Genomic DNA, 57,671 nt, shown 5'->3' with positions numbered 1-57,671 from the left:
CCGCGCAGGGTCCCCAAGGTCACCATGGTCCAGACCGTCAAGGGCGACGCGGAAGCGGCCCGCAGGGTCAAGAACGCCACCGGCCGGGATGTCGCGGTCTGGGACACCCTCACTTTTGTGGCCGGTCCCGACGGGGCGACGATCTCCCGGCTGCCCGAGCGGTATGTCTTCGACGCCCACAGTCAGGAGCCCGTCCACGTGGGCGGCGAGCACGTCGACGGCACGCCCGTGCGGCACATCGGCATCGAGTACAAGTGGCCCTTCTTCGCCGAGAAGCGCGACTACCAGTACTTCGACCTGCAGACGCGTACGTCCGCCCCCATCCACTACGCGGGCACCCGTACTTTCCACGGCCTCGACGTCTATTACTTCGAGCAGACCGTCCCCTGGACCGAGGTCCCCGTGCCCAAGGTGCTGCCCCTCGGCGTCACGCCCGAGACCGTGCGGGAGTTGGGGCTCGAGCGCTGGTACACGACCAAGCGGATGTTCTGGGTCGATCCGGTCACCGGCAGTCCCGTCAACGGTGAGGAAGTGCACCGGGAGGAGATGCGCTGGACCGGCCACCCGGAGAAGAAACCGATCACCGCCTTCGCGGGCCATGTGAAGATGCGGCCCGACTACGTGGACTCCACGGTGGACCTCGTGAAGTCGCAGCGGCGGCTGCTGCTTCTGCTCACGGACTGGCTGCCGTGGGGGTTCGTGGGGCTGGGGGCCGGGTTGCTGCTGTTGTCGCTTCTGCTGGAGGCGCGGTTCCGCGAGATCGCTGTGCGTTTGCGCGGTATGAGGCGCAGGATGGAGGGACTATCCGGACGGCCGGCCTCCGGGGAGCGGGGGCCGCTGAGCGAAGGAGGCTCGCCGTGAAGGAGACCCCCACCGAGGAGAAGTCCCCGACGTCCACGGCCGCCGGGCCCACTCGGCTCTACACCGGAGCCGAGCGGCCCTTCGACCCCGAAGACCTGGTCATGGCGTCCGGCCACGACGTCACGCCCGAGCGGGTCGAGCTCGCGAGGCAGCACATCGAGGAGAAGGGGGCGGCGGCGTTGGAGCGGTATCTGCCGTGAGTGGGTGGTGAGGGTTGTGCCCCGGTCCCGCCCTTTCACCGTTTCCTGGGGCTGCGCCCCAGACCCCGCTTGTCGCGGCTCCGCCGCTCGTCCTCAATCGCCGGACGGGCTTGATAGTGCTCGGCCCGGCACCATTCAGCCCGTCCGGCGATTGAGGACAACCGCGCGGAGCGCGGTTTCGGGGGCCGGGGCGGAGCCCCGGAGGAGACGGTGAGAGGGCGGGACCGGGGCACCCATCCCCGGGGCGGAGCCCCGCGCTCGGCCCCGTGCTCAACGCCTCGCGTTCGTGCGCCGCGTCGCCGTCGCCGATGGGGGTACCCCCATGCCGTTCAGGCTATGGGGGAGGGTCCTCCGGCCAGGGATGGCGCGGATAGCGCCCCCGCAGCTCCGCACGGACGGAGCGATAGCCGTCCTGCCAGAAGGACGCCAGGTCCGCCGTCACCGCCGCCGGCCGCCCCGCCGGGGACAGCAGGTGGACGAGCACCGGCACCCGCCCGTCCGCCACACACGGCGTCTCCCGCAACCCGAAGAGCTCCTGCAACTTGACCGCCAGCACGGGCTGGTCCCCGGCATAGTCCACCCGGATCCGGGAACCGCTCGGCACCTCGATGCGCTCGGGAGCCAGCTCGTCCAGCCGGGCCGCCTCCCCCGTCGCCCACGGGAGCAGCCGCGCAAGCGCCTTGCCCGCGTCCAGCCGCTCCAGGTCGGCGCGACGCCGGGCGGAGTCCAGCTCCCAGCCCAGCCACTCCTCCGCACGCTCCAGCAGCGCCGCGTCCGTCATGTCCGGCCACGGCTCGCCCAGTTCGCGGTGCAGGAACGCCAGCCGCTGCCGCAGGACCGACGCCTCCGGCGACCACCGCAGCACTCCGAGCCCCTCGCTCCGCAGTCCCTCCAGCAGCGCCGCCCGGACGAGCGCGGGCTCCGGCGCCGGCAGCGTCCGGGCCGACAGTTCCACCGCGCCCAGCCGTGCCACGCGCCGGGCCACGACATCGCGCCGTTCCCCGGACCAGTGCACCTCCTCGCCCTCCGCGAAGAACGCGCCTGCCGCCTCCCGGGCCGTGTCCTCGTCGATCACCGCGCCCAGCAGCACCCGCGCGGACGCGGACGTCACCGGCCGGTCCGCCACGGCCACCGCGAGCCACGGCGCCCCGCCCAGCCGTGAACCGGCGGACAACTGCGCACCGGTCCCGGACACCATGAGGTACGCCCCTTCGCCCCGTGCCCGGGCCACCCGCTCGGGGAAGGCGAGTGCGGCGATCAGGCCGGCCGCCGCGTCGTCGGCCAGAGCAGCAGAACGCTCCTGCGGCACCTCGTTCCGTACCGCGTTCTCCAGCCGCCGCGCCTCCGCCCGCCAGCGGGCACCGTAGGAGTCGCCGCCACGCCGTGCGGCGCGCCACACCTCCGCGAGGTCGTCGCCGTACTCCCGGGGCGGCTCCTCGCTCAGCAGTGCCACGACCTCGGCCGCACGGCGCGCGCCGATCTCCCGGGCGCCGTCCAGCAGGGCGCGCGCCAGGCGGGGATGTACGCCGAGCCGCGCCATGCGCGTGCCGCGCTCCGTGGTGCGGCCGTCCCCGCCCACGGCGCCCGTGGCCTTGAGCACGGCGCGCGCCGCGGCCAGAGCGCCGGGCGGCGGCGGATCGAGCAGCGCGAGACCGGACGCGTCAGGGTCGCCCCAGCACGCCGCCTGCAGGGCGAACGCGGTCAGGTCCGCGACGGTGATCTCCGGTGCGGGGAAGCGCGGCAGCCGTACGTCCTCGCCCTGTGCCCAGCAGCGGTACACCGTCCCCGGCGCCTCACGGCCCGCGCGGCCGGCGCGCTGCCGGGCGGAGGCCCGGGAGGCCCGTACGGTCGTGAGCGCGCTCAGCCCGCGGGCATGATCCGTACGCGGCTCCCGCGCCAGCCCGGCGTCCACCACGACCCGCACCCCCGGCACGGTCAGGCTCGACTCCGCCACCGAGGTCGCCAGCACCACCCGGCGCCGTCCCTCGCCGCCCGCCAGCACCGCGTCCTGCACGGCGGCCGGGGCCCGCCCGTGGACCTGGAGCACCTCGGCGTCCACGCCGCCCAGGAGCCCCGCGACGCGGGCGATCTCGCCGACGCCGGGTAGAAAGCACAGCACGTCGCCCTCGCGCTCGCGCAGCGCCCGCCGCACCACGGCCGCCACGTGCGCCAGCAGCGCAACATCAACCCGCATCCCGTGCGGTGGGCGCACCGGCTGCTCCGGCGGGGCCCATACGACGTCCACGGGGTGGGAGACGCCCCGGGCCTCGACCACCGGGGCGTCGCCGAGCAAATGGGCCCAGCCCTCGGCGTCGGTCGTCGCGGACGCGGCGACCAGCCGCAGCTCGGGCCGCAGCGCGGCGCGTACATCGAGGAGGAAGGCGGCGGTGGTGTCGGCGTCCAGGTGCCGCTCGTGGCACTCGTCGAGCACGACGACATCGACGCCGGCCAGCTCCGGATCCCGTTGCAGTCTTTGCAGGAGCACACCGGTGGTGACCACCTCGACCACCGTCCGGGGCCCGGCGCGCCGCTCGCCGCGCACCGTGAAGCCGACGCTCCCGCCGACCTCCTCGCCCAGCAGCCACGCCATCCGCCGGGCCGCGGCCCGCGCCGCGATCCGCCGCGGCTCGGCGACGACGACACGGCGCACGGGGGCGCCGGGGTCCAGGAGCCCGGCGAGGGCGAGCGGGACCAGCGTCGTCTTGCCCGTGCCGGGCGGTGCGCACAGCACGGCGGCACCGTGCCCGTCCAGGGCGGCGGTCAGCGCGGGCAGCGCGCTGCGGACGGGCAGCCCCTCGAGGGCGTCAGCGTGGATCACGCGCCCCAGTGTCGCCTCAGTCCCGCTCGCACACGAAAATCGCGGTCCCCGGGATCAGATGGCCGCGCAGCGGGGACCAGCCGCCCCACTCCTGGGTGTTCCAGTGCGGCCACTCCGGCTCGACCAGGTCGACGAGGCGGAATCCGGCCGCCACGACGTCGCGCACCCGGTCGCCCAGCGTCCGGTGGTGCTCGACGTAGACGGCCCGGCCCGTCTCGTCCTGCTCGACATAAGGGGTGCGGTCGAAGTACGAGGCGGCGACCGACAGGCCCTCGGGCCCCGGCTCGTCCGGGAACGCCCAGCGGATGGGGTGGGTGACGGAGAAGACCCAGCGCCCGCCGGGCCGCAGCACCCGGCGCACCTCGCGCATCACCTGCACCGGGTCGGCCACGAACGGAATGGCGCCGTAGGCCGAGCAGGCCAGGTCGAAGGACGCGTCCGCGAACGGCAGCGCCCCGGCGTCCGCCTCCACCAGCGGTATGTCACCGCCGATGCGCAGGGCGTGCTGGAGCTGCCGGTGCGAGATGTCCAGGGCCACGGGCCGTGCGCCCCGGGCCGCCAGCCAGCGCGAGCACTGCGCGGCCCCGGCGCCGATCTCGAGGACGGCGCGCCCCTCGAGGGCCTCGGCCGGGCCCAGCAGCGCCGCGTCCGCCTCGTCGAGCCCCTCGGGGCCCCAGACGAAGCGGTCGTCGCCCAGGAACGCCCCGTGCTCGGTCTGGTACTCGTCGGCGTTGCGGTCCCACCAGCCGCGGCTGGCCCGGCTGCTTTCGGCGTCCCCGCTGGTCCGGCGGGTCGCCTGGGGCTCGTACTCGTGGATCATCTCGGCGATCATGCCCTCGGCAGTAGTCTTCGTTACCGTGTACGGCCCACGCCACGGCGTGACGCTCCGGGGCCGTCGCGGGGCCTCCGTGGCCTCGCGCAACGTGAGTTGTGCCGGGTCTAGGGCATTTTGTCCCTGGTGTGCGCCTTCGCGCATTGACCGTGTCCGGCTGCCCCCGTATGCTACAAGTTGCGCTGCGGGCCTGCGCGCCTCGGACGGAGCAGGCCGCTTTCGCACTTGTTGTATGTCCCCTCGGTTGTACGAGGCGCCTTCGGTGGCTTTTGGGCCCCCGGAGAGTGCGTCTCCAAGGCTGTCCGGCTTCGGCGGTGCGGTACAAGGGCTCACGGCGTAGCAGTACCTACGACTTCAATGTCCGTACCGGAGCCCTTTCCCACATGACGAGCAGCACCGAGACCACCGCCACCACCCCGCAGGTTGCGGTCAACGACATCGGTAACGAGGAAGCCTTCCTCGCCGCGATCGACGAGACGATCAAGTACTTCAACGACGGCGACATCGTCGACGGCGTCATCGTGAAGGTCGACCGGGACGAGGTCCTGCTCGACATCGGTTACAAGACCGAGGGTGTCATCCCCTCCCGCGAGCTCTCGATCAAGCACGACGTCGACCCGAACGAGGTCGTTTCCGTCGGTGACCAGGTCGAGGCCCTCGTTCTCCAGAAGGAGGACAAGGAAGGCCGCCTGATCCTGTCCAAGAAGCGCGCTCAGTACGAGCGTGCCTGGGGCACGATCGAGAAGATCAAGGAAGAGGACGGCATCGTCACCGGTACCGTCATCGAGGTCGTCAAGGGTGGTCTCATCCTCGACATCGGCCTCCGCGGCTTCCTCCCGGCCTCCCTGGTCGAGATGCGCCGTGTCCGCGACCTCCAGCCCTACGTGGGCAAGGAGCTCGAGGCCAAGATCATCGAGCTGGACAAGAACCGCAACAACGTGGTCCTGTCCCGCCGTGCCTGGCTCGAGCAGACCCAGTCCGAGGTCCGCCAGACGTTCCTCACCACCCTGCAGAAGGGTCAGGTCCGCTCCGGCGTCGTCTCCTCGATCGTCAACTTCGGTGCCTTCGTGGACCTGGGCGGCGTCGACGGTCTCGTCCACGTCTCCGAGCTGTCCTGGAAGCACATCGACCACCCGTCCGAGGTTGTCGAGGTCGGCCAGGAGGTCACGGTCGAGGTCCTGGACGTCGACATGGACCGCGAGCGCGTCTCCCTGTCGCTCAAGGCGACCCAGGAAGACCCGTGGCAGCAGTTCGCCCGGACCCACCAGATCGGTCAGGTCGTCCCGGGTAAGGTCACCAAGCTCGTTCCGTTCGGTGCGTTCGTCCGCGTCGACGAGGGCATCGAGGGCCTGGTCCACATCTCCGAGCTGGCCGAGCGCCACGTGGAGATCCCGGAGCAGGTCGTCCAGGTCAACGACGAGATCTTCGTCAAGGTCATCGACATCGACCTCGAGCGCCGCCGCATCAGCCTCTCGCTGAAGCAGGCCAACGAGTCCTTCGGTGCCGACCCGTCCGTGGTCGAGTTCGACCCGACCCTGTACGGCATGGCCGCGTCCTACGACGACCAGGGCAACTACATCTACCCCGAGGGCTTCGACCCCGAGGCCAACGACTGGCTCGAGGGCTACGAGAAGCAGCGCGAGGAGTGGGAGCGCCAGTACGCCGAGGCGCAGTCCCGCTTCGAGCAGCACCAGCAGCAGGTCATCAAGTCCCGCGAGGCGGACGCCGAGGCTGCTGCCGCCGGTGACCAGGCCGCTGCGGCCGCTCCGGTCTCCGGTGGTGGCTCGTACTCCTCGGAGTCGGCCGACAACTCCGGCGCCCTGGCGTCGGACGAGGCGCTGGCCGCCCTCCGCGAGAAGCTGGCCGGCGGTGGCCAGAGCTGAGGCTCTGACGCCAGCGGCTGTATAGCTGACTGAGACAAGGCCCGTTCCCCTTGGGGAACGGGCCTTGTTGCGTCCGGGTTGGGTTCGGGTTGTGTCCGGCGGGAATGGTCCGGGCGGCCAAGAACGTTCCCCCTTACGGAACATGAGGAGGAACGGTCACTGTGTTGGATCCGCAGGGTTTGTACGAATGGGAGCCCAAGGGGCTCGCCGTGGCCGACCTGGCCCTGGCCCAGGACACGGCCGGTCTGGTCATGCTCTACCACTTCGACGGGTACATCGACGCAGGCGACACCGGTGACCAGATCGTCCGGCGGCTGCTGGACGACCTTCCGCACCAGGTCGTCGCCCGCTTCGACCACGACCGGCTGATCGATTACCGGGCACGCCGGCCCCTGCTCACCTTCGAGCGCGACCGCTGGACGTCGTACGAGGTGCCGAAGCTCGAGCTGTACCTCGTCCAGGACGCGACCGGTGCGCCGTTCCTCCTGCTGGCCGGCCCCGAGCCGGATGTGGAGTGGGAGCGGTTCACCGCGGCCGTACGGCAGTTGGTGGAGCGCCTCGGGGTGCGGCTGTCCGTCAACTTCCACGGCATCCCGATGGGCGTTCCGCACACCCGGCCCGTGGGGATCACCCCGCACGGGAACCGGGCCGAGCTGGTGCGCGGCAGCAGCTCCTACTTCGACGAGGCCCAGGTGCCGGGGAGCGCGGAGGCGCTCGTCGAGTTCCGGCTGGCCGAGGCGGGGCACGATGTGCTCGGCATCGCCGCCCATGTCCCGCACTACGTGGCACGATCCCCCTACCCGGACGCCGCGTTGACGGCGCTGGAAGCACTGACCGCCGCTACGGGGCTGGTGCTGCCCGGCACCGCGCACGCCCTGCGGACGGAGGCCCTGCGCACCCAGGAGGCGATCGAGCGCCAGATCGCCGAGGGCGACGAGGAACTGGTCGCCCTCGTCAGGGGACTTGAGCACCAGTACGACGCGGTGGCGGGCGCCGAGACGCGCGGCAGCCTGGTCGCGGAGCCGGTCGAGCTGCCGTCCGCCGATGAACTGGGCGCCGAATTCGAGCGATTCCTCGCCGACCGGGAGGGCGACGGCGGCCTCTGAACGGCAGGCCGATAGCGTGGGGCCCATGCTGAAGGTGGGCCTCACGGGCGGAATCGGTTCGGGCAAGAGCGAGGTGTCGCGGCTGCTCGCCGCGCACGGCGCGGTGATCATCGACGCCGACAGGATCGCGCGCGAGGTGGTCGAACCGGGAACGCCCGGACTCGAGGCGGTCGTGGCCGAGTTCGGCCCGGGCGTGCTCACCGCCGACGGTACGCTCGACCGTCCCAGGCTCGGTGCGATCGTCTTCGCCGACGAGGAGCGGCGCAAGGCGCTCAACGCCATCGTGCACCCGCTGGTGCGCGCCCGCTCGCAGGAGCTGGAGGCCGAGGCGGGCCCGGACGCCATCGTCGTGCAGGACGTTCCGCTGCTCGCCGAGAACGGACTCGCGCCGCTGTACGACCTGGTGATCGTGGTCGACGCCGGTGAGGAGACCCGGCTCGAACGGCTCGTGGAGCTGCGGGGGATGGCCGAGGAGGAGGCGCGGGCCCGGATGGCCGCGCAGGCGACCCGTGAACAGCGCCTGGCGGTGGCCGGTCTGGTCATCGCCAACGACGGCCCGCTCGAGGAGCTCGAGGCCCGGGTCGCGGAGGTCTGGGCGGAGCTGCGCAAGCGGGCCGGGCAGAACTGATCATTCGATCGGGTGAGAGAGCCGGTTCTCCAAGGCCGGGCGGCAGTGCGGTGGTTAGCCTGCCGCGATGGATTTGCGTGTCTCGTCAGCCGATCTCGAAGGATTCGCCCGACTGCTGTGCCGCGCCGCGGAGGACGCGGCGGATGCGCGTGCCTACGCCGGGCGGTACGGCACCGTCGACGCCTCGGCACAGGGGCTGTTGTCGGGCGTCATCGCCCTGCACGGCGACCTGGAAGAGACGGTGAAGACAACGCTCGGGCGGCTGCGGGCGATCCTCGCCGGTTCGGCCGGCGAACTGCGTGCGGCGGCGGCCTTCTACCGTTCGACGGACCTCGCGCAGGCGGCCGAACTGGACGCCGCCTACCCGGAGATCCGCCGGTGACCGGCGGCGAGGCATACCGGGACGTCACCTGCCCCGTCGCCCGTCTCACCGCTCCCGGCACGCCGGAGCGGTTCGCGGCGCCGCTCAAGGCGCTCGACGACGTGAACGAATTCGTCAGCCCCGCGGCGTGGGCGGCCGAAATCCTCGATCTCGCCCTCGGTTTCAATCCCCTTGAGGAAACGCAGCGTTGGCTGGCCGGTGACTGGGAATCCTATGCGCGCTGTGCCCAGCTCTGGGAAAACCTGGCCCGGTTCTGCACGGACCTGGCGGTCAATCTCGATACGGGCAACCACAGCCTCGACGCGACGTGGGACGGCCGCGCGGCCGACGCCGCATTCGTCTATTTCGATGCGCTGTCGGGGAATCTGCACGACATCGCGCGGTCGCTCGAGACGATGCGCAAGCAGTATCTCGCCACGGCCGGCGGAGTGTCGGCGACGGCCGATGCGGTGGGGCAGCTGCTGGGACAGATCGCCGACAGCGCGGTGACCGCCGCCCTGTCCTGGGCGGCCGGGACGTCGCTGTCCTGGACGGGGTGGGGAGCGGTGACCGGTTACACCGTCGGGGCCGCCGAACTCGTGCGCATCGGCGAATTGTGGGGCGAGATCACCAAGACCCTCAGCGCACTGCGCTGGAAAATCGACGGCGCCTACGGGCTGTTGGCACAGGTGGGAGCCGAAGTGTCGGGCAGATTCGACGAATTCCCGCTGCCGCCCGCGAGCTACGACCATCCGGCCGTGTGAGCCGGCGAGGAGACACACATGCACGAACACCGCGTGGGACACGAGGAATTCCTCGCTCCCGGCCGGGACCCCGCCGCGGCCCGGGTGGTGCACCAGGCCCTCGAGCGGCTTGCCGAGGGCGGAGCGGGAGGTGTGCTGAAGGAAATGGCCGAGGAGATCCTGTCCGGCCGCATCGGCCTGCGCGAGGCACTGCGCGTGGGCCCGTACGCCCAGGCGCTCGGCGAGCAGGTGCGCAGTGCGCGCCGCGCGTGGGAGGCCGCACAGGAGGAGGACCGCGCACGGGACGTGGCCCGGGCACGGTCCTTCCTGAGCGCTCCCTAGGGCATGTTCTTCGGCGGGGGCGGGGTGTCCCTGTCCCGGACGGGCTCGTACGGCGGTATGTCGCGGCCCGGCTGGTAGTGCGGGCCCTGCCGGATGTGGTGGATGATCACGCCCAGGTCGACGACGGTCACCAGCGCCAGGATGCCGAAGACGACCGCCCACCCCGGGTGCCCGGCGGCGGCGAACAGCAGGATGCCGCCGACAGCGCACACCAGCCCGAATACGGCGAGTCCGCAGCGCAGTCGCAGCGGGCTGCGCGCGGTCATGGGTTCGTTGCCGGTACGCAGCATGTGCAACATCTCCTGGTACCAGCATCCACCCGCCATGGGAACTATGCGAGGCCCAGCCAGCCGAGGACGACGGAGAAGGGCGTACGGTCCTCGGCGTCCGCGGCGAGTGCCGCCGCCACGACGTGGGGTGCGTTGCTGATGACCCGGTCCACGCCCAGGTGCGCGAGCGCCACCGCCCGGCCGGGGTCGTCCACCGTCCACGCGGAGACCTCCAGCGGCCGTCCGTGCGGGCCCCGCACGGCGTGCACGGCACGGAGCCAGGCGGCGGTGACCGTGCGGTCCGCCGGGTTGATCTGGTCGGCGAACGCGGCGTACGCGCGCAGCTCCGCCGGCTTCGGCGTGCCCAGGAAGCCCGTCCGCACTCCGGGCAGGAGGCGGTGGAAGCGCTGCACGGACGCCGCGTCGAAGCTCTGGACCACCAGCGCCTCGCCGTGCCGCCGGTCGAGCCAGCCGCGGCCGCGCAGTTCGTCCGCGATCTGCCGCTCGATGCCCGGGTAGAGTCCGGGCGCCTTGATCTCCAGCAGCAGCTTCTGGCGGTTGTGGTCGACGCGGCGCAGGTAGCGGCCGAGCGTGGGCACCCGCTCGCCGGCGAAGCCGCGGCCGAACCAGCTGCCGGCGTCGAGCCGTTCGATCTCGGCGAGGGTGAAGTCCGCGACCTTCCAGGGCGCGCGGCCGGGGTAGCGCTTTCGTACGTCGGTCGTCCGGGCCAGGGTGGTGTCGTGCAGGACGATCAACGCGCCGTCCTTGGTGCGCTGGACGTCGTTCTCCACCCAGCGGATGCCCAGGCGTGCCGCCCCGTCGATCGAGGCGAGCGTGTTCTCCGGCGCCTTCACCGGTACCCCGCGGTGACCGATGGTGACCGGCACGTGATGCTGCGCCGCCACCGCGGGCGGTGCGAGGATGCCCAGCGCGACCGCCATGGCCGACAGGAGGACGGTCAGGGCCCGCGGCACGGCGGAAGCGGGACGGATGCGCATGAAGCTCATTCTTCCCCGGCAACCCGCCCGCAACCAGCGCAGGGGCGTTGGGAGTGCGCCCGGACCCCCGCTGTCAGTGGCAGGTCGTACGGTGGTCTCATGCGGCCCGTAACCCAGATCGAACGCAAGGTGGCGCCCTTCGAGGTCGTCAGCCCGTACCAGCCCAATGGTGACCAGCCGGCAGCCATCGCGGAGCTGGAGCGGCGCATCCGCGCAGGTGAGAAGGATGTCGTCCTGCTCGGTGCGACCGGCACCGGCAAGTCGGCGACCACGGCGTGGATGATCGAGAAGCTGCAGCGGCCGACCCTGGTCATGGCGCCGAACAAGACGCTCGCGGCGCAGCTGGCCAACGAGTTCCGCGAGCTGCTGCCCAACAACGCCGTCGAGTACTTCGTGTCGTACTACGACTACTACCAGCCCGAGGCGTATGTCCCGCAGTCGGACACCTATATCGAGAAGGACTCCTCGATCAACGAGGAGGTCGAGCGGCTGCGCCACTCGGCGACCAACTCCCTGCTCACCCGGCGTGATGTGATCGTGGTCGCGTCCGTGTCCTGCATCTACGGCCTGGGCACGCCGCAGGAGTACGTGGACCGCATGGTGCAGCTGAAGGTCGGCGAGGAGATCGACCGCGATGTGCTGCTGCGGCGCTTCGTGGAGATCCAGTACACGCGCAACGACCTGGCCTTCACCCGGGGCACCTTCCGGGTGCGCGGCGACACGATCGAGATCTTCCCGGTCTACGAGGAACTCGCCGTGCGCATCGAGATGTTCGGCGACGAGATCGAGGCGCTGTCCACCCTGCACCCGCTCACCGGCGAGGTCATCTCCGACGACCAGGAGCTGCACGTCTTCCCCGCCAGCCACTATGTCGCCGGTCCCGAGCGGATGGAGAAGGCCATCGTGGGGATCGAGGCGGAGCTGGAGCAGCGGCTCGCCCAGCTGGAGAAGCAGGGCAAGCTGCTCGAGGCGCAGCGGCTGCGCATGCGCACCACGTACGACATCGAGATGATGCGCCAGATCGGCTCCTGCTCCGGCATCGAGAACTACTCGCTGCACATGGACGACCGTGAGCCCGGTTCCCCGCCCAACACCCTGATCGACTTCTTCCCGGACGACTTCCTGCTCGTCATCGACGAGTCGCACGTCACCGTCCCGCAGATCGGCGCGATGTACGAGGGGGACGCCTCCCGCAAGCGCACCCTCGTCGAGCACGGTTTCCGCCTGCCGTCGGCCCTGGACAACCGGCCGTTGAAGTGGGAGGAGTTCACCGAGCGCATCGGGCAGACCGTCTATCTGTCCGCGACCCCGGGGCCGTACGAACTCTCGCGCTCCGACGGCTTCGTGGAGCAGATCATCCGGCCCACCGGCCTCGTCGACCCGGAGGTCGTCGTCAAGCCGACCGAGGGGCAGATCGACGACCTGGTCCACGAGATCCGCGTGCGCACCGAGAAGGACGAGCGGGTGCTCGTCACCACCCTCACCAAGAAGATGGCGGAGGACCTCACCGACTACTTCCTCGAACTCGGCATCCAGGTGCGGTATCTGCACAGCGACGTCGACACGCTGCGCCGTGTCGAGCTGCTGCGGGAGCTGCGTGCCGGTGAGTTCGACGTGCTGGTCGGCATCAACCTGCTGCGGGAGGGTCTCGACCTGCCGGAGGTGTCGCTGGTCGCCATCCTCGACGCGGACAAGGAGGGCTTCCTGCGGTCGGGGACGTCGCTGATCCAGACGATCGGCCGTGCGGCGCGCAATGTGTCCGGCCAGGTCCATATGTACGCGGACAAGATGACCAAGGCGATGGAGAAGGCCATCGAGGAGACCAACCGCCGCCGCGAGAAGCAGATCGCGTACAACAAGGAGCGGGGGATCGACCCCCAGCCGCTGCGGAAGAAGATCGGCGACATCGTCGCCACGCTCGCCCGCGAGGAGATCGACACCCAGGAGTTGCTCGGCTCGGGGTACCGCAAGGGCGACCAGGGCAAGGGGAAGGCTCCGGTCCCCACCGCGCTGGCCGGCGGCAAGGCGAAGGGCAAGCGCAAGGAGGTCGTGGCCACGGACCGTCCGGCCGCCGAACTCGCCCAGCTCATCGAGGACATGACGGACCGCATGCGGGCCGCCGCGGCGGAGCTGCAGTTCGAGGTCGCGGCACGGCTGCGGGACGAGGTGAGCGAGCTGAAGAAGGAGCTGCGGCAGATGAAGGAAGCGGGACTCGCCTGACGGCCCGTCACCCGGCCCCTGGCTCGGCTCTTTGCACAGTTCTTGCTCAAAAATGTCCGGAGAGATGTTGCAAGATCGCCACAAAGTCACTCTCGGGTGAGCGGTGGGCCCACGTCAGTGCATAGGGTCGTGGCCACGGGGGACACGCGACACGAGAAAGGACTGACGTGGCCGTCAACTTGAGCAAGGGCCAGGGCGTGAGCCTGCTGAAGGCCGACGGGGGCAGCCTCTCCGCGGTGCGGATGGGGCTGGGATGGCAGGCGGCTCCGCGGCGCGGCCTGTTCGGGAAGCGCACCCGGGAGATCGACCTCGATGCCTCGGCGGTCCTGTTCGCCGAACGGCAGCCGGTGGACGTGGTGTTCTTCCAGCACCTCGTCAGTGACGACGGCTCGGTGCGCCACACCGGCGACAACCTCGTCGGCGGCGCGGGCCAGGGCGGGGACGACGAGGCGATCCTGGTCGATCTGCAGCGCGTGCCCGTGCACGTCGACCAGATCGTCTTCACCGTGAACTCCTTCACCGGGCAGACCTTCGCGGAGGTGAGCAACGCCTTCTGCCGACTGGTCGACGAGACCACCGGCCAGGAGCTCGCCCGCTACACCCTCGACGGCGGCGGCCCGTACACCGCGCAGATCATGGCGAAGGTGCACCGGACCGCGGGCGGCGGCTGGCAGATGACGGCCATCGGCGCCCCGGCCGACGGCCGGACCTTCCAGGACCTCATGCCGGCGATCGCGGCGAGCCTGTAGAACCAGCGGCACGGAGGACGAGGGGGGAGCGGGCATGACGGCCGAGCTGGTGCGGGGCCAGAACCATCCGCTGCCCGAGACCCGGCTGGACATCCGGGTCTCGGCGGCGGACCCGGTGCTGGTGGGGGTGACGCTCGGCGGGGCCGACGGCCGGGTGCCCGGCCCGGAGCGGGTCGCCGGACCCGGGACCCCGCCCGTCCCGGGGGTGGAGCTGCCCGCCGGGTCCGGCACCGCGCACCGGCTGTCCGTCGACCTGGACGCGCTGCCCGAGACGGTGCACCGCGTGGCCGTCCTGCTCGTGCCCGCGCCCGGCGGGGGACCGGCATGCTTCGGCGCGACGGCCGCGCCCCACCTCGAGGTCGCCGGGCGCACCCAAGGCGCGATCGCCTGCTTCACCGTCACCGGGTTGGACGCCGAGGCCGCGCTGACCGCCCTGGAGCTGTACCGGCGGCAGGGCGCGTGGCGGGTCCGCGCGGTCGGCCAGGGCCATGCGGGCGGCCTCGCCGACCTGCTGCGCGACCAGGGCCTGCCCGAAGCGGACCGGGTGGCCGCGGCCTTCGGCGGCCCGGGGGTCCGGGAGACGCCCGAGCCGGTGGCGGGGGATGCCACGGGCTGGACCCCGGAGGAGCGGCTCTACAACCAGGTGCGGGGCATGTTCGAGGACCTGGCCCGCGCCGCCGCCGCGTACCGCGGCGCGGCCGGCTTCGCCGACTCGCGCCTGGAACGGGAGCTCGACGGGCTGCTCGCCGACCCCCGTACGCGGATCGGCCCCGCCGCGGACGCGGCCCGGGCCGCGGCGAAGGACAGGCACGCACACCTCGTCGGCCAGGCCCGCGCCGTGCTCGACCGCGACCTCGACCGGCTCGTCGCGGAGGCCGGCGTCGTCGAACGCGCCCTGCCGCCCGCGTTCGCACGCTGGGACAGCGCCGTCTGGCAGAACCACCACGAGCCCCGCGAGACACCGATCGCGCTGCGCCTGGGAGATCTCCATCTGCCGGAGCGCAGGGACCTGCGCATCCCGATGCTGGTGCGGCTGCCGATGGAGCGCGGGCTGTGGGTGGACTGCGGCCGCCCGCCCGGCGCGGAGCTCGCCGACAGCGCCGAGCTGCGCCGGCTCGCCCTGGACTGCGCGGTGGCGCTCGCCGCGCGGCTGCTGGCCGTGCATCCCGTCGGCGACTTCGCGGTGCAGGTCGCCGACCCGGCGGGATCGGCCGCCTCCGCGCTCGCCCCGCTGCTGGAGTACGGGGTGCTGCGCGAGCCCCCGGCCGCCGGGGCGCAGGGGGTGGCCGAGCTGCTCGCGCGGCTGACCCGCCGCGTCGACCTGGTGCAGATGGCGGTGCGCAGCGGTGCCGTCGACGCGCTGCCGCCCGGCCTGGACACGGGGGAGCAGCTGCTGATCGTCAACGACTTCCCGCACGGCTTCGACGACCGCGCCGTCAACCGGCTGCGGTACCTCGTGGACGAGGGGCCGTCCGTGGGGGTGCACGTCGTGCTGGTCGCGGACCGTGAGGACGCGCGGGAGTTCGGCCCGCTGCTCGACCTGCTGTGGCGCACCCTGCTGAGGATCACCCCCGTGCCCGACGATCACCTCGCCGACCCCTGGGTGGGGCACGCGTGGACGTACGAGCCGTCGTCCGTACCGGCCGGGAGCGATGTGGTGCGGCGGGTGCTGTGGCAGGTGGGCCGGGCCAGGCGCGCCCAGGGGCTCTGACGCCCGACGGGGCACTGACGTCCAGACGCCACCACGACCAGCGGACTTGGTTTTCTTTTTACTTTTCCATGGGTCTCCCTGTACCGTTTTCCGTACACTCGACGTGTCGGAGGGACCGTGGACGTTTCGTTGACCCTGTGGGTGCTGACCATCCTCGGTCTGTGCGCACTGGTGGCCGCCGACTTCTTCATCGGCGGGCGCAAGCCGCATGAGGTCTCCGTCAAGGAGGCCGGGATCTGGACGGCGGTGTGGACCGCCCTGGCGGGGCTCTTCGGGCTCGGGCTGCTGGTCTTCGGCGGCGGTGAACCGGCCGGTGAGTTCTTCGCCGGCTACATCACCGAGAAGTCGCTGAGCGTCGACAACCTCTTCGTCTTCGTGCTGATCATGGGCAAGTTCGCGGTGCCGACGATCTTCCAGCAGCGCGTGCTCATGGTGGGCGTCCTCATCGCCCTGGTGCTGCGGGCCGCCTTCATCGGCGCGGGCGCGGCGGTCATCGCCAACTTCTCCTGGATCTTCTACCTGTTCGGCGCCTTCCTCGTGTGGACCGCGTGGAAGCTCATCCAGGAGGCGCGGGGCGGCGAGGAAGAGGAGGAGTTCGAGGAGAACCGGCTTCTCAAGGCGGTCGAGCGGCGCTTCCCGTCCACCGACCGGTACCACGGCACCAAGTTGGTCGTCGTCGAGAACGGCAAGCGCCTGATGACCCCGATGCTGGTCGTCATGCTGGCGATCGGCACCACCGACGTCCTCTTCGCGCTCGACTCAATTCCGGCGATCTTCGGTCTCACCCAGGACCCGTACATCGTCTTCACCGCCAACGCCTTCGCGCTCATGGGCCTGCGGCAGCTGTACTTCCTCATCGGCGGTCTGCTGCGGAAGCTGGTGCACCTCTCGTACGGGCTGTCGGTGATCCTCGGCTTCATCGGGGTGAAGCTCGTCCTGCACGCCCTGCACGAGAGCGGTGTCGCCGTCCCGGAGATCAGCACCCCGGTCTCGCTCGGCGTCATCGGCGCGGTGCTCGTCGTCACTACGGTCACGAGCCTGCGGGCGGCTGCCCGGCAGGAGCAGGCCGAGGCTGCGCAGAGCAGGTAGGGCGCTCACGTCCGAGGCCGCCGCGGCGCCGGCGGCCGCAACGGCCGTGGCGGGAGCGGCGGTCGGCCGGGTCTCGGGGAGCAGCGCGAAGCAGGCCAGGGCGAGCAGCGCGATCGCCGTCAGATACACGGCCACACCCCAGGGCGGGCCGTCCCCCTGCGCCAGCGCGGTGGCGGCGAGCGGTGTGACGGCACCGCCCAGGACGCCCGCCAGGTTGTAGCCGACGGCCGCGCCGGTGCAGCGCACCCGCGGCTCGTAGAGCTCGGGGAGATAGGCACCGGCGACGGCGAAGGCGACGGTGAAGGCCAGCGCCGCGACCACGAAGCCCAGCAGCATCGGCGCCGGCTGTCCCGTATGCAACAGGGCGACCAGCGGAAACATCCACAGCGCCACGAGGGCGCAGCCGACCAGGCACAGGGGCCGGCGGCCCAGGCGGTCACCGAGCAGGGCGAACACGGGAGTTACGCCCCCCGATACGACAACCGCCCCCATGATGCAGGCGAGCATGACCGTACGGTCGACGCCGAGCCGTTCGGTGCCGTAGGCGAGGGACCAGGTGGTCACCGTGTAGTACACGGCGTAGCCGACGGAGAGCCCGCCGGCCGTGAGCAGGACGGTCCGCCAGTGCCCGCGGGCGACTTCGGCGAAGGGCAGCCGGGCGCGGGTCTCGTGCTCGGCCAGTTCGCGGAACTCCGGGGTCTCGGCGAGCTGGGTGCGCAGCAGCAGCCCGCCCGCGGCGAGCACGCCCGCCGCCCAGAACGGAACCCGCCAGCCCCACGCGAGAAACTGCGCGTCGGTGAGGCCGGCGGAGAGCACCAGAGCGATGCCGTTGGCGAGCAGGAACCCGACCGGCGGCCCGATCTGGGGGAAGGACGCCCACAGCGCACGGCGGTCCGCGGGGGCGTGCTCGGCGGTGAGCAGTACGGCCCCGCCCCACTCGCCACCCACGCCGAGGCCCTGCAGGAACCGCAGGACGAGCAGCAACAGCGGCGCGGCGACGCCGATTTGAGCGTAGGTGGGCACGAGACCCACCGCGACGGTGGCGAGCCCGGTGAGCAGCAGGGACGCGATGAGGACGGGACGCCTGCCGTGCCGGTCGCCGATGTGCCCGAAGAGGACCGAGCCCACAGGGCGCGCGAGGAAGCCGACGCCGAAGGTGCCGAAGGCCGCCAGTGTGGAGGTCAGGGAAGAGGTGCTGGGGAAGAAGAGACGGCCGAGGACGAGTGCCGCGGCGGTGCCATAGGCGAAGAAGTCGTAGAACTCGATGGCGGTTCCGGCCAGGGACGCAGCCGCCAGACGGAACATGTCCGGGGAACGGTCAGGGCGCATGTACCGTCCAACTTCCTTTGTGTGCCGGGGACACGGGGCGTGTGGAGGTGCGGTGAGGGGCGCGGGGGAACCCCGGCGGTTCTGTGCGGTGACCGGTCCGCGCGCCCCATGGGCGGAGCGCGCGGTGGGTGGTTCAGCCGGCCCGCCAGTACATGGCGAGCGCGCCCTGTTCGTACGGCTTCGGGTCCACACTGAGATCCCCGCTGAACGGGCGGTCGAGCACGATCACCAGGAGCAGGCCGAAGCCGATGAGGACCGCGACGGAGGATGTGAAGAAGATCTGGACGCTCTTCCTGCGGTTGCCGAAGAGGCAGACGATGCCGAGGACGACCAGTGCCCCGCCGAAGACGAGAGCTTCGAGGAGCACGGGGAGTTGTTCGGAGCTCTGCGCGAGCCGGGCGCGGCGCTGGGCGGCCACGTCGTTGAGGCTGGTGAGAGTCTGATCGTAGAACGCCTGCTGGGCGTTGGTGCGCGGTTCGTACGCCTGGACATCGGTGTAGACCCGGTCCAGCTTGGCCGCCGTCACCGTGTAGCTGGCCCGGCCCTCCTTCATGAGCGGCCACTGGTCCTCCACCACGCCGTGCAGATAGGCGCCGACGTCCTTGTCGATGCCGTCCCGCTGCTCGGCCGGGAAGGTCCGGACGTCACGGACTATCTGTGCCAGGTCCGTGGCCTCGGTGGCAACGACCGTCCGGGCGGTCTCCAACTGCGTCCAGAGGGTGACGATCACGAAGGCCAGGATGATGCCGTAGATGGCGCCGAACATACCGAGGAGCATTCCGACGACGTCGTTGTACGTGCCCGTCGCCACGGCCGGGAAGCGGCGCTGCAGGAAGCGGGCGCCGGCCACGGTGAGGAACGTCAGGCCACCGACGACGAGCAGGACGAGGACGGGTGTGGAGAAGGTGTTGAGGAGCCACAGCTGCACTCGGGACCTCCCGCGGCAGTGCGGTACGCGCGCCCCGGCGGATGATCAGATGCGGTCGGCGGCGATGAGGAGGTAGTGGAAGCTGCCTTCGCGGTAGGCGGTGAGGAAGGGGTCTTCGACGCCGGTGGCGAGGGAGGACTGGGCTCGGAGTTCCCAGTAGGGGATGGTGGCGGCCGTGAGGTCGACGACGTTGATGGGGACGAGGCCGTTGGCGGCCATGGCCTTGAAGTAGGTGCTGCGGGGGTGGATGTTGCACGTGTAGTGCTCGTCGATGCGGCTGACGGCTTTGGAGCGGCCGCCGGTGACGTCGTTGGAGCAGCCGGTGATGACGACGTAGCGGCCGCCGAAGGCGAGTTGCCGGGCGTGTTCGGCGAAGAGGTCGAACAGGTCGACGTACATGGTGGACTCGTTGTTCCAGGCGCCCTGGAAGGCGCCGGTGGGCAGGCCCGTGTCGAGCATGTTGCGGAAGTGGTAGCGCACCTTGTCGTCCACACCCCGCTTACGGGCCTGGCCGTTGGCGAAGTCGACCTGCTGCTCGGAGATGGAGATGCCGTCGACCTGGCAGCTGAAACGCGCGTTGGCCATGATGCTGGTGCCGCCGCGCCCGCAGCCTGCGTCGAGGAGGCGGTGGTCGGGGGTGATGGGGCCCAGGTGGTCGAGGAGGACGTCGGCCTGGGCGGTCTCGAGGCGGTGGAGTTCGGCGATGATGCGGGTGTCCTCGGTGAGGACGGTGGGGTCGTAGTCGCCGAGGCCGTAGTGGTGGTGGTAGAGGCCGTCGACGTCGCCCAGGCGCAGGTTGACCGGGTCCTTCTCGTTGTTCCAGTAGTCGGCCACGGACTTCTGGTAGGCCGTGCGCAGGACGTGGTGGGCCGAGGCGGGGGCGTCCGAGGTGGTGGTCATGGTGGGTGCTCCTTCCAGCGTGGGATGCGGACCGGCTCAGGCGTCGGTGCGGGCGACCTCGACGTTCTCCAGGACGCCGAGCGCGTCGGGAACCAGTACGGCTGCCGAGTGGTAGGCGCTGACCAGGTAGGAGATGACGGCCCGGTCGTTGATGCCCATGAAGCGGACGTTGAGGCCCGGCTCGTACTCGTCCGGGATGCCGGTCTGCCGCAGTCCGACCACGCCCTGGTTGTCCTCGCCCAGGCGCATCGCCAGGATCGAGGTGGTGCCCTGCTCGGAGACCGGGAGCTTGCCCAGCGGGAAGATCGGCACACCGCGCCAGGCGGGAATGCGGTGACCGTTGATGTCCGCGTCGCCGAAGTAGATGCCGAGCTTGTTGCACTCACGGCCGAAAGCGGCGATCGCCTTCGGGTGCGCGAAGAACGCCTTGGTCTGGCGCCGCATGCTCAGCAGCTCGTCGAAGTCGTCCGGGGTGGGCGGGCCGGCGAGGGTGGAGATGCGCTGGCCGTGGTCGGCGTTGTGCAGCAGCCCGAACTCGCGGTTGTTGACCAGCTCGGACTCCTGGCGCTCACGGAGCGCCTCGATCGTCAGCCGCAACTGCTGCTCGATCTGGTTCATCGGGTCGTTGTAGAGGTCCGCGACCCGGCTGTGCACCCTCAGGACCGTCTGTGCCACGCTCAACTGGTATTCGCGCGGCGAGAGTTCGTAGTCGGCGAACGTGCCCGGAAGGCTGGGCTCCCCGGCGTGGCCCGCGGCCAGCACGATATCGGCCTCGCCGCTCCTGTTCTGCGGGCGGTCCCCTTCGGCCTGGCGGCGCTGTACGTGCTCGCGCAGACGCTCGCTCTGCCCGGCCACCTCCTCGTACGCGTGCCGGGGCAGCACCAGCACCGTGCACGCGGTCATCGTCCGCGCGGTGAACTCCCATGCACCGGGCTCCTCCGACACCGCCTGGCCGCCGAAGAAACCGCCGTCGGCGACCATCCCGACCCGCGACTCGTCCCCGTACTTCCCGGTGCCGATCTTCTCCACCTTGCCGTGCGCGATCAGGACGACCTGGTCCGCCGGCTGCCCGGCCCGCACCACGAGCTCGCCCGGGTCGTACTCCTGCTGCCGGAACCTTTCGGCGAGCGCCTGCAGCACTTCGGGATCATCGAACCCGCGCAGCAGCGGCAGTTCACCCAGCTCCGCCGGCACGACCCTGACCTCGGCCCCTTCCTGGACGAAGGTCACCCGGCCGTCGCCGACCTCGTACACCAGGCGCCGGTTGACCCGGTACGTACCACCGCTGACCTCCACCCAGGGCAGCGTCCGCTGCAGCCAGCGCGAACTGATGCCCTGCATCTGCGGTACGGACTTGGTCGTGGTCGCCAGATTCCGGGCGGCCTCGACCCCGAGGCTCAACTGCGCCCGCCCGGCGCTCTCTTCGCTCTGCTCAGGTTGCTCCGGTGTCACTGCTGTTGTCATCAGGGTTCCCTTCAACGGCGTTTGGGGGCGTTGGGGGCGCGCATCGGCGCATCTCCTGGGGTGGCCCGGGCCCGCCGCAGGAGCCTTGTTCAACAAGTGAATCAGTGCATAACGAAGTTGGTCGAGGGTGATGAAACGTGCATATCGCGTTTTCGCCACCGTCCGCAGCGCGCAGATGCCGTGTTCAGGGGCCGCCGACGCCCTCCGTGAACGGAACCCATGGTTTCTCGGAACGGCCAAAAAGCTGCGAAATATACCAGGTTATCCGACTCGGTGAGTCAGTAAATCGACGACAGGGATCGCATCCGCGCCAACATAGGTACCTACATCACTCCGTAGAGTGGACGTGTTTGTCCGGGTTGTGGCAGGGATGCACGTCAGGGCTCCGGACGGCCGGGGGCGGCCTTGTGCCGTTCCATGGGCCGTGCTACCCCTTCGGCGAGGACAGCGCCAAGTCGAACCCCCGTGGACGGAGTTGCGGATGATGGCAGCAATCCCTGGCACGAGCGACGCACCCACCACCGCCGACTTCCCCCCTTTCCTGACGCGACTGCTGTCCGGGCCGACTGGCATTGGAACGGACTCCCTGCGCTTCGCCACCGCGGCCGAGGTGCCGGTTGCTCAACCGTCGTCGTCGCCGCGGATCGAGGGCCTGTACTGTCCTCCCGCCGTGCGGGACGACCGTGCGCTGGCCGATGAGGTCAACGCCCGGCTCGTGGAGTGGGCGGAGAACGAGGTCGAGCTCTACCCGGAGGCCGAGCTGAGGGACGCGCTCGTCGCCTTCGACGCGGGGCGGTCGGTGGTCCTGTGCCACCCCGACGCGCCGGGCATCGACCACCTCATGGCCGCCGCCCGCCCCCTGATCGCCGAGAACGCCGTCGACGACTACTTCTGCGAAGCCGAGTACGGCGGCAGCGCGGACCGACGCGGCGCGGCACTGCTCGTCGCCCAGTCCGCGATCGACCCCGCCCACAACATCCCCCGCTACGAAGCCGAGTGGCGGGCCGGGATCGATGCGCACCCGGCCCTGCGCTCGATGCGCTCGGCCATGGACTACTTCTGTGCCCTGGCCACGCCGGCGCAGGCGCACCGGTTCCGGCACGACATCGCCAACCTCTACCTCGGCTACGGTGCCGAGGGCGACTGCATCAGCCAGCGCCGTACGCCCGCGGTGTGGGAGTACCTGGCGCAGCGGCAGTTCAACAGTTTCCGCCCCTGCCTGACCCTGACCGACTCCATCGGCGGCTACGAACTGCCTGCCGCTCTCTTCGCGGAGCCGGCCGTGCAGCGTGCCGTCGCCTTGTCGTCGAACGCGTCGACCATCTGCAACGACCTTTACTCACTGCGCAAGGAGCAGGCCAGTGAGCGCTTCCACTACAGCCTGCCCACCGTGATCGCTGCCGAGGAGGAGTGCTCCATCGAAGACGCCTTCCAGAAGGCGATCGAGGTCCACAACGACATCGTCCACCTCTTCGAGGAACACGCCGCCGCCCTCGCCGCCACCAACCCCCTCACCGCCCGCTTCGTCACCGGACTGCACAACTGGATGACCGGCAACCACGAATGGCACGCGGGCAACGTCGGTACGCGGTACGCGACTTCACCCTGAACGACAGCCGGGCCGCTCCCCTTGCCGAGGAGGCGGCCCGTGCGCGTATCAGGTCCTACAGGTCCTACCAGCCGCGTTCGCGCCACTCGGCGAGGTGGGGGCGCTCGGCGCCCAGCGTGGTGTCGTTGCCGTGGCCGGGGTAGACCCAGGTCTCGTCGGGGAGCCGCGCGAAGAGCTTGGTCTCCACGTCGTTGATCAGGCTGGCGAACGCCTTCGGATCGTTGTGGGTGTTGCCGACGCCCCCGGGGAAGAGGCAGTCGCCGGTGAACAGGTGCGGGTGGCCGTGCGGGTCGTCGTAGACCAGGGCGATGCTGCCCGGGGTGTGACCGACCAGGTGGCGGGCCGTGAGCTCGACGCGGCCGACGCGGATGGTGTCGCCGTCCTCGACGGGCACGTCGGTCGGCACGGGGATGCCCTCGGCGTCGTAGCGGCCCGCGTACGTACGGGCGCCGGTGGCGTCCACCACCTCGCGCAGCGCCTGCCAGTGGTCGCCGTGGCGGTGCGTGGTGACGACGGAGGCGATCCCGCTGTCGCCGATGAAGCCGATCAGGGCCTTCGGGTCGGCGGCGGCGTCGATCAGCAGTTGCTCGTCCGTCGCGCGGCAGCGCAGCAGATAGGCGTTGTTGTTCATCGGGCCGACCGCCAGCTTCGAGATCATCAGGTCGGGCAGCTCGTGGACGTCGGCGGGGCCGCCGACCTCCACCATTCCGGTGTATGCCATGAATTCAGCCTAGTTCGCCTGGTGGACGGTCTCTACAGGGGCGGGAGGGCGGGCAGCGGAGCCCCGCCGGAGTCGAGGGCCGAGCCGTCGCGGCGGCCGGCGAGCCAGCCCACCAGGTCGGCCGGGGACCCCGAGATACGGGTCCGGGGGGTCTCGTCGCGGCCGGAGTGCCACTGGCGTCCGTCCGGTGCCGTCAGCAGCAGCGCCGGCACGTCCGGGTGCCCGGAGAACCGCTGGGCGAGGAATTCGGTCTCCCGGCCGGTGAATTCCGCGGAAAGGTCCTCGAGCTCGTAGCCGATGCCCAGGTCCACGTGGTGCAGCTCGATCTCGACGAGCCGCCGGAACGGGACGCGGGCCGCGCTGTCGGTGACACCGTTGCGGAGCATGACCGTACGCGACCAGTCGGCGGGCTCCCCGGCCGCCCCGGCGAAGAGGCGCGCGCTCTCGCGCAGGTCGTCGAGCTGCACGGCGAGCGGGCGGGGGGCGTCCTCCTCGATGTCCGTGTCGCGTTGCTCGCCGCTCGCGTACATGGGCCGCCCGGCGAGGACGTTGACCAGGGCGTCGGCGTTGCGGGAGAGGTGGGCGAGGACATGGCCGCGGGTCCAGCCGGGGAGCCGGGACGGCTCGGCGAGGGCGGCGTCCGACAGACCGGCCACCGCGGCCAGCAGCCGTCCGGTCGCCTCCTCGAGCAGGGCCAGATCGTGCTCGTGATCAATCATGGCCGCACCCTAGCCGCGCCACTCGTTCAGGTGAAGGAATCCGGATCCGGCACTAAATCGAATGTACGTGCTATAGGCTCGGAGTGCGGCATCCTTAAGACATGGCCGTGGCGCCCTCGTACCCTTGGCCGGTTCGGGGGCAGTGCTCCGCCAGACGGAGCAGGAGCTACCCCCACACCTCTCAAGAAAGGTGCCGACCGGCGTGGCAGACCGTCTCATCGTCCGTGGCGCGCGTGAGCACAACCTCAAGAACGTCTCGCTCGACCTTCCCCGCGACTCCCTGATCGTCTTCACGGGACTCTCCGGCTCGGGCAAGTCGTCCCTCGCGTTCGACACGATCTTCGCCGAGGGGCAGCGCCGTTACGTCGAGTCGCTCTCCTCCTACGCACGGCAGTTCCTGGGCCAGATGGACAAGCCCGATGTGGACTTCATCGAGGGCCTCTCGCCTGCCGTCTCCATCGACCAGAAGTCGACCTCGCGCAACCCGCGCTCGACGGTCGGCACGATCACCGAGGTCTACGACTACCTCCGCCTGCTGTTCGCCCGCATCGGCAAGCCGCACTGTCCCGAGTGCGCCCGCCCGATCTCGCGCCAGTCGCCGCAGGCGATCGTCGACAAGGTGCTCGAGCTGCCGGAGGGCAGCCGCTTCCAGGTGCTCTCCCCGCTGGTGCGCGAGCGCAAGGGCGAGTTCGTCGACCTCTTCTCCGACCTGCAGACCAAGGGCTACAGCCGGGCCCGCGTCGACGGGCAGACGATCCAGCTCACCGAGCCGCCCAAGCTCAAGAAGCAGGAGAAGCACACCATCGAGGTGGTCGTCGACCGCCTCACCGTCAAGAACAGCGCCAAGCGCCGGCTGACCGACTCGGTCGAGACCGCGCTGGGCCTGTCCGGCGGCATGGTCATCCTCGACTTCGTCGACCTCCCCGAGGACGACCCCGAGCGTGAGCGGATGTACTCCGAGCACCTCTACTGCCCGTACGACGACCTGTCCTTCGAGGAGCTGGAGCCGCGCTCCTTCTCCTTCAACTCGCCCTTCGGCGCCTGCCCGGACTGCACCGGCATCGGCACCCGCATGGAGGTCGACCCCGAGCTGATCGTCCCCGACCCGGACAAGTCCCTGGACGAGGGCGCCATCAGCCCCTGGTCGCACGGCCACACCAAGGACTACTTCAACCGCCTGGTCAGTGCGCTCGCCGGCGAGCTCGGCTTCCGTACGGACATCCCCTGGGCGGGGCTGCCGCAGCGCGCCAAGAAGGCCCTGCTCAACGGCCACAAGACGCAGATCGAGGTGCGCTACCGCAACCGTTACGGGCGGGAGCGCGCGTACACCACGGCCTTCGAGGGCGCGGTGCCCTTCGTCAAGCGGCGCCACTCCGAGGCGGAGAGCGACTCCAGCCGCGAGCGCTTCGAGGGCTACATGCGCGAGGTGCACTGTCCCACCTGTGAGGGCACCCGGCTCAAGCCGATCGTGCTCGCCGTCACCGTGCAGGGACGCTCCATCGCCGAGGTCTCCGCGATGTCGATCAGCGAGTGCGCCGACTTCCTGCGCGGCATGACGCTGACCGGCCGGGAGAAGAAGATCGCCGAGCGGGTGCTCAAGGAGGTCAACGAGCGGCTGAAGTTCCTCGTCGACGTCGGCCTCGACTACCTCTCGCTCAACCGCGCCGCCGGCACGCTGTCCGGCGGCGAGGCCCAGCGCATCCGGCTCGCCACGCAGATCGGCTCCGGCCTGGTGGGCGTGCTGTACGTGCTGGACGAGCCCTCCATCGGCCTGCACCAGCGCGACAACCACCGCCTCATCGAGACGCTGGTGCGCCTGCGGGACATGGGCAACACGCTGATCGTCGTCGAGCACGACGAGGACACGATCAAGGTCGCCGACTGGGTCGTCGACATCGGTCCGGGTGCGGGTGAGCACGGCGGCAAGGTCGTGCACAGCGGTCCGCTCGCCGAACTGCTGGCCACCGAGGCCTCGATGACCGGGCAGTACCTGTCCGGCAAGCGGGCCATCGCCACCCCGGAGGTCCGCCGGCCCGTGGACCCCAAGCGGAAGCTGACGGTGCGCGGCGCGCGGGAGAACAACCTGCGCGACATCGACGTCGCTTTCCCCCTGGGCGTGCTCACGGCGGTGACGGGTGTCTCCGGCTCGGGCAAGTCGACCCTGGTCAACGACATCCTCTACACGCACCTGGCCCGGGAGCTGAACGGTGCGCGCGCCGTGCCCGGGCGGCACACGCGGGTGGACGGCGACGACCTCGTCGACAAGGTCGTCCACGTCGACCAGTCGCCGATCGGCCGTACGCCGCGCTCCAACCCGGCCACGTACACCGGTGTCTTCGACCACGTCCGCAAGCTCTTCGCGGAGACGATGGAGGCGAAGGTCCGCGGCTACCTGCCCGGCCGCTTCTCCTTCAACGTCAAGGGCGGGCGGTGCGAGAACTGCTCCGGCGACGGCACGATCAAGATCGAGATGAACTTCCTGCCGGATGTGTACGTGCCGTGCGAGGTCTGCCACGGTGCGCGCTACAACCGCGAGACGCTGGAAGTGCACTACAAGGGCAAGTCCATCGCCGAGGTGCTGGACATGCCGATCGAGGAGGCGCTCGACTTCTTCGAGGCCGTGCCGACGATCGCCCGCCACCTGCGCACGCTCCACGAGGTGGGGCTCGGGTACGTGCGGCTCGGGCAGTCCGCGCCCACGCTGTCCGGCGGCGAGGCACAGCGCGTGAAGCTCGCGAGCGAGCTGCAGAAGCGGTCGACCGGGCGCACGGTGTACGTGCTCGACGAGCCCACCACCGGGCTGCACTTCGAGGACATCAACAAGCTGATCTCGGTGCTGTCCGGTCTGGTCGACAAGGGCAACAGTGTGATCGTCATCGAGCACAACCTCGATGTGATCAAGACTGCCGACTGGGTCGTCGACATGGGCCCGGAGGGCGGCAACGGCGGCGGTCTGGTGGTGGCCGAGGGCACGCCGGAGGAGGTCGCGGCGGTGCCGGAGAGTCATACGGGGCGGTTCCTGCGGGAAATGCTCGGTGCTGCGGCGGTGCCGGTGCCTGCGGCGCGGAAGCGGAAGGCTCCGGCGAAGAAGAAGGCGGCGACGACGGCGCGGGCGCGTCGGGCCTGAGGCCTGGGGGAGGGTGCCCCGGGCCCGGTGCCCTGGGGCTGCGCCCCAGACCCCGCTTGTCGCGGCTTCGCCGCTCGTCCTCAAACGCCGGACGGGCTGGATATTTCAGCCCGTCCGGCGCTTGAGGACAACCGCGCGGAGCGCGGTTTCGGGGGTCCGGGGGCTTGCCCCCGAAACGGGGTCCGGGGGCGGAGCCCCGGGAAACGGTGAAAGGGCGGGACCGGGGCACCCACACCCCGGCCCGCACCCGGCCGGTATCGTCGGCGGGTCACCGCAGCCACACCCGCACCCGTACCCGTTGGAGCCCCCCATGACCAGCCAGCAGCCCCCCGCCTCCCGCCGTACCGTGCTGCGCGGGGCCGCGCTGGCCGGGGCCGGGGCCGCGGGGCTGTGCGGCACCGCCTGCTCGGGCGGGAAGGACAAGGCGTCGGCCGTGCCCACGGCGCCGGTGGACCTCGGGCCGGCGGGCGACGTCCCCGTCGGCGGGGCCAAGCTCTACCGCGAGCAGCGACTGGTGGTCGCGCAGCCCGCCAAGGGGGAGTTCAAGGCGTACAGCGCCGTGTGCACCCACGCGGGCTGCGTCGTCGACAAGGTCGAGGACGGGCAGATCAGCTGCCCCTGCCACGGCAGCCGCTTCGACGCCCGCACCGGCAAGGTGCTCCAGGGACCGGCCGGCGCCCCGCTGCCCTCCGTGCCGGTCAAGGTGAATGACGGCAAGCTCGTCGCGGGAGCGTGAGCGTGAGCGTAGCGCTACGACCAGTCCCAGCCGATCCCCAGGATCCCCGGACGCACCGACTGCTCCACCAGATGCACCCCGCGATGCCGCCCCGCCAGCGTCAGCTCCTGCTGCCCGCTGCGCGGCGCGCCCGCCGACGCCTGGACGAAGCGGCGGCAACGCACCGGCAGCGCGGCGGAGTCGAAGCGGACCTCGAGGACGTACTGCCCGCCCGCGAAGCTGAACCCGCGGACGTACTCACTGCTCGGCCCGCCCGTCCCGTCGTCGAAGCCGTAGCCGAACACATACGTCTCGCCCGCGCTCAGGCGCGTGTCGAAGAGCAGCTCGACGACGAGCACCCCGGACGGCCCGTGCCGGCGCACGCGCCCCACGCGGCAGTTCTCGGTGGCCCGTACGGTCATCCGCGCCGGATCGCAGCCGGTGTCCCCGTGATGGATCGCCACATACCGGTCCACCCCGTCGCGGTGCGCCCGGACCACATGATGCGAAGTGCGTTCGCGCAGCTCGCGGTTGGCGCCTATGAGGACGCGCTCCAGATGGCAGACCGTGTGCAGTCCGCCGTCGGCCGGGCACTCCAGCTCGGCGAGCAGGCGCCCCACGGCGTGCGCGGCATGCGCCTCCTCGACCAGCGAGCGTAACGAGCGCGCGGCGGGCCGCTCCGGCTCCTGGCGGTGCTGCGGTTCCAGCAGCCGGATCAGGGCGCGCGGGGGCAGGCCGAGGATGTCCTCCAGCATCCGCACGGCACGGAGCGATTCGGGGCGTTTGGGGCGGCGTGCGCCCTGCTGCCAGTAACTCAGGCTCGTCACGCCGACGTTGACGCCGCGCTGCGCGAGCCGGTGCTGCACCCGGTGCAGTGCGAGCCCGCGCGCGGTCAGTGCCGTGCGCAGTGCCACGTGGAACGGCCCGGTACGCAGTACCTGCGCCAGCTCGGCCTCGGCTGCCTGGGTGCGCGTCAGTGCCATTCCGTTCACGCCTCCTGTGAATTTTCACGCGTGGTGCATGCGATTCCGGCCATTTGGAGTGTTCCATTCCTCCTGGACGCCCGCAGGCCGTTCACATCCGGCTGTTTTCGTTCACACCGCTGTCCCACCTCGCATTGAAGCCGGTTGACCAGCCTCCGACAACACCCGATGCTCCTCCAAACGCATCCGGATGCGCCGCTCTGTTCAACCCCCCACCGCCACGGGAGAAACTCATGCCCCGTGCCTTGGCACGACCGGAAAAGTCTCGAATACGCGGCAGACGCAGCAGACGCCTGTCGGTGACGGCCCTCGCGGCCGCCGCGCTGCTCACGGTTCCCGCAGCCACCGCCACCGCGGCGACCGGCGACCGGGCGGATGTGAACTCCGCCCGCCGGCTCAACATCACCATGCAGGCCCAGCAGAAGACCAACTGGTGCTGGGCGGGCTCCGGCAACACCATCGCCACGTACTTCGGGCGCAGTTACAGCCAGAACCAGTTCTGCAACGCGGCCTTCAACCGCCGGCAGGGCACCGAGTGCCCCAACAACCAGGCCACGCTCGGCAATGTGCAGAACGCCCTCGACTGGGCCGGCATCAACTCCGGCTCGTACGTGGACGGATGGCTGCGCTACCCGACCGTCCAGAAGGAGATCAACGCCAACCGGCCGATCGAGACCCGCATCGGCTGGAAGAACGGCGGCGGCCACATGCACGTCATCTACGGCTACGACACCTCCAAGAACTGGGTGTACTGGGGCGACCCGTGGCCGTCCAGCAACCGCTACAACTGGGCCGACCACGGCTGGTACGTGGACAACAACCGGTTCGCGTGGACGCACTCGCTCTACGGGATCGGAGGGTGACGTCATGACCGACCGGCCCATCTCCCGCAAGAACGCAGTCGCCCGTAGGAACGCCATGGCCGTCGGCGCCCTCACCGCAGGGCTGTTCGGCATCGCACCGCTCGCCCACGCGGCCCCGCCGGCCGTCCCCGCACCACCTGCCCCGGGTGTCGCCGCCGCGCACGACGCGGCTGCCGCACCCTCGACGGTGGACACCCTGTCCCGCTTCTTCCAGCGCGACCACGCCCTCGCCCCCGAGGCCGGACGGCCGAAGGTCGACGGCGCCACCGTGCCCGTGTATTCCCTGTCCGCCGACTTCATGGCGGGCAAGAAGGACGCCCCCATCGCCACGCTCGACTTCTTCGCCACCAAGGCCGTCTCGCCCGACGGGCAGAAGGCATCGGTGTGGACCGCCCGCACCGGCGGCGTCTGGAAGGTCGTCAACATCGCGACCGGCGACGACGAGACGCGCTACACGGCCGAGGGCGCGAAGAAGCTCGGCGGCGGCACCGTCTTCCAGGAGCCCCAGATCAACGCCTGGTTCGTGCAGCGCGGCGACCGCGTCCTGCCGCTCGGCGCGGACGCAGAGCGGGCGGTCGGCGCCAAGGGCACCACCGTCGAGGCCTACCGGGCCCGGGTCGCCAAGGCCTACGGCGACAAGCTGCCCGGCTCCGCCTACGCGAAGAAGGGCCTCGCCGGAGGCTACGGCCAGTCGGCACAAGAGGACGTGACCATGGCGGCCTCCGGGCACGGCTCCGGTACGTCCTCCACGGCCGTCACCACGGTGGCCGGGGCATCCGCCCTGGCCGTCCTCGGCCTCTCCGCCGTGGCGGTGCGCAGGCTCCGGCGCCGCTGACCCGACGGCACCGGACAACCCCCCACCCCGCACCGCCTCCGTGCTCCGGCCCCGGCAGCGTCCTCGCCGCCGGGGCCGGAGACGTGACCGGCTCCTGGACGATGGAGTTGTCAGTGCCCGCAAGTAGGGTTGGGGGCATGGCAGACCCCAGCAGCTACCGACCCAAGCCGGGACAGATCCCCGACTCGCCGGGGGTCTACAAGTTCCGCGACGAGCACGGCCGCGTGATCTACGTCGGGAAGGCGAAGAGCCTGCGCCAGCGGCTCTCCTCGTACTTCCAGGACCTCGCCGGCCTGCACCCGCGCACCCGCACCATGGTCACCACGGCCGCGTCCGTCGAGTGGACCGTCGTCTCCACCGAGGTCGAGGCGCTCCAGCTCGAGTACTCCTGGATCAAGGAGTTCGACCCGCGGTTCAACGTGAAGTACCGCGACGACAAGAGCTACCCGTACCTCGCCGTCACTCTGGGCGAGGAGTTCCCCCGGGTCCAGGTGATGCGCGGCGCCAAGAAGAAGGGCGTGCGCTACTTCGGCCCGTACGGCCACGCCTGGGCGATCCGCGAGACCGTCGACCTGATGCTGCGCGTCTTTCCCGTACGCACCTGCTCCGCAGGGGTGTTCAAGCGCTCCCACCAGATCGGCCGCCCCTGCCTGCTCGGCTACATCGGCAAGTGCTCCGCGCCCTGCGTCGGCCGCGTCAGCCCCGGGGAACACCGCGAACTGGCCGAGGAATTCTGCGACTTCATGGCCGGCCGTACCGGCACGTACATCCGCCGTTTGGAACAGCAGATGCACGATGCCGCCGAGGAGATGGAGTACGAGAAGGCGGCCCGGCTGCGGGACGACATAGAAGCGCTCAGGCGCGCCATGGAGAAGAACGCGGTCGTCCTCGCCGATGCCACCGACGCCGACCTGATCGCGGTCGCCGAGGACGAACTCGAGGCAGCCGTGCAGATCTTCCACGTCCGCGGCGGCCGGGTGCGTGGCCAGCGCGGCTGGGTGACGGACAAGGTCGAGGCCGTCGACACCGCGGGCCTGGTCGAGCACGCCCTCCAGCAGCTCTACGGCGAGGAGACGGGCGACGCGGTCCCCAAGGAGGTCCTCGTGCCCGCCCTGCCCGAGCCGGCCGGCCCCGTCACGGCCTGGCTCGCCGAGCGACGCGGCTCCCGGGTCGACCTGCGCATTCCGCAGCGCGGCGACAAGAAGGACCTGATGGCCACGGTCCAGCGCAACGCCCAGCAGGCGCTGGCCCTGCACAAGACCAAGCGGGCCTCCGACCTGACCACCCGCTCGCGCGCCCTCGAGGAGATCGCCGAGGCCCTCGAGCTGGACTCGGCGCCGCTGCGCATCGAGTGCTTCGACATCTCCCACCTCCAGGGCCAGGACGTGGTCGCGTCCATGGTCGTCTTCGAGGACGGCCTCGCCCGCAAGAGCGAGTACCGCCGCTTCCAGATCAAGAGCTTCGAGGGGCAGGACGACGTCCGCTCCATGCACGAGGTCGTCGGCCGCCGCTTCCGCCGCTATGTGCAGGAGAAGCAGAAAACGGGCGAGTGGGATGTGGACGAAGAGGCGCGCGAGGAGAACGGCCGCCCCAAGCGGTTCGCCTACCCGCCGCAGCTCGTCGTGGTCGACGGCGGCCGCCCTCAGGTCGAGGCCGCCCGCAAGGCGATGGACGAGCTCGGCATCGAGGACGTCGCCGTGTGCGGGCTCGCCAAGCGGCTCGAGGAGGTCTGGCTCCCCGGCGAGGACGACCCGGTCATCCTCCCGCGCACCAGCGAGGGCCTCTATCTCCTCCAGCGCGTCCGCGACGAGGCGCACCGTTTCGCCATCACCTACCAGCGCGGCAAGCGCGCCAAGGCGCTCAAGGCGGGCCCGCTGGACGCGGTCGCCGGCCTCGGCGAGACCCGCAAGCAGGCGCTGCTCAAGCACTTCGGCTCGGTCAGGCGGCTGAGGGCCGCGACCGTCGAGCAGATCTGCGAGGTCCCGGGCATCGGCCGCAAGACCGCCGAGACGGTTCTTGCGACACTCGCCCGTACGGCCCCGCCCGCGCCGGCCGTGAACACCGCGACGGGCGAGATCATGGAAGAGACGGAGGGGTGACGGCCATGACCAGCCGGCCCTCCGCCCGGCAGCAGCACACGACAGGAGGACGGCCCCGCACCCGCGGTGCCGTCGGCAGAACGGGGGAGATCACATGCAGGACGCCATGAACGCGAATCATCGGGACGGAGCAGCGGTGAGTACGGGCACCACGGATACGACGGGCGAGGCGGTCGCCATCCCCGAGCTGGTGATCATCTCCGGTATGTCGGGAGCGGGCCGCAGCACCGCCGCCAAGTGCCTGGAGGACCTCGGCTGGTTCGTCGTGGACAACCTGCCGCCCGCCCTCATCCCCACCATGGTGGACCTCGGCGCCCGCTCCCAGGGCAACGTGGCCCGTATCGCCGTGGTGGTGGACGTCCGCGGCCGGCGCTTCTTCGACAACCTCCGCGAGTCCCTCGCCGACCTGGCCTCCAAAAAGGTCAAGCGGCGCGTGATCTTCCTGGAGGCGTCCGACGAGGCGCTGGTCCGGCGCTTCGAGTCGGTGCGCCGCCCGCACCCGCTGCAGGGCGCCGGGCGCATCGTCGACGGCATCGCGGCCGAGCGCGACCTGCTGCGCGAGCTGCGCGGCGACGCCGACCTCGTCATCGACACCTCCAGCCTCAACGTCCATGAGCTGCGCGCCAAGATGGACGCCCAGTTCGCGGGCGAGGAGGAGCCGGAGCTGCGGGCCACCGTCATGTCCTTCGGCTACAAGTACGGTCTTCCGGTCGACGCCGACCTCGTGGTCGACTGCCGCTTCCTGCCGAACCCGCACTGGGTCCCGGAGCTGCGGCCCTTCACCGGGCTCAACGAGGAGGTCTCGGGCTATGTCTTCAACCAGCCCGGTGCCAAGGAGTTCCTCGACCGCTACACCGAGCTGCTCCAGCTGATCGCCGCGGGCTACCGGCGCGAGGGCAAGCGCTATGTGACCATCGCCGTCGGCTGCACCGGCGGCAAGCACCGCTCGGTCGCGATGTCCGAGAAGCTCGCCCACCGCCTCGTCTCCGAGGGCGTCGAGACCGTCGTGGTCCACCGCGACATGGGGCGCGAGTGACCCGCCGCTCCTTCCGGCTGCGCCGCGTCCGGGTCCCCGGCCGCGGCGCCGGCCGGGGACGCTCCGGCGCACAGCCCAAGGTCGTCGCCCTCGGCGGCGGCCATGGGCTGTCGGCCTCGCTCGCCGCGCTGCGCCGTATCACCGGCGACCTGACCGCCGTCGTCACCGTCGCCGACGACGGCGGTTCCAGCGGCCGGCTCCGTGACGAGCTCGGTGTGCTGCCGCCCGGCGATCTGCGCAAGGCGCTCGCGGCCCTGTGCGGCGACGACGACTGGGGCCAGACCTGGGCCCGCGTCATCCAGCACCGCTTCACCAGCGAGGGCGAGATGCACGGCCACGCCGTGGGCAATCTGCTGATCGTCGCGCTCTGGGAGCAGCTGGGCGACCATGTGCAGGCCCTCGACCTGGTGGGCAAGCTGCTCGGCGCCCACGGCCGGGTGCTGCCCATGTCCGCCGTTCCGCTGGAGCTCCAGGCGCTCGTCCGGGGCCACGACCCGGCCGAGCCCGACGCCATCAGCACGGTCCGCGGACAGGCCACCGTGGCGCTCACCCGGGGCGAGGTGCAGTCCGTGCACGTCGTCCCCGAGGACCCGCCCGCGGTGCCCGAAGCCGTCGAGGCCGTCCTGGACGCGGACTGGGTGGTGCTCGGTCCGGGGTCCTGGTTCTCCTCGGTCATCCCGCATCTGCTGGTGCCCGAACTGCTCGACGCCCTGCAGGTCACGAAGGCCCGGCGGGTCCTCTCGCTCAACCTCGCGCCGCAACCCGGCGAAACCGATGGCTTCTCCCCGCAGCGTCATTTGGAGGTTTTGGCCCGACACGCCCCTAAACTCGCCCTGGACGTGGTGCTGGCCGACGAGGCCGCCGTGCCCGACCGCGCAAGCCTGCGCGAGGCCGCCGAGCGTCTCGGCGGCACGGTCGAGCTGGCGCCGGTCGCCGCGCAGGGGAGTTCCGCGAAGCACGATCCGGAGCTGTTGGCCGCCGCGTACGACCGTATTTTTCGGATGCATGGAAGGATCGGCCCATGGCGATGACGGCAGCGGTGAAGGACGAAATCTCCCGGCTCCCCGTCACCCGTACCTGCTGCCGCAAGGCGGAGGTCTCGGCGATCCTGCGGTTCGCGGGCGGGCTGCACCTCGTCAGCGGGCGCATCGTGATCGAGGCGGAGCTGGACACCGGTATCGCGGCCCGGCGGCTGCGCAAGGACATCCTGGAGATCTTCGGACACGCTTCCGACCTGGTGGTGATGGCCCCCGGCGGGCTGCGCCGCGGCAGCCGGTACGTGGTGCGGGTGGTGGCGGGCGGTGACCAGCTGGCCCGGCAGACCGGTCTGGTCGACGGCCGCGGCCGGCCGATCCGCGGACTGCCTCCCCAGGTGGTCTCGGGTGCCACGTGCGATGCCGAGGCCGCCTGGCGGGGCGCGTTCCTCGCCCACGGCTCGCTCACCGAGCCCGGCCGCTCCTCCTCCCTCGAGGTCACCTGCCCGGGCCCGGAGGCGGCGCTCGCCCTGGTCGGCGCGGCCCGGCGGCTGCAGATCGCGGCCAAGGCCAGAGAGGTGCGCGGCGTGGACCGGGTCGTCGTCCGCGACGGCGACGCGATCGGCGCGCTGCTGACCCGGCTCGGGGCCCACGAGTCCGTGCTGGCCTGGGAGGAGCGGCGGATGCGCCGCGAGGTCCGGGCCACCGCCAACCGCCTCGCCAACTTCGACGACGCCAATCTGCGCCGCTCCGCCCGTGCCGCCGTCGCGGCCGGCGCCCGGGTGCAGCGGGCCCTGGAGATCCTCGGCGAGGAGGTGCCCGAGCACCTCGCCGCGGCCGGGCGGCTGCGCATGGAGCACAAGCAGGCCTCGCTCGAGGAGCTCGGCGCCCTCGCCGACCCGCCGCTGACCAAGGACGCCGTCGCCGGCCGGATCCGGCGCCTGCTCGCCATGGCCGACAAGCGGGCCCAGGATCTGGGCATCCCGGGCACCGAGTCGAATCTGTCCGACCTCGCCGACCTGCCCGACGATATGGTCGACGGCATGGTCAAGGGCATGGTCGGCTGACCCCTTCGAACGGCTTTTCCCGCCCCCGGCGTTCACCGGACGCCGGGGGCGTCGTCATGCCGCCGTCATGCCGTCGTCGCGCCGGGGCGCATGAGGCGCTATTGACATGATCATGGGGGCTCGCAAGCCTGGCGTGCGGCATTGACGTGGCACACCACAGCTTGGGGGGTTCATGAGACGCAAGACGCGTACGTTCCTCGCAACAGCCTCGCTGCTGGCCGCAGGTCTGACGGCGGCGCCCTTCGCACAGGCGCAGCCGCACCCGGACACCGCGGCGAGCGCCGACGCACTGACCGTATGGCACGCCAAGGTGACCCGGGCGCAGATGCCGCTGCTGCTCAGGGCGGGCCTCGACGCACACGAACTGGGCGAGCACCCGGCCGGTGACGGCACCCGGCCGGTCGAGCTCGTCCTCACCCGACAACAGGCCGAGTCCCTGCGCCGACAGGGCGTGGACCTGACCGAGCACCGGGTGCCGAAGCGCACCCAGGAGCGGCTGAAGGCCCAGGGCGACGGGGTCTTCCGGCGGTACGGCCCCAAGGGCGGGCTGATGGACGAGATGGTCAACACGGGCCGGGAACACCCCGGTCTGACCAAGGTCGTCAGCATCGGCAAGACCGTCAAGGGCAAGGACATCCTCGCCGTCAAGGTCTCGAAGCACGCGGAGACCACGCGCGACGGGTCGAAGCCGTCCGTGCTCTACCTGTCCAACCAGCACGCCCGTGAGTGGATCACCCCGGAGATGACCCGGCGGCTGATGCACTACTACATCGGCAACTACGGCAAGGACGACCGGATCACCCGGCTCGTGGACCGCACCGAGCTGTGGTTCGTGCTCTCCGCCAACCCGGACGGCTACGACTACACGTTCCAGAGCCCGAGCACCCGGCTCTGGCGCAAGAACCTGCGCGACAACAAGGGCGACGGGAAGATCGGTCCCGGTGACGGCGTCGACCTCAACCGCAACTTCCCCTACAAGTGGGGCTACGACAACGAGGGTTCGTCCCCCGACCCGGCCTCCGAGACCTACCGCGGCAAGGGCCCCGCCTCCGAGCCGGAGACCCGTGCCCTCGACGCCTTCGAGAAGCGCGTCCACTTCACGTACGCCATCAACTACCACTCCGCCGCCGAACTGTTGCTCTACGGCGTCGGCTGGCAGGTCGCCACCCCCACCCCGGACGACGTTCTCGCCAAGGCGCTCGCCGGGACCCCGCAGAAGTCCGCGATCCCGGGCTACCACCCGCAGCTCTCGTCCGAGCTGTACACGACGAACGGCGAGGCCGACGGCCACGCGGAGAACGTCAACGGCACGTTGATGTTCACCCCGGAGATGTCGACCTGCCAGACCGCCTCCCGGGCGGACACCACCGGACGCTGGAACCCGGCCGACTGCCCATCCGGATTCAGCTTCCCCGACGACGAGAAGCTGATCCAGGCGGAGTTCACCAAGAACATCCCCTTCGCCCTCTCCGTCGCCGAGACCGCGTCGCACGCCGACCGGCCCTCGTCCTCCGTCGGCCTGAACGCCCCGGACTTCACCCCCGACGTCTTCAAGGACTCCTTCGCCAACGGCGCCGACCAGCCCGTGGCCGTCACCGCGCGCAAGAGCGTCCGCGACAAGCGCCTCAACTACCGTATCGACGGCGGCCGTCCGCAGTCCGCGCCCCTGAAGCCGTGGAAGGGCGGCAAGCGTTACGGAGGCAAGGACAACCTCTTCTTCGACCAGTACCGCGCCTCGGTCCACGGCGCGCGCTCCGGATCCAAGGTGGAGGTCTGGTTCAGCGGACGCGGCGCCGAAGGCAGGGCCACCAGGAGCGACTCCTTCACCTACACCGTGTGGCACCGTCCCGCCGCCGACACCCTGGTCATCGCCGACGAGGGCGGCACCGGCCCGGCCCGGCAGCTCGCCACCTACACCCAGGCGGTCGCCGCCACCGGGCACAAGGCCGTCGTCTGGGACGTCGCCAAGCAGGGCGCGCCCCATCCGCTGGGCGTACTGCGCCACTTCAGGACGGCCCTGTGGTACTCCGGCACCGCCAACCGGCCAGGGGGCGACACCCTGCTCGCCGTACGGGACTTCATCAACGAGGGCGGAAAACTCATCGCCGCGGGGCAGCAGATGGGCGGCACCGCACAGATCGGCCCGGCCGACACGAGCGACTTCGGCCAGTACTACCTGGGCGCCTACAGCCGTTCCTCGCAGCCGCACCCCCAGCGCTTCGCCGGCACCGGGCGGCTCGCGGGCACCAAGGTCTACCTCGCCGACGCCCCCGGCAACCCGCTCGACTCCGCAGGCGCGTTCATCCCCACCTCCGACATCCTGAAGCCCGGCGAGTTCCCGCAGTTCCGCAGCGCCGCCGCGGGCGACTACCCCGGAGTGCGCACCGCCTTCGAGCCCTACGCGGGCGACTGGATGGCCGCCGCCAAGCACCAGGACAGCGCCTGGATGCGGCTCTCGCGCACCGTCGACCTCACGGGGGCGGGCGCGGCGGACAAGCCCTCCCTCGGCTTCCAGCTCAGCTACGACACCGAACCCGGCTACGACCACGTCATCGTCGAGGCGCACACCGTGGGACAGGACGACTGGACGACGCTGCCCGACACGAACGGCGGTACGACGGCGGACGTTCCCACCGGGTGCGGCGACGGCTCCTTCCTCGCCCTGCACCCCTTCCTGCGGCACTACCTCACCGCCGGTGACGGGACCTGCGCGGCCAAGGGCACCTCGGGCACCTGGAACCGCTTCACCGGCCCCGCGCAGGGCTGGAAGCCCGTCGCCTTCGATCTGAGCGCGTACGCCGGCAAGCAGGCCGAGGTGGCGATCTCGTACGTCACCGACTCCGCCAACGGCGGACGCGGCGCCTTCGTCGACGAGACCACGGTCACCGTCGGCGGAAAGGCGCAGTCCACCGAGGGGTTCGAGAGCTCGCTGGGCCCCTGGAGCGTGCCGGGGCCGCCCGCGGGCAGCCCCGGGAACACCGGCGACTGGGCCCGTTCGCAGGCGCTCTTCCATGCCTCGGCGGCCGTCACCACGCGTGACACCGTGCTCCTCGGCTTCGGGCTGGAACATGTGCGGACCGAGGGTCAGCGAGTGGCTCTTCTGAGCGCGGCCCTGCGCATTCTGCGTGTCTGACGCCACTACGGTCCCCCCTTGACTTCGGGGGGACCTCCAATGTCACGTACCTCCACGGTTGGAGGTAGGGTCGGTGTTGGTCGGGGACATCCCAAATGCAGCCGCCGGCGGACAGACCGGCATACCAACGAGGAGATCGGTTCGTGACGATCCGCGTAGGCATCAACGGCTTTGGCCGTATCGGTCGTAACTACTTCCGTGCGCTCCTGGAGCAGGGTGCGGACATCGAGATCGTCGGTGTCAACGACCTGACCGACAACGCCACTCTGGTGCACCTGCTGAAGTACGACAGCATCCTCGGTCGCCTGAAGCAGGACGTCAGCCACACCGACGACACCATCACCGTCGGTGACATGACGTTCAAGACGATGGCCGAGCGCGACCCCGCCAACCTGCCCTGGGGCGAGCTGCGTGCCGACATCGTCATCGAGTCCACGGGCATCTTCACCAAGCGCGAGGACGCCGCCAAGCACCTCGCCGCCGGTGCGAAGAAGGTCCTCATCTCGGCTCCGGCCAAGAACGAGGACATCACCATCGTGATGGGCGTCAACCAGGACAAGTACGACGCGGCCAACCACCACGTCATCTCCAACGCCTCCTGCACCACCAACTGCGTGGCGCCGATGGCCAAGGTTCTCGACGAGAACTTCGGCATCGTCAAGGGCATGATGACGACGGTCCACGCGTACACCAACGACCAGCGCATCCTGGACTTCCCGCACTCCGACCTGCGCCGCGCCCGCGCCGCCGCGGAGAACATCATCCCGACCTCGACGGGTGCCGCCAAGGCCACCGCCCTGGTCCTCCCGCAGCTGAAGGGCAAGCTGGACGGCATCGCCATGCGCGTCCCGGTCCCGACCGGCTCGGTCACCGACCTCGTCCTGGAGCTCGACCGCGAGGTCACCAAGGAAGAGATCAACGCCGCCTTCCAGAAGGCCGCCGAGGGTCAGCTCAAGGGCATCCTCGAGTACACCGAGGACGCGATCGTCTCCTCGGACATCGTCAACTGGCCGGCCTCCTGCACCTTCGACTCGCAGCTGACGATGGTCCAGGGCACGCAGGTCAAGGTCGTCGGCTGGTACGACAACGAGTGGGGCTACTCCAACCGCCTCGTGGACCTGACCGTCTTCGTCGGCGGCCAGCTCTGATCCGAGCGATGTAAAAAGGACGGGGCTCGTACGGCGCACAGTCGCGCGGTACGGGCCCCGTCGCATGGCTGATACTCACGGAAGTCACCGGAGTCACCGAATGAAGACGATCGACGAACTCGTCCAGAGCGGCGTCGAGGGCAAGCGGATCTTCGTCCGCGCCGACCTCAACGTGCCCCTCGCGGGCACCACCATCACCGACGACGGCCGCATCCGCGCCGTCGCGCCGACGATCGCCAAGCTCGCCGAGGCGGGCGCCAAGGTGATCGTCGCCTCCCACCTGGGCCGCCCCAAGGGTGCCCCGGACCCCCAGTTCTCCCTGGCCCCGGTCGCGAAGCGACTCGGTGAGCTGCTGGGCAGGAATGTCTCGTTCGCCACCGACACGGTCGGCGAGAGCGCGAAGGCCACCGTTGCCGCCCTCGGCAACGGCGAGGTCACGCTGCTCGAGAACCTCCGTTTCAACGCGGGCGAGACCAGCAAGGACGACGCCGAGCGCGGCGCCTTCGCCGACGAGCTGGCGCAGCTCGCCGATCTCTACGTGGGCGACGGCTTCGGCGCCGTGCACCGCAAGCACGCCTCGGTCTTCGACCTCCCGGCGCGCCTGCCCCACGCCGCGGGCGACCTGATCGCCACCGAGGTCGGCGTGCTGAAGAAGCTGACCGCGGACGTGAAGCGGCCGTACGTCGTGGTCCTCGGCGGTGCCAAGGTCTCCGACAAGCTGGGCGTCATCGACAACCTGCTGGAGAAGGCCGACCGCATCCTCATCGGCGGCGGCATGTCGTACACCTTCCTCAAGGCCAAGGGCCACGAGGTCGGCATCTCGCTGCTCCAGGAGGACCAGATCCCGGTCTGCCTGGAGTACCTGGCCCGGGCCGAGGCGCGCGGCGTGGAGTTCGTCCTCCCCGTGGACGTGCTGGTCTCCGCCGACTTCCCGGACCTGAGGACCAAGGCCCCGGCCAACCCCGAGCTGGTCTCCTCGGACGCCATCCCGGCGGACAAGGAGGGCCTGGACATCGGCCCGAAGACGCGCGAGCTCTACGCCGCGAAGCTCGCCGACGCGGGCACCGTCTTCTGGAACGGTCCGATGGGCGTCTTCGAGCACCCCGACTACGCGAACGGCACCAAGGCCGTCGCCCAGGGCCTGCTCGACAGCGATGCCTTCACCGTCGTGGGCGGCGGTGACTCGGCCGCGGCCGTGCGCCTGCTCGGCTTCGACGAGACTGCTTTCGGCCACATTTCCACCGGCGGTGGCGCGAGCCTCGAGTACCTCGAGGGCAAGACGCTCCCCGGCCTTGCCGCACTGGAGGACTGAACCACCGTGTCTGACCGCATGCCCCTGATGGCGGGCAACTGGAAGATGAACCTCAACCACCTCGAGGCCATCGCCCACGTCCAGAAGCTCGCCTTTGCCCTCACGGAGAAGGACCTCGCGTCCACCGAGGTCGCCGTCCTGCCGCCGTTCACCGACCTGCGCTCCGTGCAGACCCTGGTCGACGGCGACAAGCTCAAGATCAAGTACGGTGCCCAGGACATCTCCGCGCACGAGTCCGGCGCGTACACCGGCGAGATCTCCGGCCCCATGCTCGCCAAGCTCAAGTGCGCCTACGTGGCCGTCGGCCACTCCGAGCGCCGCCAGTACCACGGCGAGACGGACGAGATCTGCAACGCCAAGGTCAAGGCCGCCTTCGCCAACGGCATCACCCCGATCCTGTGCGTCGGCGAGGGCCTGGACGTCCGCAAGGCCGGCAACCAGGTCGCGTACACCCTCGCCCAGCTCGACGGCGCCCTGAAGGACGTCCCGGCCGAGCAGGCCGAGACGATCGTCATCGCCTACGAGCCGGTGTGGGCCATCGGCACCGGCGAGGTCGCCACCCCCGAGGACGCCCAGGAGGTCTGCGGGGCGATCCGCGGCCGCCTGGCCGAGCTCTACAGCCAGGAGCTGGCGGACAAGGTCCGTATCCAGTACGGCGGCTCGGTCAAGTCCGGCAACGTCGCGGCGATCATGGCGCAGCCCGACGTGGACGGCGCCCTGGTCGGCGGCGCGGCACTGGACGCGGACGAGTTCGTCAAGATCGTCCGCTTCCGCGACCAGTAGCGGTATGACGACGGGGGCTCCCCGTCGTACCCTTGCGGGGCCGGGACCGGCGGCGATGCCATCCCGGCCCCGCACTGTCAGTCGATCCAGTCCGAGAGAGTTGGTCCAGCCGTGGTCATGGGGTTCTCGATCGCCCTCATCATCTTCAGCGCGCTGCTGATGATGTTGGTGCTCATGCACAAGGGGAAGGGCGGCGGTCTGTCCGACATGTTCGGCGGTGGCATGCAGTCCTCCGTAGGCGGTTCCTCGGTCGCCGAGCGCAACCTCGACCGGATCACGATCGTCGTCGGACTGCTGTGGTTCGCGTGCATTGTCGTGCTCGGCGTGCTGATGAAGCTCAACAGCTGACGTACCGTCGCAACTCCGGCCTATGATGGGGGCTCGCATTCTGCGGCCGGGGCGGTAACTCCCGGCCCGGGACGCGCGTTGGGCCTTACGTAGACTGGGGCGCCCGCGGCGGAGCGGACTGTCACGCTTCGCGGCACTCATGCAGGGAGTTACGACCGTGGCAAGTGGCAACGCGATCCGAGGAAGCCGGGTCGGGGCGGGGCCGATGGGGGAGGCCGAGCGGGGAGAATCCGCACCGCGCCTCCGCATCTCCTTCTGGTGCTCGAACGGGCACGAGACGCAGCCGAGCTTCGCCAGTGATGCACAGGTGCCGGACACCTGGGACTGTCCGCGCTGCGGCTTCCCGGCCGGCCAGGACCGGGACAGTCCCCCGGACCCGCCGCGCACCGAGCCGTACAAGACGCATCTGGCGTATGTGCGCGAACGGCGCAGCGACGCGGACGGCGAGGCGATCCTCGCCGAGGCGCTCGCCAAGCTGCGCGGCGAGATCTGACAACCAGTCTCTGACAATCAGTCATAGAGATTTCCGGCCCGGCCGGAGGGCCGCTCCCCTCCGGCCGGGCCGGGCCGCGTTCCGGCAGGCCGTTCCGATAGGTTGGGCATCGAGGCAGCTACGAGCAAGAAGTGGGCTGATGTCCGAGATGAACGCAGACGGGCGGAGCCGGCTCGACCGGCTTCCCGAGTGGAACGCACTGGCCAAGCACCGCGACGAGCTGGGGGAGGTGAATCTCCGGCAGCTGTTCGCCGACGATCCCCGCCGGGCCGAGAAGTACACGCTCACGGTGGGCGATCTGCATCTCGACTACTCCAAGCACCTGGTCACGGACGAGACTCTGCGGCTGCTGCGCGAGCTGGCGGTGGCGACGGACGTCGCCGGGCTGCGGGACGCGATGTTCCGCGGCGAGAAGATCAACACCACCGAGCACCGGGCGGTGCTGCACACGGCGCTGCGCGCGCCGGAGTCGGCGGTCATCCGGACGGACGGCGAGGACGTCGTCCCCGCCGTGCACGCCGTGCTGAGGAAGATGCAGGTCTTCGCCGACCGCGTGCGGTCCGGCGACTGGAAGGGCCACACCGGCAAGCCGATCAGGAACGTCGTCAACATCGGCATCGGCGGCTCCGACCTCGGCCCCGCGATGGCCTACGAGGCGCTGCGCGCCTACACCGCGCGCGAGATGACGTTCCGTTTCGTGTCGAACGTGGACGGCGCGGACCTGCACGAGGCCGTGCGGGACCTCGACCCCGCCGAGACGCTGTTCATCGTCGCCTCGAAGACCTTCACCACCATCGAGACCATCACCAACGCCACCTCCGCCCGGAACTGGCTGCTGGCCGGCCTGGGCGCGGGCGAGGACGCGGTGGCGCGGCACTTCGTGGCGCTGTCGACGAACGAGCAGAAGGTCGCCGAGTTCGGCATCGACACGGCCAACATGTTCGAGTTCTGGGACTGGGTCGGCGGGCGCTACTCGTACGACTCGGCCATCGGGCTCTCCCTGATGGTCGCCATCGGTCCGGAGCACTTCCGCGAGATGCTGGCCGGTTTCCACCTGGTCGACGAGCACTTCCGCACCGCCCCGCCCGAGGAGAACGTGCCGCTGTTGCTGGGCCTGCTGGGCATCTGGTACGGCAACTTCCACGACGCGCAGTCGCACGCGGTGCTGCCGTACAGCCACTACCTGTCGAAGTTCGCGGCCTATCTGCAGCAGCTGGACATGGAGTCCAACGGCAAGTCGGTCGACCGTGACGGCAACCCCGTCGACTGGCAGACCGGACCGGTCGTCTGGGGCACCCCGGGCACCAACGGGCAGCATGCGTACTACCAGTTGATCCACCAGGGCACCAAGCTCATCCCGGCGGACCTGATCGGCTTCGCCCGGCCCGTGGACGACCTCGAGCCGGGGCTGGTCGCCCAGCACGACCTGCTGATGGCGAACCTCTTCGCCCAGGGCCAGGCCCTCGCGTTCGGCAAGACGCCGGAGGAGGTCGCGGCGGAGGGCGTCGCGCGGGAGCTGATCCCGCACAAGACGTTCCGCGGCAACCGCCCGACGACGACGATCCTGGCGAGTGAGCTGAGCCCCTCGGTGCTGGGCCAGCTGATCGCGCTCTACGAGCACAAGGTGTTCGTGCAGGGCGCGGTGTGGAACATCGACTCCTTCGACCAGTGGGGCGTCGAGCTGGGGAAGGTCCTCGCGAAGCGGGTCGAGCCGGCGCTGACGGAGGGTGCGGATGTGCCGGGGCTCGACGCGTCGACGGCGGGCCTGGTGGCGCGGTACCGGTCCCTGCGGGGCCGGTAGGGGTTGCTCGCCCCGGTCCCACCCTCTCGCCGTCTCCTGGGGCTGCGCCCCAGACCCCGCTTCGGGGGCTCCGCCCCCGGGCCCCCTTGTCGCGGCTTCGCCGCTCGTCCTCAAACGCCGGACGGGCTTGATTTTCGCGCCCGCGCCGGATTTCAGCGCAAGCGCGAAATCCGGCGCGGGCGCGAAAATCCAGCCCGGCCCGGCACTATCCAGCCCGTCCGGCGTTTGAGGACCAACGCGGCGGAGCCGCGTTGCGGGGGCCCAGGGGGCGTAGCCCCCGGAACGGGGTCCGGGGGCGGAGCTCCGGGAGACGGTGAGAGGGCGGGACCGGGGCGCAATCCCCAGTCCCGCCCTCTCGCGACGCACCGTCAGGGCGAAGCAGGCGGATACAGATCCCGCGGCAGCTGGGCCGCCGCGGCCCGGTCGAGCAGCCACAGCGTGCGGTGGCGGCCGTACGCCCCGGCGGCCGGGGCCTGGATCTCGCCCGCGCCCGACAGGGCCATCGCGACCGCTCCCGCCTTGTCCTCGCCCGCCGCGAGCAGCCAGACCTCCCGGGCGGCCCGGATCGCCGGGAGGGTCAGCGAGACCCTCGTCGGAGGCGGCTTCGGCGCACCGTGCACGCCGATGACCGTGCGCTCGGTCTCCCGTACGCCCGGCAGCTCGGGGAAGAGCGAGGCGACGTGCGTGTCCGGGCCGACGCCCAGCAGCAGGACGTCGAAGGACGGCACCGGGCCATGGTCCTCGGGCCGTGCGTACGCGGCCAGTTCGGCCGCGTACGCCTCGGCCGCCGCGTCCGCGTCGTCGTACGTGCCGTCCGCCGGGGGCATGGCGTGCACCCGGGCCGGGTCGAGGTCCACGGAGTCCAGCAGAGCCTCGCGGGCCTGCGTGTGGTTGCGGTCCGGGTCGCCGTCCGGCAGGAACCGCTCGTCGCCCCACCACAGGTCCAGCCGCGACCAGTCCACCGCGTCCCGGGCGGGCGCGGCGGCCAGGGCCGCGAGCAGCCCGTTGCCGTTGCGCCCGCCGGTGAGTACGACGGAGGCCGAGCCGCGCGCGGCCTGGGCGTCCACGATCTTGGTGATCAGCCGGGCCGCCGCGGCCTGGGCCATCAGCTCCTTGTCCCGGTGGACGACGATCTGCGGGGTGCTCACTTGCCGGCCGCCTTCTTGGCGGGTGCCTTCTTTGCCGGGGCGGTCGGTTCAGCGGCCGGCTCGGCGCCGCCGAGCCGGTCCACGCCGTACTTCAGCGCGGACTCGTACGTGAAGTCCGGGTCCAGACGCCGCAGTTCCTCGGCGAGCAGCTCGGACATCTCGCGGCGCTTGAGCGCCACCGCACGGTCCGGCTGGCCCTGCATGCAGAGCGTGGCCAGCGAGCCGTCGGCGCGGTCGAGCGTGATGACGCCGTTCTTGGTGTGCAGGCGTACGGCGGTCAGGCCGGGCCCGTCCGAGACGGTGCGCCGGGTCGTCACCCCGAGCCGGTCCGCGAGCCACATGGCCAGCAGCTCGGCGCTCGGGTTGTACGCCTCGCCCTCGACCTCGGCGGCGGTGACCTCGACGGCCTGCTGGTCCAGGGCCGCCGCGAGCATCGAGCGCCACGGGGTGGTCCGGGTCCAGGCCAGGTCGGTGTCGCCGGGCGCGTAGTGCTCGGCACGCGCCGAGAGCTCCGCGATCGGGTCCTCGGCCGTGTAGGTGTCGGTGACCCGGCGCTGTCCGAGGGTGCCCAGCGGGTCCTTCGCCGGGTGCGCCGGGGACGCCACCGGCCACCAGACGACCACGGGGGCGTCCGGCAGCAGCAGCGGCAGCACCACCGACTGGGCGTGGTCGGCGACCTCGCCGTAGAGCCGCAGTATCACGGTCTCGCCGGTGCCGCCGTCGCCGCCCACGCGAACCTCGGCGTCCAGGCGCGGCTTGGCGCGGTCGCGTGCCCGGCCGGCCCGCTTGATGACGACGAGCTTGCGCGAGGGGTGCTCGCGCGATGCCTCGTCGGCCGACCTGAGCGCGTCGTAGGCGTGCTCCTCGTCGGTGACGATGACCAGGGTGAGCACCATGCCGACCGTGGGCGCGCCGATGGACCGGCGGCCCTGGACCAGCGCGTTGTTGATCTTGCTGGCAGTGGTGTCCGTGAGATCGATCTTCATGGCCGGCGCCAGCTCCGTCCCTCTCGTGCGAGCATTTCGTCAGCCTCGACCGGACCCCAGGTGCCGGCCGGGTACTGAGCGGGCTTGCCGTGCTTGTCCCAGTAGGTCTCGATCGGGTCGAGGATCTGCCAGGACAGTTCGACCTCCCGCAGGCGCGGGAAGAGGTTCGACTCGCCGAGCAGCACATCGAGGATGAGCCGCTCGTACGCCTCCGGGCTGGACTCGGTGAAGGACTCGCCGTAGGCGAAGTCCATCGAGACGTCCCGGACCTCCATCGAGGTGCCCGGCACCTTGGAGCCGAACCGCATGGTGACGCCCTCGTCCGGCTGCACCCGGATGACCAGGGCGTTCTGCCCCAGCTCCTCGGTGGCGGTGTGGTCGAAGGGCGAGTGCGGGGCGCGCTGGAAGACGACCGCGATCTCGGTGACGCGGCGGCCCAGACGCTTGCCGGTGCGCAGGTAGAACGGCACGCCGGCCCAGCGGCGGTTGTCGATCTCCAGCTTGACCGCGGCGTAGGTGTCGGTCTTCGACTTGGGGTCGATGCCGTCTTCCTGGAGGTAGCCGACGACCTTCTCGCCGCCCTGCCAGCCCTGCGCGTACTGGCCGCGCACGGTGTCCTTGCCGAGGTCCTTGGGCAGCCGGACGGCACCCAGCACCTTGGTCTTCTCCGCGGCCACCGCGTCCGCGTCGAAGGAGGCGGGCTCCTCCATCGCGGTCAGCGCCAGCAACTGGAGCAGGTGGTTCTGGATCACGTCACGGGCGGCGCCGATGCCGTCGTAGTAGCCGGCCCGGCCGCCGATGCCGATGTCCTCGGCCATGGTGATCTGCACATGGTCGACGAACGACCGGTTCCAGATCGGCTCGAAGAGGGTGTTGGCGAAGCGCAGCGCCAGGATGTTCTGGACCGTCTCCTTGCCCAGGTAGTGGTCGATCCGGAAGACCTCGTTGGCCGGGAAGACCTCGTGGACGATCCGGTTCAGCTCCTGGGCGCTCTTCAGGTCGTGGCCGAAGGGCTTCTCGATGACGGCGCGCCGCCACGAGCCTTCCTTCTGGTCCGTCAGCCCGTGCTTCTTGAGCTGCTGGACGACCGTGGGGAAGAACTTCGGCGGCACGGACAGGTAGAAGGCGAAGTTGCCGCCGGTGCCCTGTGCCTTGTCCAGCTCCTCGATCGTGCTCTTGAGCGTCTCGAAGGCATCGTCGTCGCCGAAGTCGCCCTGGACGAACCGGCAGCCCTGCACCAGCTGCTGCCAGACCTCCTCGCGGAACGGCGTGCGCGCGTGTTCCTTGACCGCGTCGTGCACGATCTGCGCGAAGTCCTCGTTTTCCCAGTCGCGGCGGGCGAAGCCGATCAGGGAGAAGCCCGGCGGCAGCAGACCCCGGTTGGCGAGGTCGTACACGGCGGGCATGAGCTTTTTCCGTGACAAATCGCCCGTGACGCCAAAGATGACCAGGCCGGACGGCCCCGCGATGCGCGGGAGCCGCCGGTCCTGTGCGTCACGCAGCGGATTGCTGCTGCTCAATTTCATGCCTCCGGTGCGAGGCGCTTGAGCTCCGCCTCGGTGGACTTCAGAAGGTCGTTCCAGGACTGCTCGAACTTGTCGACGCCCTCGTCCTCCAGGAGCTGTACGACGTCGTCGTACGAGACACCGATCTTGGCGAGCGCGTCGAGCTCGGCCTTGGCCTGCTCGTACGTGCCGCGCACGGTGTCACCCGTGATCTGACCGTGGTCGGCGGTCGCCTCGAGGGTGGCCTCCGGCATGGTGTTGACCGTGTTCGGGGCGACCAGGTCGTCCACGTACAGGGTGTCCTTGTAGGCCGGGTCCTTGACGCCGGTCGAGGCCCACAGCGGACGCTGCTTGTTGGCGCCGAGCTTCTCCAGGGCGAGCCAGCGGTCGGAGGAGAAGACCTCCTCGTACGCCTGGTACGCCAGACGGGCGTTGGCCAGGGCGGCCTTGCCGCGCAGCGCCTTGGCCTCGTCGGTGCCCATCGCGTCCAGGCGCTTGTCGATCTCGGTGTCCACGCGGGACACGAAGAAGGACGCCACCGAGTGGACGAGCGACAGGTCCAGGCCCGCGGCCTTGGCCTTCTCCAGACCGGTGAGGTAGGCGTCCATCACCGCGCGGTAGCGCTCGAGGGAGAAGATCAGCGTGACGTTGACGCTGATGCCCTTGCCGATCACCTCGGCGATGGCCGGCAGGCCCGCCTTGGTGGCCGGGATCTTGATCAGGGTGTTGGGCCGGTCCACCAGCCAGGCCAGCTGCTTGGCCTCGGCGATCGTGGCGGTGGTGTTGTGCGCCAGACGCGGGTCGACCTCGATGGAGACCCGGCCGTCCTGGCCGTCGGTGGCGTCGAAGACCGGGCGCAGGATGTCGGCGGCGTCACGGACGTCCGCCGTGGTGATCATGCGGATGGCCTCGTCGACGGTGACCTTGCGGGCCGCGAGGTCGGCCAGCTGCTGCTGGTAGCCCTCGCCGCCGGAGATCGCCTTCTGGAAGATCGACGGGTTGGTCGTGACGCCCACCACGTGGCTCTCGTCGATCAGCTCCGCGAGGTTGCCGGACGTGATGCGCTTGCGGGACAGGTCGTCGAGCCAGATCGCGACGCCTTCGTCGGAGAGGCGCTTGAGTGCGTCTGTCATGGGTTCTGCATCTCCTACTGAATGGATTACGGGCGCGTCAGCGGCGGGCGGTGTCGGCGAGGGACTCACGGGCGGCCTCGACGACGGCGTCGGTGGTCAGGCCGAACTCCTGGTACAGCACCTTGTAGTCGGCGGAGGCGCCGAAGTGCTCGAGGGAGACGATCCGGCCGGCGTCGCCGACGTAGCGGTGCCAGGTCAGGCCGATGCCGGCCTCGACCGCCACCCGCGCCTTGACGTCCGGCAGCAGCACGCCGTCGCGGTAGGCCTGGTCCTGCTCCTCGAACCACTCGACGGACGGCATCGAGACCACGCGGGTCGGGACGCCCTCGGCCTGGAGCCGCTCGCGCGCCTCGACGGCCAGCTGGACCTCGGAGCCGGTGGCGATCAGGATCACCTGAGCGCGGCCGCCCTCGGCCTCGAACAGCACATAACCGCCCTTGGCCACGCCCTCGTTGGCCTCGTACGTCGGCACGTTCTGGCGGGTCAGGGCCAGACCGTGCGGCCCCGGCTTGGCAGTGTGCCGCTTGGTGATCTCGCGCCAGGCGATGGCGGTCTCGTTGGCGTCGGCCGGACGGACCATGTTCAGGCCCGGGATGGCGCGCAGCGCGGCCATGTGCTCGACCGGCTGGTGGGTCGGGCCGTCCTCGCCGAGGCCGATGGAGTCGTGCGTCCACACGTAGGTGACCGGCAGCTTCATCAGGGCGGCCAGACGCACCGCGGGGCGCATGTAGTCGGAGAACACCAGGAAGGTGCCGCCGTAGACACGGGTGTTGCCGTGCAGCGCGATGCCGTTCATGGTCGAGCCCATGGCGTGCTCGCGGATGCCGAAGTGGATCGTACGGCCGTACGGGTTCGCCTCGGGGAGCGGGTTGCCCTCCGGGAGGAAGGACGACGTCGCGTCGATCGTGGTGTTGTTCGAGCCGGCGAGGTCGGCCGAACCGCCCCACAGCTCGGGGATCACGCCGCCCAGCGCCTTGAGGACCTCGCCGGACGCCTTGCGGGTCGCGACGGCCTTGCCGGCCGGGAAGACCGGGATGGCCTTCTCCCAGCCGTCGGGCAGCTCACCGGCGTTGATCCGGTCGTAGTCGGCGGCGCGCTCGGGGTTGGCGGTACGCCACTCCTCGAGCCGCTTGGACCAGGTCGCGTGGGCCTCGCGGCCCCGGTCGACGACCTTGCGGACGTGCGCGAAGACCTCGTCCTCGACCTGGAAGTTCTGCTGCGGGTCGAAGCCGAGCACCTCCTTGGTCGCGGCGACCTCGGCGTCGCCGAGCGCCGAGCCGTGCGAGGCCTCGGTGTTCTGGGCGTTCGGGGCCGGCCAGGCGATGATCGTGCGGGCCGCGATGATCGAGGGGCGCTCGGTCTCCTCCTGCGCCGCCTTGAACGCGGCGAACAGCGCCTGCACGTCGAAGTCGCCGTTGGGCGCCTGCTCGATGCGCTGGACGTGCCAGCCGTACGCCTCGTAGCGCTTGAGCACGTCCTCGGAGAAGGCGGTCTCGGTGTCGCCCTCGATCGAGATGTGGTTGTCGTCGTACAGCGCGACGATGTTGCCCAGCTTCTGGTGGCCGGCCAGCGAGGACGCCTCGGCGGAGATGCCCTCCTCCAGGTCGCCGTCGGAGACGATCGCCCAGACCGTGTGGTCGAACGGGGAGGTGCCCGCAGGCGCCTCCGGGTCGAACAGACCGCGCTCGTACCGGGCGGCCATGGCCATGCCCACCGCGTTGGCGATGCCCTGGCCCAGCGGGCCGGTGGTGGTCTCGACACCGCGGGTGTGGCCGTGCTCCGGGTGGCCCGGGGTCTTGCTGCCCCAGGTGCGGAAGGCCTTGAGGTCCGCGAGCTCCAGGCCGTAACCGGCCATGAAGAGCTGGACGTAGAGCGTCAGGCTGGTGTGTCCGGGGGAGAGGACGAACCGGTCGCGCGCGACCCAGTCGGCGTCGCTGGGGTCGTGGCGCATCAGCTTCTGGAAGAGCAGGTAGGCGGCCGGGGCGAGGCTCATGGCCGTGCCGGGGTGGCCGTTGCCGACCTTCTGCACGGAGTCCATGGCCAGGACCCGGGCGGTGTCAACGGCCCGCTGGTCCAGTTCGGTCCACTCGAGGTCTGTGGTGGTCGGCTTGTTGCTCACCCTAGTTCAGGGCTCCTCTCCACATTGTTCTTCAGGCCGGGGGCGGTATTCCGCCACGACGCGGCGATCCCGAGCCTACCCCCGTGGTGACGCGCATCTTTTCGACGTGCAGTCGGCTGGTCGGCCCGACGCCCCCGGCAACCGAGACCGGATGGAAAAGATTCCCGGTACGGGTGTGACGGTGCGGCGGCCCTACGTCTCCAGCGTGCAACGCCCGGCCGGGCCCCGCCTCCCGAGAGGCGGGAAGCGTGTGCCGGGAGGTCCTCAACACGACACCACCCCGGCGGAGGACGTGCCATCCCCTGCGTCTAAAGTGGCGTGGTACGCGCAAGTCTTCCCCGGCCGAACCGGGTCGGATGTGCTTGCTGGCCTTATCTCTGTCAGGGGTGTGCGTGACGGCCGTCGAATCCCGTCCTGCGGGGTTGCTCAGTGAGAGCCCCAGCCACCGGCCGTTCGGGGCCCGGGTCAAGGCGTTCGTGGCGCTGACCAAGCCGCGTGTCATCGAGCTGCTGCTGATGACGACGGTGCCCGTGATGTTCCTCGCGGCCGAGGGCGTTCCGGACATGTGGCTGGTGCTGGCCACGTGCGTCGGCGGTTACCTCTCCGCCGGTGGCGCGGGCGCGTTCAACATGTACTACGACCGTGACATCGACGCGCTGATGGACCGTACGTCCCAGCGCCCGCTCGTCACCGGCATGGTCTCGCCGCGCGAGTGCCTGGTCTTCGCCTCGGCGCTGACCGTGGGATCGACCGTGTGGTTCTGGTTCCTGGTCAACCCCCTGTCGGCGATGCTGTCGTTCGGCGCCTCGATGTTCTACGTCGTCGTCTACACGATGCTGCTCAAGCGCCGTACCGCCCAGAACATCGTGTGGGGCGGCATCGCGGGGTGCCTGCCCGTGCTCATCGGCTGGTCCGCCGTGCGCAACGAGGTCTCGTGGGCCGCCGTCATCCTCTTCCTCGTCATCTTCTTCTGGACGCCGCCGCACTACTGGCCGCTGTCGATGAAGGTCAAGGACGACTACGAGCGGGTCGGCGTGCCGATGCTGCCGGTCATCGCGGGCAACAAGGTCGTCGCGCGCCAGATCGTCATCTACAGCTGGGTGATGGTCGCCGTCTCGCTGCTGCTCACGCCGCTGGGCTACACCGGCTGGTTCTACACGGTCGTGGCCGTGGCGTGCGGCGTCTTCTGGCTCAAGGAGGCGCATGCGCTCCAGGCGCGCGCCAAGGCGGGCGTCACGGGCGCGAAGCTCAAGGAGATGCGGCTGTTCCACTGGTCGATCACCTATGTCTCGCTGCTGTTCACGGCTGTGGCGATCGACCCCTTCCTGCGGTAGTCCGCGCTTCTTCGTGACGGGCCCGTCGCCATTTCCCCTACTCGTCGGTAGCATCCTGCTCATGGCAGACACCAAGCAGGCCGAAGAGGCCACGCCCGACGCGCGGGCCCAGCGCGAGGCGGCCAGGCTGGCCAGGCAGATCACCGCGTTCGCGCACAGCCACGGCGGCAGCGCCGAGGCGCAGCTGGCGCACATAGGGCGCGGCGCCACGCGCATCGCCCTCGTCGGCGCGAACGGTGAGTGGGGCAACCTCGTGGCTCGCTCGTACGAGACCGCGCGCAGGGCCGTCGAGACCGCGGGGGTCACCCTCCAGGAGGACTTCGACGGCGAGATGGCCGCGAAGGTCCGTACCGGCCGCTACGAGTGGTCCCGCATGGCGGGCCTCCAGGTCGGCGGCCCGGCCAACGGCTGAGCGGGTACGACGAAGGGGCGCCCCCGGAATCCGGGGGCGCCCCTTTTTGCATGGTCTCAGGCGACAGCGGCCGGTTCCACGGCCTGGTGCTCGCCGGCCGGGGCCGGGACGACCGGCAGCGGGCCGCGGGTGCGCAGCGAGAGGAAGACCCGCAGCACGGCGATCCACACCAGGGCGGAGCCCAGCATGTGGACGCCGACCACGACCTCCGGCGAGTCGTTGAAGTACTGGACGTACCCGACCAGGCCCTGTGCCATCAGCACCGCGAACATCTCCACCACCCGGCGGCGCGGCGCCGCCGGCGCCTGCACGGCACGCAGGGTGAACCACAGGGCCACCGTCAGGCCCAGGACGATGTAGACGAAGTCCACGTGCAGCTGGGTGATTTCGTGCCAGTCCAGCGGGATGCGGCGTACGCCCTTGGAGGCGTCGCCCGCATGCCTGCCCGCGCCGGTGACCACGGTGCCGACGAGGATCAGCAGCAGGGTGGCGCCCACCAGCACCCGGCTGAGCTCGCGCACCGGGCGGCTCACCAGGTCACGCGGTTCGTCGTCGCCCTCGCGGGAGCGCTCCCACAGCAGCACCGCTGCCGTGAGCAGCGCGGTGGCCAGCAGGAAGTGCAAGCTGACGACATAGGGGTTGAGGCCCGTCAATACGATGATCCCGCCCACCACGGCGTTGCCCATCACGAGCCAGAACTGCGCCCAGCCCAGCCGGGTGAGGCTGCGGCGGCGCGGAGCGCGCGCCCGGGCGGCGATGATCGCCACGCCGACGATCGCGCACAGCACATAGGTCAGCATGCGGTTCGTGAACTCGATGATGCCGTTGATGCCCATCGCGGGCGTCGGCGTCAGGCTGTCCTCGGTACACGTCGGCCAGGTCGGGCAGCCGAGCCCGGACTGGGTGAGCCGCACCGCGCCGCCCGTCACCACGATGATCACGGCCATGACGACACAGGCGAACGCGGCCCGCTGGACGAACCGCGCGGACGGCTGCCAGCGGTCGGCGATGAGCTGGAGGGGGTTCATCGTTCTGGGCACCCGCTCATCGTAGAGGCCCGCTTGTGCATGGATTCACGAGGGGCCCCTCGTGGCTACTCCCAGCGGAAGAAACGTCCCGCCGCGCCCAGTCCCAGCACGGCCCAGCAGGCGAGGATCCCGAGGTCGCCCCACGGCATCCCGGCGCCGTCGCGCAGGACGTCGCGCAGGCCGCCGGAGAGCGCCGAGATCGGCAGCAGCTCGAGCACCGACCGGGCGGCGTCCGGGAACTTCTCCAGCGGCACGATCACCCCGCCGCCGACGAGCAGCAGCAGGAAGACGAGGTTCGCCGCCGCCAGCGTGGCCTCGGCCTTCAGCGTGCCCGCCATCAGCAGCCCGAGCCCCGAGAACGCCGCCGTGCCGAGGACGAGCAGCAGCAGGACGGCCAGCGGGTTGCCGTGCGGCGACCAGCCGAGCGCGAAGGCGATCACCGTCAGCAGCACGATCTGCAGCACCTCGGTGACCAGCACCGCGCAGGTCTTCGCCGTCATCAGCCCCCAGCGCGGCAGCGGCGACGCCCCCAGCCGCTTGAGCACGCCGTAGCGCCGCTCGAAGCCCGTGGCGATGGCCTGCCCCGTGAAGGCGGTGGACATCACGGCCAGCGCGAGCACGCCGGGTGCCAGGAAGTCGACGGGCTTGCCCTTGCCCCCCGTTGTTCCAGTAGGCACAGTGACGATGTCGACCGCGCTGAACAGGGTCAGCAGGAGCGTGGGGATGACCACGGTCAGCAGCAGCTGCTCGCCGTTGCGCAGCAGCATGCGGGTCTCCAGCGCGGCCTGCGCCCGGATCATCCGGGGGAGCGGTGCCGCACCCGGCTTCGGTACGAAAGTGGCGCTCACGCGCGCAGCTCCCTTCCGGTGAGGTCCAGGAAAACGTCCTCCAGCGTGTGCCGCTCGACGACTATGCGGTCCGGCATCACGCCGTGCTGGGCGCACCAGGTGGTGACGGTCGCCAGCAGCTGGGGGTCGATCTCACCGCTGACCCGGTAGGTGCCGGGCGTCACCTCGATCGCCGCGGAGTCGGCGGGCAGCGCCTTGAGCAGCGACGCCACGTCCAGGCCGGGCCGCCCGTTGAAGCGCAGGGTGTCCTCGGCGCCGCTGCGGCACAGTTCCTCGGGGCTGCCCTGCGCTATCACCCGGCCGCCGTCGACGATGGCGACGGCGTCGGCCAGTTCCTCGGCCTCGTCCATGTGGTGGGTGGTGAGCACGACGGTGACGCCGTCCGCGCGCAGCTCGCGCACCAGGTCCCAGGTGGCCCGGCGGGCCTGGGGGTCGAGGCCCGCCGTCGGCTCGTCGAGGAAGACCAGCTCGGGGCGGCCGACCACGGCCATCGCGAGGGAGAGCCGCTGCTGCTGCCCGCCGGACAGCCGCCGGTAGGCCGTACGCCCGCAGCTGCCGAGCCCGAGGCGCTCGATCAGCATGCCCACGTCCAGCGGGTGGGCGTGCAGGGACGCGATGTGCCGCAGCATCTCCTCCGCGCGGGCGCCGGGGTAGATCCCGCCGCTCTGCAGCATCACGCCGATGCGCGGGCGCAGCGCGGCGGAGTCGGCGACCGGGTCGAGGCCGAGCACGCGGACCGTGCCGGCGTCGGGGCGCCGGTAGCCCTCGCACATCTCGATGGTGGTGGTCTTGCCCGCACCGTTGGGGCCGAGCACGGCGGTGAGGGTGCCGGCTGCCACGGACAGGTCGAGGCCGTCCACCGCCGTCTTCGGTCCGTACCGCTTGACGAGGCCGCGGACCTCGACCGCGGGGGTCCCGGGGGCGTCCCCCGGCAAGGCGCTGCGCATGCGGGGAAGTGTACGAAGCCGCGGGGCGGAGGCGGCCCACAGGGGTTGCGGTTAGGTAACCCTTAGTGATCGATGCCACCGAGGGCTGTACCGGACGAGGCTTGTCGCCTCTTGGCCAATTACGCAACAATGGTGTTGTGAAATACGCGGGCGACGCTCCGGAGAGCCTCGCGGCCCAGTCGGCCGCCGAGGGCCGGACGCCCCTGCCCGACGAGCAGCGCGGCACCCGCAACCGCGTCGCCAGGTCGATTCTCGATCACGGTCCGTCAACGGCGGCCGAGCTGGCCGTCCGTCTCGGACTGACCCAGGCGGCCGTACGCCGCCACTTGGACGCCCTCGCCGCCGAGGGCATCGTGGAGCCCCGCGAGAAGCGGGTCTACGGCGCCCGTGGCCGCGGGCGTCCCGCCAAGGTGTTCGCGCTCACCGACTGCGGCCGGGACGCGTTCGACCAGGCCTACGACAAGCTCGCCTCGGACGCCCTGCGCTGGATAGCGCGGGCGGCCGGCGGCGGGGAACAGGGCGAGGCCGCGGTCGCCGCGTTCGCCCGGGCCCGTATGGAGGCCCAGGCCGAGGCGTACCGCGCGGAGCTGGCGAAGGCCGCTCCCGAGGAGCGCGCCCATGTGCTGGCCAGGGCATTGACCACGGACGGGTACGCTGCTACGGCGCGTAGCGCACCGGTCGGCGAACAGCTCTGCCAGCACCACTGCCCGGTCGCCCATGTCGCCGAGCAGTTCCCGCAGCTGTGCGAGGCGGAGACGGAAGTCTTCTCCCGCCTGCTCGGGACGCATGTGCAACGTCTTGCCACCATCGCCCACGGCGACGGTGTGTGCACGACGTTCATTCCGCGTAGCAAAACACAGACCACCACCGCATCCACCAGCACGGCCGGGAGGAACCCCGCATGACTCTCCCCACGGAGACTGCCTACCCTGAGCTCGAGGGCCTGGGCACGTACGAATACGGCTGGGCCGACTCCGACACGGCCGGTGCCACGGCCAAGCGCGGCCTCTCCGA

Annotated in this window: 49 protein-coding genes and 1 pseudogene (1 of these 50 running past the window's edge); 31 read left to right on the top strand and 19 right to left on the bottom strand. The window is 70.7% G+C overall.

All coding sequences use genetic code 11. The features are described from left to right. Together pgfA and ACV530_RS28405 are read left to right on the top strand one after the other, a co-directional pair. Positions 1-861, top strand: partial view of a cell envelope lipid trafficking protein PgfA gene (gene pgfA, locus ACV530_RS28410; protein ID WP_494335490.1) — the 3' portion only. It extends 174 nt beyond the left edge of the window; 861 of the gene's 1,035 nt are visible here — the last part of the coding sequence; its start codon lies beyond the left edge, outside the window; the stop codon is at positions 859-861. Continuing rightward, positions 858-1,061, top strand: a complete 204-nt coding sequence (locus ACV530_RS28405) for a hypothetical protein (protein ID WP_494335489.1) — start codon at positions 858-860, stop codon at positions 1,059-1,061. The genes pgfA and ACV530_RS28405 overlap by 4 nt, the downstream gene beginning before the upstream one ends. A gap of 334 nt (positions 1,062-1,395) precedes the next feature. On the opposite strand, the gene hrpB is transcribed toward ACV530_RS28405, so the two are convergent. Together hrpB and ACV530_RS28395 are read right to left on the bottom strand one after the other, a co-directional pair. Further along, a complete protein-coding gene (hrpB, locus tag ACV530_RS28400) occupies positions 1,396-3,879 on the bottom strand; it encodes an ATP-dependent helicase HrpB (protein WP_494335488.1) in 2,484 nt (827 codons plus the stop codon). Between the two features lie 16 nt (positions 3,880-3,895). Then, positions 3,896-4,699, bottom strand: coding sequence for a class I SAM-dependent methyltransferase (locus ACV530_RS28395; RefSeq protein ID WP_494335526.1), 804 nt, complete (start codon positions 4,697-4,699; stop codon positions 3,896-3,898). 395 nt (positions 4,700-5,094) lie between these two features. Here ACV530_RS28395 and rpsA point away from each other — a divergent pair, with 395 nt between their 5' ends. The 6 genes from rpsA (at position 5,095) to ACV530_RS28365 (ending at position 9,774) form a co-directional block, all read left to right on the top strand. Beyond that, positions 5,095-6,594, top strand: a complete 1,500-nt coding sequence (gene rpsA / locus ACV530_RS28390) for a 30S ribosomal protein S1 (RefSeq protein WP_494335487.1) — start codon at positions 5,095-5,097, stop codon at positions 6,592-6,594. A gap of 161 nt (positions 6,595-6,755) precedes the next feature. Beyond that, positions 6,756-7,700 (top strand): proteasome assembly chaperone family protein, encoded by a 945-nt coding sequence (locus ACV530_RS28385; protein ID WP_494335486.1) that lies wholly within the window; start codon positions 6,756-6,758, stop codon positions 7,698-7,700. A gap of 25 nt (positions 7,701-7,725) precedes the next feature. Further along, positions 7,726-8,328: a dephospho-CoA kinase gene (gene coaE, locus ACV530_RS28380; RefSeq protein ID WP_494335485.1), complete on the top strand. Its 603-nt coding sequence runs from the start codon at positions 7,726-7,728 to the stop codon at positions 8,326-8,328. Between the two features lie 67 nt (positions 8,329-8,395). Continuing rightward, positions 8,396-8,710, top strand: coding sequence for a hypothetical protein (locus tag ACV530_RS28375; protein WP_494335484.1), 315 nt, complete (start codon positions 8,396-8,398; stop codon positions 8,708-8,710). Further along, complete coding sequence (locus ACV530_RS28370; RefSeq protein ID WP_494335483.1) at positions 8,707-9,453, top strand: hypothetical protein; 747 nt, start codon at positions 8,707-8,709, stop codon at positions 9,451-9,453. The genes ACV530_RS28375 and ACV530_RS28370 overlap by 4 nt, the downstream gene beginning before the upstream one ends. Before the next feature lie 18 nt (positions 9,454-9,471). Continuing rightward, entirely contained in the window at positions 9,472-9,774 is a 303-nt protein-coding gene (locus tag ACV530_RS28365; RefSeq protein WP_494335482.1) for a hypothetical protein, read from the top strand. Here ACV530_RS28365 and ACV530_RS28360 read toward each other — a convergent pair. Beyond that, entirely contained in the window at positions 9,771-10,064 is a 294-nt protein-coding gene (locus ACV530_RS28360) for a DUF6343 family protein (RefSeq protein WP_494335481.1), read from the bottom strand. The genes ACV530_RS28365 and ACV530_RS28360 overlap by 4 nt on opposite strands. A gap of 41 nt (positions 10,065-10,105) precedes the next feature. Beyond that, the gene (locus ACV530_RS28355) at positions 10,106-11,041 is read right to left on the bottom strand and encodes a glycerophosphodiester phosphodiesterase (protein WP_494335480.1); all 936 of its coding nucleotides are present in this window, start codon (positions 11,039-11,041) and stop codon (positions 10,106-10,108) included. A gap of 99 nt (positions 11,042-11,140) precedes the next feature. Between ACV530_RS28355 and uvrB the strand changes: the two genes are divergently transcribed. The 4 genes from uvrB to ACV530_RS28335 all read left to right on the top strand — a co-directional run bounded on the left by uvrB (position 11,141) and on the right by ACV530_RS28335 (position 16,810). After that, positions 11,141-13,261: an excinuclease ABC subunit UvrB gene (uvrB, locus tag ACV530_RS28350; protein ID WP_494335479.1), complete on the top strand. Its 2,121-nt coding sequence runs from the start codon at positions 11,141-11,143 to the stop codon at positions 13,259-13,261. Between the two features lie 167 nt (positions 13,262-13,428). Beyond that, a complete protein-coding gene (locus ACV530_RS28345; protein WP_494335478.1) occupies positions 13,429-14,010 on the top strand; it encodes a TerD family protein in 582 nt (193 codons plus the stop codon). 34 nt (positions 14,011-14,044) lie between these two features. Continuing rightward, a complete protein-coding gene (locus tag ACV530_RS28340) occupies positions 14,045-15,721 on the top strand; it encodes a TerD family protein (protein ID WP_494335477.1) in 1,677 nt (558 codons plus the stop codon). Between the two features lie 117 nt (positions 15,722-15,838). Then, positions 15,839-16,810: a TerC family protein gene (locus ACV530_RS28335; protein WP_494335476.1), complete on the top strand. Its 972-nt coding sequence runs from the start codon at positions 15,839-15,841 to the stop codon at positions 16,808-16,810. Between the two features lie 24 nt (positions 16,811-16,834). Here the strand turns inward: ACV530_RS28335 and ACV530_RS28330 are convergent. The 4 genes and pseudogenes from ACV530_RS28330 to ACV530_RS28315 form a co-directional block, all read right to left on the bottom strand. Further along, positions 16,835-18,115 (bottom strand): annotated as a pseudogene (locus tag ACV530_RS28330) (MFS transporter); the annotation flags it as partial. 157 nt (positions 18,116-18,272) lie between these two features. Beyond that, positions 18,273-19,067 carry a bestrophin-like domain gene (locus ACV530_RS28325; RefSeq protein ID WP_494335475.1) on the bottom strand — a complete coding sequence of 265 codons (795 nt, stop codon included), beginning with the start codon at positions 19,065-19,067 and terminating at the stop codon, positions 18,273-18,275. 45 nt (positions 19,068-19,112) lie between these two features. Then, entirely contained in the window at positions 19,113-19,967 is an 855-nt protein-coding gene (locus ACV530_RS28320; protein WP_494335474.1) for a geranyl diphosphate 2-C-methyltransferase, read from the bottom strand. Positions 19,968-20,003: 36 nt separating this feature from the next. Further along, positions 20,004-21,431, bottom strand: a complete 1,428-nt coding sequence (locus ACV530_RS28315) for a family 2B encapsulin nanocompartment shell protein (RefSeq protein WP_494335473.1) — start codon at positions 21,429-21,431, stop codon at positions 20,004-20,006. Between the two features lie 484 nt (positions 21,432-21,915). Between ACV530_RS28315 and ACV530_RS28310 the strand changes: the two genes are divergently transcribed. Beyond that, a complete protein-coding gene (locus ACV530_RS28310; protein WP_494335472.1) occupies positions 21,916-23,040 on the top strand; it encodes a family 2 encapsulin nanocompartment cargo protein terpene cyclase in 1,125 nt (374 codons plus the stop codon). Between the two features lie 64 nt (positions 23,041-23,104). On the opposite strand, the gene ACV530_RS28305 is transcribed toward ACV530_RS28310, so the two are convergent. After that, positions 23,105-23,761, bottom strand: coding sequence for an MBL fold metallo-hydrolase (locus tag ACV530_RS28305; protein WP_494335471.1), 657 nt, complete (start codon positions 23,759-23,761; stop codon positions 23,105-23,107). A gap of 32 nt (positions 23,762-23,793) precedes the next feature. Further along, entirely contained in the window at positions 23,794-24,480 is a 687-nt protein-coding gene (locus tag ACV530_RS28300; protein ID WP_494335470.1) for a maleylpyruvate isomerase family mycothiol-dependent enzyme, read from the bottom strand. A 202-nt stretch (positions 24,481-24,682) separates the two neighbouring features. Here ACV530_RS28300 and uvrA point away from each other — a divergent pair, with 202 nt between their 5' ends. Both uvrA and ACV530_RS28290 read left to right on the top strand, forming a co-directional pair. Then, entirely contained in the window at positions 24,683-27,607 is a 2,925-nt protein-coding gene (gene uvrA, locus ACV530_RS28295) for an excinuclease ABC subunit UvrA (RefSeq protein WP_494335469.1), read from the top strand. A 310-nt stretch (positions 27,608-27,917) separates the two neighbouring features. Further along, positions 27,918-28,343 carry a Rieske (2Fe-2S) protein gene (locus tag ACV530_RS28290; protein WP_494335468.1) on the top strand — a complete coding sequence of 142 codons (426 nt, stop codon included), beginning with the start codon at positions 27,918-27,920 and terminating at the stop codon, positions 28,341-28,343. 14 nt (positions 28,344-28,357) lie between these two features. Here the strand turns inward: ACV530_RS28290 and ACV530_RS28285 are convergent, their stop codons facing one another. Continuing rightward, positions 28,358-29,305, bottom strand: coding sequence for a hypothetical protein (locus ACV530_RS28285; RefSeq protein ID WP_494335467.1), 948 nt, complete (start codon positions 29,303-29,305; stop codon positions 28,358-28,360). Positions 29,306-29,538: 233 nt separating this feature from the next. On the opposite strand from ACV530_RS28285, the gene ACV530_RS28280 reads away from it, so the two are divergent. From ACV530_RS28280 to pgi, 13 genes are all read left to right on the top strand, one after another. Continuing rightward, complete coding sequence (locus tag ACV530_RS28280; protein WP_494335466.1) at positions 29,539-30,168, top strand: papain-like cysteine protease family protein; 630 nt, start codon at positions 29,539-29,541, stop codon at positions 30,166-30,168. 4 nt (positions 30,169-30,172) lie between these two features. Continuing rightward, positions 30,173-31,003, top strand: a complete 831-nt coding sequence (locus ACV530_RS28275; RefSeq protein WP_494335465.1) for a hypothetical protein — start codon at positions 30,173-30,175, stop codon at positions 31,001-31,003. Between the two features lie 137 nt (positions 31,004-31,140). Further along, entirely contained in the window at positions 31,141-33,102 is a 1,962-nt protein-coding gene (gene uvrC / locus ACV530_RS28270; protein WP_494335464.1) for an excinuclease ABC subunit UvrC, read from the top strand. Between the two features lie 94 nt (positions 33,103-33,196). Further along, on the top strand, positions 33,197-34,138 hold the full coding sequence (rapZ, locus tag ACV530_RS28265) for an RNase adapter RapZ (protein ID WP_494335463.1): 942 nt from the start codon (positions 33,197-33,199) through the stop codon (positions 34,136-34,138). Continuing rightward, positions 34,135-35,169 carry a gluconeogenesis factor YvcK family protein gene (locus ACV530_RS28260; protein ID WP_494335462.1) on the top strand — a complete coding sequence of 345 codons (1,035 nt, stop codon included), beginning with the start codon at positions 34,135-34,137 and terminating at the stop codon, positions 35,167-35,169. Before rapZ ends, ACV530_RS28260 begins: the two co-directional genes overlap by 4 nt. Continuing rightward, on the top strand, positions 35,160-36,179 hold the full coding sequence (gene whiA, locus ACV530_RS28255; protein WP_494335461.1) for a DNA-binding protein WhiA: 1,020 nt from the start codon (positions 35,160-35,162) through the stop codon (positions 36,177-36,179). The genes ACV530_RS28260 and whiA overlap by 10 nt, the downstream gene beginning before the upstream one ends. A 172-nt stretch (positions 36,180-36,351) precedes the next feature. Beyond that, complete coding sequence (locus tag ACV530_RS28250; protein WP_494335460.1) at positions 36,352-39,312, top strand: M14 family metallopeptidase; 2,961 nt, start codon at positions 36,352-36,354, stop codon at positions 39,310-39,312. Positions 39,313-39,455: 143 nt separating this feature from the next. Then, a complete protein-coding gene (gene gap / locus ACV530_RS28245) occupies positions 39,456-40,460 on the top strand; it encodes a type I glyceraldehyde-3-phosphate dehydrogenase (RefSeq protein WP_494335459.1) in 1,005 nt (334 codons plus the stop codon). Between the two features lie 100 nt (positions 40,461-40,560). Beyond that, complete coding sequence (locus tag ACV530_RS28240) at positions 40,561-41,772, top strand: phosphoglycerate kinase (RefSeq protein ID WP_494335458.1); 1,212 nt, start codon at positions 40,561-40,563, stop codon at positions 41,770-41,772. Between the two features lie 6 nt (positions 41,773-41,778). Further along, positions 41,779-42,555, top strand: a complete 777-nt coding sequence (gene tpiA / locus ACV530_RS28235; RefSeq protein WP_494335457.1) for a triose-phosphate isomerase — start codon at positions 41,779-41,781, stop codon at positions 42,553-42,555. A 117-nt stretch (positions 42,556-42,672) separates the two neighbouring features. Continuing rightward, positions 42,673-42,903, top strand: a complete 231-nt coding sequence (gene secG / locus ACV530_RS28230; RefSeq protein ID WP_494335456.1) for a preprotein translocase subunit SecG — start codon at positions 42,673-42,675, stop codon at positions 42,901-42,903. A gap of 157 nt (positions 42,904-43,060) precedes the next feature. Continuing rightward, positions 43,061-43,396, top strand: coding sequence for an RNA polymerase-binding protein RbpA (locus tag ACV530_RS28225; RefSeq protein WP_079110552.1), 336 nt, complete (start codon positions 43,061-43,063; stop codon positions 43,394-43,396). A gap of 148 nt (positions 43,397-43,544) precedes the next feature. Next, entirely contained in the window at positions 43,545-45,197 is a 1,653-nt protein-coding gene (gene pgi / locus ACV530_RS28220; protein ID WP_494335525.1) for a glucose-6-phosphate isomerase, read from the top strand. Between the two features lie 368 nt (positions 45,198-45,565). Here the strand turns inward: pgi and pgl are convergent, their stop codons facing one another. From pgl to tkt, 5 genes are read right to left on the bottom strand one after another with little or no spacing between them, the layout of a single operon-like run. Beyond that, complete coding sequence (pgl, locus tag ACV530_RS28215; RefSeq protein ID WP_494335455.1) at positions 45,566-46,345, bottom strand: 6-phosphogluconolactonase; 780 nt, start codon at positions 46,343-46,345, stop codon at positions 45,566-45,568. Next, positions 46,342-47,331, bottom strand: a complete 990-nt coding sequence (gene opcA / locus ACV530_RS28210) for a glucose-6-phosphate dehydrogenase assembly protein OpcA (protein WP_494335454.1) — start codon at positions 47,329-47,331, stop codon at positions 46,342-46,344. Before opcA ends, pgl begins: the two co-directional genes overlap by 4 nt. Further along, the gene (gene zwf, locus ACV530_RS28205) at positions 47,328-48,851 is read right to left on the bottom strand and encodes a glucose-6-phosphate dehydrogenase (RefSeq protein WP_494335524.1); all 1,524 of its coding nucleotides are present in this window, start codon (positions 48,849-48,851) and stop codon (positions 47,328-47,330) included. The genes opcA and zwf overlap by 4 nt, the downstream gene beginning before the upstream one ends. A 2-nt stretch (positions 48,852-48,853) precedes the next feature. Further along, on the bottom strand, positions 48,854-49,969 hold the full coding sequence (gene tal, locus ACV530_RS28200; RefSeq protein WP_494335453.1) for a transaldolase: 1,116 nt from the start codon (positions 49,967-49,969) through the stop codon (positions 48,854-48,856). A 37-nt stretch (positions 49,970-50,006) separates the two neighbouring features. After that, complete coding sequence (tkt, locus tag ACV530_RS28195) at positions 50,007-52,088, bottom strand: transketolase (protein ID WP_494335452.1); 2,082 nt, start codon at positions 52,086-52,088, stop codon at positions 50,007-50,009. A gap of 392 nt (positions 52,089-52,480) precedes the next feature. On the opposite strand from tkt, the gene ACV530_RS28190 reads away from it, so the two are divergent. Next, complete coding sequence (locus ACV530_RS28190; protein ID WP_494335451.1) at positions 52,481-53,422, top strand: heme o synthase; 942 nt, start codon at positions 52,481-52,483, stop codon at positions 53,420-53,422. 61 nt (positions 53,423-53,483) lie between these two features. Continuing rightward, complete coding sequence (locus tag ACV530_RS28185) at positions 53,484-53,834, top strand: hypothetical protein (protein ID WP_494335450.1); 351 nt, start codon at positions 53,484-53,486, stop codon at positions 53,832-53,834. A gap of 56 nt (positions 53,835-53,890) precedes the next feature. On the opposite strand, the gene ACV530_RS28180 is transcribed toward ACV530_RS28185, so the two are convergent. The 3 genes from ACV530_RS28180 to ACV530_RS28170 are packed head-to-tail and all read right to left on the bottom strand — an operon-like array spanning position 53,891 to position 56,657. Then, entirely contained in the window at positions 53,891-54,874 is a 984-nt protein-coding gene (locus ACV530_RS28180; RefSeq protein ID WP_494335449.1) for a COX15/CtaA family protein, read from the bottom strand. A gap of 53 nt (positions 54,875-54,927) precedes the next feature. After that, positions 54,928-55,662: an ABC transporter permease gene (locus ACV530_RS28175; RefSeq protein WP_494335523.1), complete on the bottom strand. Its 735-nt coding sequence runs from the start codon at positions 55,660-55,662 to the stop codon at positions 54,928-54,930. A gap of 44 nt (positions 55,663-55,706) precedes the next feature. Continuing rightward, positions 55,707-56,657 (bottom strand): ABC transporter ATP-binding protein, encoded by a 951-nt coding sequence (locus ACV530_RS28170; protein ID WP_494335448.1) that lies wholly within the window; start codon positions 56,655-56,657, stop codon positions 55,707-55,709. Positions 56,658-56,794: 137 nt separating this feature from the next. Between ACV530_RS28170 and ACV530_RS28165 the strand changes: the two genes are divergently transcribed. Then, positions 56,795-57,562 (top strand): helix-turn-helix transcriptional regulator, encoded by a 768-nt coding sequence (locus ACV530_RS28165; RefSeq protein WP_494335447.1) that lies wholly within the window; start codon positions 56,795-56,797, stop codon positions 57,560-57,562. The last annotated feature ends 109 nt before the right edge of the window (positions 57,563-57,671 follow it).

This window comes from Streptomyces sp. SX-6, from assembly GCF_059089585.1.
Note: the sequence above shows the minus strand (reverse complement) of the source record. Positions and strands in the feature narration are given on the sequence as shown.

What these genes read in the sequence shown, in the direction of transcription:
- ACV530_RS28395 (WP_494335526.1), bottom strand. Translation starts at nt 4,699, where the DNA reads ATGATCCACGAGTACGAGCCCCAGGCGACCCGCCGGACCAGCGGGGAC.
- rpsA (WP_494335487.1), top strand. Translation starts at nt 5,095, where the DNA reads ATGACGAGCAGCACCGAGACCACCGCCACCACCCCGCAGGTTGCGGTC.
- coaE (WP_494335485.1), top strand. Translation starts at nt 7,726, where the DNA reads ATGCTGAAGGTGGGCCTCACGGGCGGAATCGGTTCGGGCAAGAGCGAG.
- ACV530_RS28375 (WP_494335484.1), top strand. Translation starts at nt 8,396, where the DNA reads ATGGATTTGCGTGTCTCGTCAGCCGATCTCGAAGGATTCGCCCGACTG.
- ACV530_RS28365 (WP_494335482.1), top strand. Translation starts at nt 9,472, where the DNA reads ATGCACGAACACCGCGTGGGACACGAGGAATTCCTCGCTCCCGGCCGG.
- ACV530_RS28360 (WP_494335481.1), bottom strand. Translation starts at nt 10,064, where the DNA reads ATGCTGCGTACCGGCAACGAACCCATGACCGCGCGCAGCCCGCTGCGA.
- ACV530_RS28355 (WP_494335480.1), bottom strand. Translation starts at nt 11,041, where the DNA reads ATGCGCATCCGTCCCGCTTCCGCCGTGCCGCGGGCCCTGACCGTCCTC.
- uvrB (WP_494335479.1), top strand. Translation starts at nt 11,141, where the DNA reads ATGCGGCCCGTAACCCAGATCGAACGCAAGGTGGCGCCCTTCGAGGTC.
- ACV530_RS28340 (WP_494335477.1), top strand. Translation starts at nt 14,045, where the DNA reads ATGACGGCCGAGCTGGTGCGGGGCCAGAACCATCCGCTGCCCGAGACC.
- ACV530_RS28320 (WP_494335474.1), bottom strand. Translation starts at nt 19,967, where the DNA reads ATGACCACCACCTCGGACGCCCCCGCCTCGGCCCACCACGTCCTGCGC.
- ACV530_RS28315 (WP_494335473.1), bottom strand. Translation starts at nt 21,431, where the DNA reads ATGACAACAGCAGTGACACCGGAGCAACCTGAGCAGAGCGAAGAGAGC.
- ACV530_RS28310 (WP_494335472.1), top strand. Translation starts at nt 21,916, where the DNA reads ATGGCAGCAATCCCTGGCACGAGCGACGCACCCACCACCGCCGACTTC.
- ACV530_RS28305 (WP_494335471.1), bottom strand. Translation starts at nt 23,761, where the DNA reads ATGGCATACACCGGAATGGTGGAGGTCGGCGGCCCCGCCGACGTCCAC.
- ACV530_RS28300 (WP_494335470.1), bottom strand. Translation starts at nt 24,480, where the DNA reads ATGATTGATCACGAGCACGATCTGGCCCTGCTCGAGGAGGCGACCGGA.
- ACV530_RS28290 (WP_494335468.1), top strand. Translation starts at nt 27,918, where the DNA reads ATGACCAGCCAGCAGCCCCCCGCCTCCCGCCGTACCGTGCTGCGCGGG.
- ACV530_RS28285 (WP_494335467.1), bottom strand. Translation starts at nt 29,305, where the DNA reads ATGGCACTGACGCGCACCCAGGCAGCCGAGGCCGAGCTGGCGCAGGTA.
- ACV530_RS28280 (WP_494335466.1), top strand. Translation starts at nt 29,539, where the DNA reads ATGCCCCGTGCCTTGGCACGACCGGAAAAGTCTCGAATACGCGGCAGA.
- ACV530_RS28275 (WP_494335465.1), top strand. Translation starts at nt 30,173, where the DNA reads ATGACCGACCGGCCCATCTCCCGCAAGAACGCAGTCGCCCGTAGGAAC.
- uvrC (WP_494335464.1), top strand. Translation starts at nt 31,141, where the DNA reads ATGGCAGACCCCAGCAGCTACCGACCCAAGCCGGGACAGATCCCCGAC.
- rapZ (WP_494335463.1), top strand. Translation starts at nt 33,197, where the DNA reads ATGCAGGACGCCATGAACGCGAATCATCGGGACGGAGCAGCGGTGAGT.
- whiA (WP_494335461.1), top strand. Translation starts at nt 35,160, where the DNA reads ATGGCGATGACGGCAGCGGTGAAGGACGAAATCTCCCGGCTCCCCGTC.
- ACV530_RS28250 (WP_494335460.1), top strand. Translation starts at nt 36,352, where the DNA reads ATGAGACGCAAGACGCGTACGTTCCTCGCAACAGCCTCGCTGCTGGCC.
- ACV530_RS28240 (WP_494335458.1), top strand. Translation starts at nt 40,561, where the DNA reads ATGAAGACGATCGACGAACTCGTCCAGAGCGGCGTCGAGGGCAAGCGG.
- secG (WP_494335456.1), top strand. Translation starts at nt 42,673, where the DNA reads ATGGGGTTCTCGATCGCCCTCATCATCTTCAGCGCGCTGCTGATGATG.
- pgi (WP_494335525.1), top strand. Translation starts at nt 43,545, where the DNA reads ATGAACGCAGACGGGCGGAGCCGGCTCGACCGGCTTCCCGAGTGGAAC.
- opcA (WP_494335454.1), bottom strand. Translation starts at nt 47,331, where the DNA reads ATGAAGATCGATCTCACGGACACCACTGCCAGCAAGATCAACAACGCG.
- tal (WP_494335453.1), bottom strand. Translation starts at nt 49,969, where the DNA reads ATGACAGACGCACTCAAGCGCCTCTCCGACGAAGGCGTCGCGATCTGG.
- ACV530_RS28185 (WP_494335450.1), top strand. Translation starts at nt 53,484, where the DNA reads ATGGCAGACACCAAGCAGGCCGAAGAGGCCACGCCCGACGCGCGGGCC.
- ACV530_RS28175 (WP_494335523.1), bottom strand. Translation starts at nt 55,662, where the DNA reads ATGATCCGGGCGCAGGCCGCGCTGGAGACCCGCATGCTGCTGCGCAAC.
- ACV530_RS28170 (WP_494335448.1), bottom strand. Translation starts at nt 56,657, where the DNA reads ATGCGCAGCGCCTTGCCGGGGGACGCCCCCGGGACCCCCGCGGTCGAG.